This is a genomic window from Streptomyces sp. NPDC058697, from assembly GCF_042715345.1.
GTDB classification, from domain to species: domain Bacteria; phylum Actinomycetota; class Actinomycetes; order Streptomycetales; family Streptomycetaceae; genus Streptomyces; species Streptomyces liliifuscus.
Genome location: NZ_JBHXSU010000021.1, coordinates 1 through 55,979, shown reverse-complemented (window position 1 = coordinate 55,979; position 55,979 = coordinate 1). Strand labels below are relative to the sequence as shown.

Here is a 55,979-nt window from a genome sequence, read left to right as displayed (position 1 = left end):
GGCGGAGTCGGGATGTCCGCCCGGTCGGCATAAGGGACTACTTGTCCGGAAACGTTCTCGCCGCTCTTCGAGGATCCGCGGAGAGTTCAGTCTTCCGGGTTCCAGAGGGTCAGTACGTCACGCAGTTTCTCCAGATGGCTGTCGATCCAGTTCCCGGGAAGATCGACGGGGACGCACACGGTGGCCATGGAAATCGTGACGTCCTCCACGATCACCTCGGGGCAATCCCGTTCTCCTGTGAGCCGAATGGAAATCGACGGGCCTCGCTCCACCGTCATCCACGCGATGTCCTCGCCGCGGTGCAATGCGGCGTCCAGGGCGTGCCCCCAGGTTTCAAGTCGGCGGCGCCACAGAGAGAGTTCGAGCCGGCCGCGGACGAAGGGCGTCTCCACGACGATCTCGGCCGCGAGACCTGCCACCATGCGCGGGTGGCGGCCGAGGACCGTGATCCTGACCGAATTGCCCTCCTCGTCGGCGAGGAGCGCGAGGTCCGTCGGGCCGGTGCGGTGGTCGGCAGGAAGGTCGGCGTCGCAGAGGGCGCAGACGAAGTGGGCGTCCTGTACGGAGTTCCACTCGGCGCAGGACGGGCAGCGGCGGTAGGTGATCGGGTGGGTGTAGCCGCCGGGGTGGTCGTCGGCGCGGTCGATGCCCGTGCGGGTGAGGGCCGCCGCGAGCGACCGCCACGACTCGGGGTCGGGGCAGTAGCCGGTGGACTGGTTGCTCGCGTACGCGACCGCCCAGCCGGACGAGGTCCGCGCGAAGCCCAACTCCCCTGCGGCGCGCACCGGTTTCCCGTCCGCGCAGGCCACGTGTTCGGAGCGGCGCGGAGCCAGGCGCAGGGTCATGGAGGCGTCGACGACGAAGGTGAACGGCTCGGCGAGCTCGTCGGCGGGGCGGGCGGACAGAAACGCGTCGAGCTCGTCCGGGGTCCGGATCCGGGCGCCGCCTCCGCCGGGCCGTACGGCCTTCCTTATGTCTTCGGGGCCCACATAGGCATACGTGGTCATGGGGTGCCTACACACGTGCTTGCGGTCGTGGGGGCGCCCATACGCGTTCGCCCATACGCGTTCGCCGTCATACGGGGAGCGTACGAGTTCACCCCGCGGTCCGCGGAATCCTTTTCTCCCAGGTGCGGTGGAACACGACCTCGTCACCGTCCTTGCAGATCACCTCGTTCGAGGTGATGAAGTCGGCCTCGTCGCAGGTGGTTTCGGAGTGTGCCTCGACGCTCGCATCCCACGGAAGGTCCGGTCGGTGCAGCCGGACGAACCAGTCCGAGCGGGCGCGCGCCGACAGCGGGTCCGACTCGACGATCGTGTACGTGTCCAGGGCCTCCTCGGTGAATTCGAGGCCGTCGGGATACACCCGGGTGCCTCCGTACCGCGGGTCCACCTCCAGGCGCCACTCGCCCTTGGCGACATCGCGGACGACAAGGCGCTCGGGGCGCGGCTCGTCCAGTGTCGCGGGGAAGTTGACCCCCATGGGCTCCGCCTGCTCCGGCTCCTCGAAGGAGATGGACGGGTCCGACTGCTGTGCGCGGAGCGGGAGTTCCAGCACGCTGGCCGAAGGGGTGAGGGTGAAGCCCGCCTCCGAACCCGGCTGGGGCCAGATCCACGGCCAGTACGCGGAGGAGACGGCGAGCCGGACGCGATGGCCCGGAGGGAAGGCGTGGCCGATGGCGTTCAGGTCGAGAACCACATCCTCCGTAGAGCCCGGTTTCCAGGGGACCACCTGGTCACGGCCATGACGGGCTGACAGGTTCAGGACGCCTCGGGTGACGAGGGTCGAGGAGCTGTCGGGGGCCACGTCGCAGATTCGTGCCACTACTTGTCCTCGCGTCGCCTCCGTGGTGAGCCTCAGGCGCACGCGCGGGCGGCCCAGTACCCAGATCTCCTCCGGGACCTCGAAGTCGAAGCACGCCGACCTTCCGTCCTCGTCCCGCTGGTCGGGCGGCAGGTCCGCGTCGTTGCCGAAGGGGAAGAAACGGCCGGCGTCGACCCCCGTGTGCTGGGGGGACCGCACCACCACGGGCTCGCCCCTGAGGGCGTACGTGACCGGGGCCACCAGGGGAGAGGGCCAGGCCGGATCGCCGACCCAGCGGCCCGGCAGCGTCGGGTACACCGTGGCGGGCGGGTGGGAGTCGCTGACGTACGAGCGCAGGAGCGGCTCGGACATGATCCCGGTCTCCGTGCCCTTGAGCCAGTGGTCCCACCAGCGCAGCGTCTCCTGGAGGAAGCCGATCGCCGGGCCGGGCGGCAGCCCCCGGTCGGGGTACTGGTGCGACCACGGCCCGACGATCCCCCGTACGCGGTCCGCCGGGAGGTGTTCCACCAGGCGCAGGACCGTGTCCCGGTACGGGTCGTGCCAGCCGCCGACCGCGAGCACCGCCGCCCGGACCGCCGGGTAGTCCTCGCACACGCTGCCCCGGCGCCAGTGGTCGTCCCTCGTCTGGTGCGCCAGCCAGGTGTGCAGGAACGGATCGACGGTCTCCAGCCGTTTGACCCACAGGTCGCGCCAGACCTCGCCCGCGTACACCGGATCCGGCGGGCGGGAGACGAACGCGAGCATGGTCGCCGCCCACGCGTGCATGTCGACGGCGAGCACGGAACCACCCATGTAGTGCACGTCGTTGTCATAGCGGTCGTCCGTCGAGCAGACCGTGACGACCGCCTTGAGCGGCTCGGGCGCGAGGGCCGCGATCTGGAGGGAGTTGAAACCGCCCCAGGAGATGCCGAACATGCCGACCTTTCCGGAGCACCAGGGCTGGGCGGCGAGCCAGTTGACGACCTCGACCCCGTCGGCCAGCTCCGTCGCCGAGTACTCGTCGCCGGGCATGCCCTCGGAGTTGCCGTGCCCCCGGATGTCCACGCGTACGGAGGCATAGCCGTGCCCCGCGTACCAGGGGTGGCGCTGCCAGTCGCGCGGGGCCGTCCAGTCGGTCAGGCGGTAGGGCAGGTATTCGAGCAGGGCCGGTACGGGTTCGTCGGTGAGCGGGCGCCACACGCGCGCGTAGAGCTTGGTTCCGTCCGGGAGGGGAACGCGGAGGTCCTCGTGAGTCGTCTCGTAGGGGAAGGACGTACGGATGCGCATGGCGGTGACCTCCAGGGCCTGTGGGGTCTCAGTGGACCGGGTGCATCGTGCGGCGCAGCCAGGGCGCGGCGGCGATCACGAGCAGGCCCGCGGCGACCGCGATCGCGCCGTTGACGCCGAAGTAGGCGGGCTTGGAGACGTCGTCGTAGAGCTTCACGGTCTGGGCCTGGATGCCGTTGGCGAGGGCCAGCGAGAGGAACCAGAGGGACATCGTCTGGCTGGCGAAGGCCCGCGGGGCGAGCTTGGTGGTGGCCGACATGCCGGAGGTCTCCAGGAGGATGTCGCCGAGCCCCAGCAGCAGGTACGAGCCGACGATCCACCAGGCCGACATCAGGTAGTCGTCGTTGTCGTGGCCCGAGGTCGGCAGCACCATCAGGAGGAAGGACAGGCCTCCGAGCACGACCCCGAACGCGATCTTGTTGGAGGCGTGCGGCTGGCTGTGCCCCATCCGCACCCACAGCGCGGCCACGACCGGGGCGAGCGCCACCTCGAAGGCGCCCAGGGCGGACGCGTACCAGCCGGCGGGGAAGTCGAAGCCGAGGATCGTCGTCTCTGCGTTCGACGCGGCCAGCAGGATCATCGTCGAGTACGCCTGGAAGAGGATGAAGTTGAAGACCGTCGAGGACAGGAACAGCACGATGTACGGGCGCAGCCGGCCCCGTTCCTCGGGGGTCACCCGGGGACTCCTGAACATCACCGCGAAGTAGACCACCGGCGCGATCACCGAGATCAGGGTCAGCAGGTCCACGAAGCGGCCCATGGTCAGCCATCCGGCGGCGGCCAGCAGGACCGCGAGGGCGGCCACGGCCAGGAGGCCGAGGACGATCAGCCGGACGGCCCTGCGCATGGACGCCGGCGGCAGCGCGAACTCGGCCGCGTTCCTGCGCCCGGCCAGGTGACGGCGGCCCGCGACGTACTGGATCAGACCGAAGGTCATACCGACCGCGGCCGCCGAGAAGCCCCAGTGCCAGCCCTGGTGGTCGCCGAGCCAGCCGGTGATCAGCGGGCCCGCGAAGGCGCCGATGTTGATCGCCATGTAGTACACGGCGAAACCGGCGTCGCGGCGGTCGTCGTCCGTGCGGTAGAGCTTGCCGACCATGGTGGCGACGTTCGGCTTCAGCAGGCCCGTGCCCGCGCTGATCAGGCCGAGCCCCGCCCAGGTCATGGCCGCGGTGGGCACCGCCATCGCGTAGTGGCCGCAGGCGATCAGGACACCGCCCCACAGGACCGCCCGGTACGAGCCGAGGATGCGGTCGGCCAGCCAGCCGCCGGCCACCGAGACCAGATAGACCAGCGTCCCGTACGCGGCCGAGACGGACGCGGCCGTTCCGGCGGACATGCCCATGCCGCCGTGCGCCACCGTGTCCGCGAAGTACAGGACGAGGATCGCCTGCATCCCCAGGAACGAGAACCGCTCCCAGACCTCCAGGCCCGAGAGGGTGAGCAGGCCCCGGGGCTGACCGAGGAAGGCATGGTCGTCGGCGGGGTCCGAGGGCGGGCCACCGGGCCCCGGATCGGGCTCCGGATCAGGGTCGGATTCGATCGTGTCGCGGGACAAGAAGCATCACTTCCTGAAAAATGGCTCGCTTTCAGGACGTACCGCATGTGTCGCCTGTACCGGATGTATCAGTTGTATCGGCAGATCAAGAACATACCTTCCGTGATCGGATACCGCCCGGCTGGGAGCGGGGGGCAAAAGGGGGCAGGTGGAGCGTGTCAGGCAGGGTGGCGGCAGGTGACGGGCGGGCGCTCACTGCGATCGAAACGCGACCGGATACGCTGACTTGAGTGCCAGCAGCGACACATCGACAAACACCCACAACATCCGCAGCACCGGCAGCACCCGGAACACTCAGAGCATCCAGAGACCGCCGCTGAGAGCGTCAGCAGACAGGAGACCCTCGTGACCGTCGTCGGGCCGTTCGGGCTGAGCGTGCGGGACCAGGCTCTCGAAGCCGATGTCCAGGCCGGATTGGCGGCTGTCGAGGAGGGACTGCTCGAGGCCACCAAGAGCGAGGTCCCGTTCATCACGGAGGCCGCGCAGCACCTCGTGCGCGCCGGCGGCAAGCGGTTCCGGCCGCTGCTCGTGACGCTCGCCGCACAGTTCGGCGACCCGTACGCGCCGGGTGTCGTGCCCTCGGCCGTGGTCGTCGAGCTGACCCACCTCGCCACGCTGTACCACGACGACGTGATGGACGAGGCGGACGTGCGCCGCGGAGTGCCCAGCGCCAACAGCCGCTGGGGCAACTCGGTGGCGGTCCTCACCGGCGACTTCCTCTTCGCGCGGGCCTCTCACATACTGGCCGACCTCGGCCCCGAGGCCGTACGCATCCAGGCGGAGGCGTTCGAGAGGCTGGTCACCGGCCAGATCCTGGAAACGGCGGGGCCGCGCGACGGGCGCGACCCGATCGACCACTACATGGACGTGCTCAGCGGCAAGACCGGCTCGCTGATCGCCGTGGCGGGACGGTTCGGCGCGATGATGTCGGGCGCCGACGAGACGGTCGTCGACGTGCTGACGCAGTACGGCGAGCGGCTCGGCGTCGCCTTCCAGCTCGCCGACGACGTGCTGGACATCGCCAGTGACTCGCGCGAGTCCGGCAAGACGCCGGGCACCGACCTGCGCGAGGGCATCCCGACGATGCCCGTGCTGCGACTGCGCGAGCGCGTGGAGCGGCTGGGGCTCGCCGAGGACATCGCGCTGTCGGAACTGCTCGCCTCGGACCTGTCCGACGACGCGCGGCACGCCGAGGCGCTGGCCAGGCTGCGGGTGCACCCCGCCCTGGACCAGGCCCGCCGCGACACCGTGCGATACGCGGAGGACGCCCGCGCCACGCTGGCGCCACTCCCGGAGTGCGACGCGAAGGCGGCACTGGTGGAGCTGTGCGACGCGGTGGTCCACCGGGCGGGCTGACCTGCGCGTCTCTCCGTTTTTCCAAGATCCCTTCGGGCGTTTCGCCAAGATCTTCGCTATGTGTGACGCAGGTCACAGACCTGGAACGAGTCCAATTTCGGATCCGGTCCGTAGTCCCCCATAGAAGCTGACGCAGGGGGCGTCAGCGGAACTACGGGGAGAAAAAAGAATCATGGGGACAATCGTTACGTTCGCGCAGCGTCGTAAGAAGCTCGTCATGACCGGCGTCGCGGTGGCCACCGCGGCCGGAGTCGCCGCCGCCGTCATCCCGGCGGTCGCCGACAGCGGGAGCTCCGGCAAGGGTGCCAGTGCCAGTGCCAGTGCGAGCGCGAGCCCGGGTCACTCGGGGCACGGGGACAAGTCCATCGAGGTGCAGAGCGGCGCTCTCGCCGGCGGCAGCGGCGGCACCATCCTCGCCGCGAGCCTGAACGGCGCCAACGAGGTGCCGGTGCAGGGCGGCCCCGCCGTCGGTGACAAGGACGGCGCGGCGCTCCAGTTCGTCAAGGTCAAGGGCGACAAGGTGTCCGTCGCCGTCAAGTGGCGCGGCACCGGCAAGCCGACCCTGCTCCACATCCACCAGGGCGCCAAGGGGGTCAACGGCGGTATCAAGGTCGACTTCACCAAGCTGCTGGACAACGCCAAGGGTCGCACGGTCACCGGCACGGTCAAGGTCAAGGACACCGCCTTGCTCGGGCAGTTGAAGGCCGACCCGGGCAGCTTCTACGCCAATCTGCACACCGCCGAGTTCCCGGGCGGAGCCGTCCGCGGCCAGTTCCACAAGGTCACGACGAACTTCGACTTCCGGCACGCGCTGAACAACTTCCAGGCGTCCGTCATCAAGGGCAAGCAGATCTACGAGTGCAAGAAGGCGGCCGACGGCACCACGTCCTTCGCCCAGCGTGACGTGGCCGCCGTGCTCGGCGGTCCCATCGCCCACTCGTTCGTGAAGCCCAACTCGGGTACTCCGCAGTGGATCGCGGCCGATCGCAGCGCCGTCACCGGCGCGCTGATCTCCAAGACCGCGAACGGCGACAAGAACATCCCCGAACTGGACCTCAGGGCCACGCAGTCCGGCAAGCACCGGGGGCTGCTCGCGGGCACCGCGGAGATCCTGCGGCTGAACACCGTGGGCGGAGTGGCTCCGGCCGGGTCCTGCAAGGTGGGCAAGATCGTGGGAGTTCCGTACGGGGCGGACTACGTGTTCGTGAACCGGTGAACAGCCCGCTGACCACCGGCTGATCCGCCGGATCGGGAGGCCAGCCACCCGGATCGGGAGGCCGTCCACCCAGGTCGGGAGGCCGTCCACCCGGGATCGGAAAGTGATCCACCCGGGATCAGGCAGTGATCCACCCGGATCTGACCGGGTTTCATCCGGCTCCGGCGAGATACACGGACGGCGTCTTCCCCGCACGACCCCTACGGGTCGGGGGAGGCGCCGTCCACCCATGTCATACCGCAGGTGTACACGGAGTTGGCTCCGAGGTCTGACGCTTTCCGCCGGCCGTTTTGGTCAGATTGGACACACCACTTCACAGGAGTTCGGGTGACAATGGCGGCCAGGGGTGGACGAGTGCATCAGCCGCCGACAACGGAGGTAGGGCACACATGGCACCGTACGAATCCGACGACAACACGAACGAGGACCTGCGCACCGGCCGACGCAAAGCCGCTCGGTACGTCGTCCCCGTCGCGGTGCTGGGGGTGGCGGCGGCGACCATCGGGCTCGTCCCGGCGTTCGCCGGCTCCGGTGACCCGGACCTGCCGGACATCACCGCCCAGCAGCTCATCGAGAAGATCGCGGCGTCGGACGTACAGCAGCTGTCCGGCACGGTGAAGATCAGCACGGACCTCGGCCTGCCGAACCTCGGCGGCCTGGAGAACAGCCTCGGCGGCGGAATGGGCTCAGGCGGCGACGACTCGGGTTCCTCCGCGGACCCGTCGTCCAAGCTGCTCGAACTGGCCTCCGGCACACACACGTTGCGGGTCGCGTCCGACGGCGAGGACAAGCAGAAGCTCTCACTGCTCGACAAGGCCGCCGAGTACAGCGTGATCCACAACGGCGACGAGGTGTGGGCGTACGACAGCGCTTCGAACGAGGCGTACCACGTGAAGGACTCCTCCGGCGCCGCCGAGAAGGAGAAGAAGGGCAAGTCCGAGGACGTGCCGGCCACGCCCAAGGAGCTCGCCGACGAGGCACTGAAGGCGGCCGACGACACCACATCCGTGACGGTCGACGGCACGGTGCAGGTCGCGGGCCGTGACGCCTACAAGCTGCTGATCAAGCCCAAGGCGTCCGGCTCGACGGTCGGCGCCATCTCCATCGCGGTGGACTCGAAGACCGGTCTGCCCCTGAAGTTCACGCTGACCCCGGCGAGCGGCGGCGCGGCCGTCATCGACGCGGGCTTCACCAAGGTCGACTTCTCCAAGCCGGCCGCGTCCACCTTCGACTTCAGCCCGCCCAAGGGCACGAAGGTCACCGAGGGCGACGAGGCGAAGTCCGGGGGCCCGGCGGACCGGGCGCAGCCCAAGGGCGGCGAGGACCTGGACAAGGAGTTCCAGGGCCTGAACGTCATCGGTGAGGGCTGGAGCTCGATAGCCCAGTTCGACACCGGCGGCGAGGGCCTGCCGTCGGAGGCCTCCGGCGCGGGTGACGCGGGCCGCTTCCTCGACTCGCTGGGCGACCAGGTGACCGGCAAGTTCGGCTCGGGCACGGTCTTCTCGACCCGCCTGGTCAACGCGCTCATCACGGACGACGGCAAGGTCTACGCGGGCGCGGTCACCAAGGACGCGCTGGTGAAGGCGGCCAACGCGGCGAAGTAGCGCACGCGGTCCCGGAGCCCCTTGTGGGAAAGGCGAAGTGAGGGAGTCGATGGCGGAACTGTCCACCGCGGACGGGAACATGGCAGGTGAGCGCGGCACGGCCGACGCGGGCGACACCGCGGAGGCCGGTGACCCGGCGAAGGCCGGTGACACGCCGGCGGACGCGGCAGCGACCGCGGACACGGGTGACACCGTGATCGCCACCCGCGCCCTCACCAAGCGCTACCGCGGCGGACAGCTCGCCGTCGACGGCCTCGATCTGGCCGTCCCGGCGGGCAGCGTCTTCGGCTTCCTCGGGCCGAACGGCTCCGGCAAGACGACCACCATCAGAATGCTGATGGGCCTGATCGAGCCGACATCCGGCACGGCGCGCGTGCTGGGGCAGCCCATGCCGCGCGCCACGAGCACCGTGCTGCCGCACGTCGGAGCGCTCATCGAGGGACCGGCTCTCTACGGCTTCCTCTCCGGCCGCGACAACCTCCTGCGCTACGACTCGGCCGACCCGACCGCCGACCCACGCACCCGGCGTACGCGCGTCGCGGCAGCGCTCGACCGCGTCGGTCTGATGGCGGCCGCGGGCAAGAAGGCGAAGGCGTACTCGCTGGGGATGAAGCAGCGGCTGGGGCTCGCGGCCGCGCTGCTGCAGCCCCGCCGGCTGCTCGTGCTGGACGAGCCGACCAATGGGCTCGACCCGCAGGGGATGCGGGAAATCCGTTCCCTGGTGAGGGAGCTGGCGTCGGACGGCTCCACCGTCTTCCTCTCCTCGCATCTGCTGGACGAGATCGAGCAGGTGTGCACACACGTGGCGGTGATGGCCCAGGGACGGCTGATCACCCAGGGGCCGGTGGCCGACCTGGCCGCGGGCGCGCGCGGCCGGCTCGTGGTGACGACACCGGATCCGGGTGACGCGGCCCGGGTGCTGAAGGAACAGGGTGTGAGTGATGTCGTGGTCGCCGAGGACCGGGTGACCGCCGAGCCACCGGACCGCGAGCTCGCCGAGGTGAACGCGGCGCTGGTGACGGCGGGCGTCCGCGTCCGGGGCTTCGGGATCGAGCGGGCCTCGCTGGAGGACGCGTTCGTGGCGCTCACGGGGGAGGGATTCGATGTCGCGGGCTGAGCTGACCGAGCCGTCGGCCCCGGCCGCGAAGACCGCGGCCGGGGTACGGACGCCGACCCCGCTGTGGACCCTCGGCCTGCTGCGCAACGAGCTGGGCACCACACTCCGGCGGTGGCGGACGATCGCGCTGCTCGGCGTGCTGGCCGCGGTGCCGGTGCTGGTCGGGATCGCGGTGAAGATCGAGACGAGCGACGGATCGTCGGCCGGAGGCGGCGGAGGCGAGGGGCCCGCCTTCATCGCGCAGATCACCAACAACGGACTGTTCCTGGTCTTCACCGCACTCGCCGCCACACTGCCGTTCTTCCTGCCGATGGCGGTCGGAGTCGTCGCGGGCGACGCGATAGCGGGCGAGGCCAACGCGGGGACACTGCGCTATCTGCTGGTCGCCCCGGCGGGCCGGACCCGCCTGCTGATCACCAAGTACGCGACCACGCTGGCCTTCTGCGTCATCGCGACCCTCGTGGTGGCGACCTCGGCGCTCATCGTGGGCGCGCTCCTGTTCCCACTGGGCGAGCTGACGACGATCTCCGGCACGCGGATCAGTTTCGGCGAGGGGCTCGGGCGGGCGCTGCTGATCGCGCTGGCCGTCGCCGCGTCACTGATCGGGATCGCGGCCCTCGGCCTGTTCGTCTCGACCCTGACGAACAGCGGGATCGCGGCGATGGCGACGACCGTCGGCCTGCTCATCACCGTGCAGATCCTGGACCAGATCCCCCAGCTCCACGCGATACAGCCGTACTTCTTCTCGCACTACTGGCTGTCCTTCGCCGACCTCATGCGCGACCCGGTCTACTGGGACGACCTGATACGCAACCTGCAGCTCCAGGGGCTGTACGCGGCGGTGTTCGGCGCGGCCGCGTGGGCGCGGTTCACGGCGAAGGACATCACCGCGTAGGGCACACCGCCGCCCCTGGGACGGGGACCTGCTGCCGACGGGGGCCTCAGCCGTCGTACGGGAAGCGGGCGAGCGGGGGCTCCTGCGCGAAGAACGTCTTGGCGCGGGTCAGGGCGGCGGAGTCGGTCAGGACGTCACCGGGCTTGCTGCCGTTGCCGAGGAGTACGCCGCCGAACCGCATCCCCATGTACGCGGCCGAGTGATTGAGCGTGCCGATCAGCGGGTCGGCGACCTCTTCCTCCTCGTGCGCGAGTGCGGTGACGCCCCACAGCGTGCGTCCGGCCATCGTCTTCTTGAAGTCGAGCCCCGGGGTGCGCAGCCAGCCCGACCAGTGGTCCAGGTAGCGCTTGGTGTGCGCGGACAGGGAGTACCAGTACAGCGGGGAGGCGATGACGAGGTCCGTCGCCGCGAGCGTGGCGTCGAGCAACAGGGCCGTGTTGTCGCCGGACGGCCGGACATGGTCGCTGTCGTGGCGCAGGTCCTCGAAGTCGGGCACCGGATGCTCGGTGAGACTCAGCCAGCGCTGTGTGACGTCGGCCGGCAGCTGTTCCGCGGCCTTGCGGGCCAGCAGCTCGGTGTTGCCGCTGTCGCGGGCGCTGCCCAGGAGGAACAGGAAGTGGCGGGTCATGAGCGGCTCCGTCATGGAAGGCGTACGACGACTGCATGCGTACGCAGTATATGCACACGCATGCAGTCGTCGGCTACCCCGAGCCTTGGGGAGCAGGTCCGGCTACTCCGAGAGCTCCCAGACCGCGTACGCCAGTGCGTCGCTGTTCCGGTTCAGGGCGGTGTCGTTGATGTTCGACGTCGTGTCGCACGAGGAGTGGTAGCAGCGGTCGAACGACTGGCCCGCCGTGCCGCCCCACTTGGCGGCCTGGGCCGCGGACTTCGTGTTGCTGGCGCCGGTGAAGAGGCCGCCGACGGGGATGCCCGCGCTCTTGAAGGGGGCGTGGTCCGAGCGGCCGTCGCCCTCGGTCTCGATCTCGGTGGCGACGCCGAGACCCGCGTAGAAGTCCTTGAAGGTCTTCTCGATGGCCGGGTCGTCGTCGTAGACGAAGTAGCCGGGGTTCGGCGACCCGATCATGTCGAAGTTGAGGTAGCCGCTGATCTTGGCGCGGTTGGCGGTGGAGAGGCTGTTGACGTAGTAGCGCGAGCCGACCAGGCCCAGCTCCTCCGCTCCCCACCAGGCGAACCGCAGATGCTTCGTGGGCTGGTACTGGGCGCGGGACACGGCGAGCGCGGCTTCCAGTACGGCCGCCGAGCCCGAGCCGTTGTCGTTGATGCCGGCCCCCGTGGTGACGCTGTCGAGGTGGGAGCCCGCCATGACGACCTGGTTGGCGTCGCCGCCGGGCCAGTCGGCGATCAGGTTGTAGCCGACGCGGCCGGAGGCGGTGAACTGCTGGATGGTCGTGGTGAACCCGGCCGCGTCCAGCTTGGCCTTCACGTAGTCGAGGGACGCCTTGTAGCCGGTGCGTCCGTGGGCGCGGTTGCCGCCGTTGGCGGTGGCGATGGACTGCAGTTGGGTGAGATGGGCCTTGACGTTGGCGACGGGTATGTCCGGTGCGGCGGCCACGCGCGCGGGCGCGGCGTCGGCTATCGCGCTCGTCGTGAGGAGTGCGGCGACGGCTATGACCGCGGCACCCGTGACACGTCCGGGAACAGAGAGCTTCATGTGGGGGGCTCCGAATTCCATGTGGGAATGGGTGCCTGATGGTGAAGCTGAGGCTGACGTTCCGTCAAGAGCGCAATCCGGTCAGGGGTGTTCGCATACCGGATCCCTGGAGTTCACCTGATCGCGGCCGCTCGTGACGCTCGGGGTGCGTCATGGAGGGGTGGCCGTTCCCTGGTGCCGCGCACGGGTGGATGCGCCGGGCGGGCACCCCTGATTGCCGCGTACGCGGATACCCCGGTCAACGTGGGTCCCGTGTGAGCCCCGAGTGGCTCCCGCATGAGTCCCGCGTGGGCCCTGAGTGAGTCCCGCATGGGTCCCGCCCGGGCCCCGCCTGTCAGTGCACGCAGAATTCGTTGCCCTCCGGATCCGCCATCACCACCCACTCGCCGCCCTGCTCCTTCACCTCCCGGAGCACCGCCGCCCCCAGCCCGGTGAGCCGTGCGATCTCCGCCTCCCGCTGCCTGTCCCCGGTGTGCACGTCGATGTGCAGCCGGTTCTTCACCGTCTTCGGCTCCGGCACGCGCTGGAAGAGCAGCCGTCGTCCGAGTCCGGTCCCGCTGTCCTGGTCGTACGGATCGTCGGGGTGGCGTACGGCCGCGAGGTCCCGCCAGGCCCGGCGGCCGTGCGACTCGACGGTGACCTCGGGCGGTACGGCCCCGAAGCCGAGCAGACGCTCGACCAGGACGCTGTGGTCCTCGACCAGGTAGTCGAGGGTGGCGGCCCAGAAGTCGGCCTGGGCGTGTGGATCGGCGGCGTCGATGACGAGCTTCCAGTGCAGGGGCGCCGGTGCCGAGGAGGGGGTCTGGGGCTGGGTCTCTGTCATGGTAACCAGTTATAGTGGTTACGTGAGTGAGCGTGCAATGAAATCGCCCGGGATGACTCTCGTGTCGTACGGGGGGAAGACGTTCCGCTTCGATCCCGGGGCGCTGTGCATGGAGCTCGTGACGACGGGCGGGCCGGGGGAGTTCGCGCGGTACGAGGCGCTGCACGAGCCCGCGGATCTGGTGCGCTGGGTGGAGCGCAGCCGTTTGCCCGGCGGGCTCGAAGTGACGGTCACGGAAGGGGAGTTGGCGCAAACGCGAGCCTTGCGCGACGCGGTCTTCCTGCTGGCCGTGGACCGGGCCCATGGGCGGCCTCTCCAGGCCCGTCACCTCGACGTCGTCAACGCCGCCGCGGCCGGGGCGCCGCTTGCCGCCCGGGTCGAGGCGGACGGGGCGCGCGGGTGGGCGCCGGGGGCCACGGGGGCGCGGTTGCTGGCCACCGTTGCGCGTGACGCGGTGGAGCTGTTCACCGGGCCGTATGCGGATCGGATCCGGGAGTGCGGGTCCCACAACTGTGCGTTGCTCTTCGTCGACACGTCGCGGCCCGGGCGGAGGCGCTGGTGTGCCATGGAGCACTGCGGCAACCGCCAGAAGGCGCGCGCACATCGGGCCCGCCGGGCGGAAGAGGACGACTGAGGCTTTCTTTCGCCCCCGCCGCCCCTACCCATTCCCGTCCCTGACTCAGGGGCTACGCCCCCGAACCCCCAAAAGACCAAAAGACTGCGCAGTTCCCCGCGCCCCTGGGTATTTCAGCCTCTCCGGCGTTTGAGGAGCGGGGGTTCGGGGGCCGGCCCCCGAGTAGTGACGGGAATGGGTAGGGGCGGCGGGGGCGAAAAACACCCCCCTCAACCAGCGGCCCCCACCCGCCCGTCATAAGCCTCCCGAGCCGCCGCGATCTCCCCCTGGTGGGCCTCCGTCCAGGCGACCAGCGACCGGATGGTCGAGTGGAGCGTCCCACCGAGCGGAGTGAGCTCGTACTCCACCCGAGGCGGCACCACAGGATGCACGGTCCGCTTCACGAGCCCGTCCCGCTCCAACTGCCGCAGAGTCACCGTCAGCATCCGCTGACTCACCCCGTCGATCTCCCGCCGCAACTCGGTGAACCGCAACCGCCGGTTGTCGAGCAGGGCGATCACGAGGAGCGACCACTTGTCGGCCACCCGGTCGAGGATCTGCCGCACCTGGCAGCCCTCCCGGGTGTCCCACTGGAAGGGATCGGTGTCCTCGCCGTCCATGGTTACCGCGCACTTACTCGGTGACTCCAAAGTGCCTTCTTCCATGTCCGCCGATGCTGCCGCAGGCTGGCACCGGTTACAAGAGGGAACCGACCCTCATTCGGGTAACCGCCCCTTCCCTCACTCAAGGAGTCGTGATGGGCACCCGTGCCTGGGCCCTGCTGCTCGTCCTCTGCGGAACGATCTTCCTGGAGGGCATCGACGTCGCCATGCTGGCGGTCGCGATCCCCTCCATCAGATCCGACCTCGACCTGCCGACCGACACCGCGGCCTGGGTGATGAGCGCGTACGTACTCGGCTACGCCGGCTTCACCCTGCTCGGCGGCCGCGCGGCCGACCTGCTGGGCCGCCGCCGGATGTTCCTCACCTGGCTGACGGTCTTCCTCGCCTTCTCCGGCCTGGGCGGCTTCGCCACGGAGGGCTGGACGCTGATCGTCGCCCGCTTCGTCACCGGAGTCTCGGCCGCGTTCATGACGCCGGCCGCGCTGTCCCTCATCACGACGTCGTACGAGGAGGGCGAGCAGCGCAACAAGGCGCTGCTGGTCTTCGCGGGCACGGCGGCCGGCGGCTTCTCCCTCGGCCTGGTCATCGGCGGCCTGCTCACCCAACTGGGCTGGCGCTGGGTCTTCTTCGCCCCGGTCCTGCTCGCGGGCGCCCTGCTCGTGGCGGCGGTACGCCTGATCCCGGCCCAGCCGCGCACCGAGGAAACGGAGATCGGGGAGCCCGGAATTCAGGAACCGGGTAGCAACAAGAGCCCCGGGCGCCCCCGGCGGCGTACCGAAGGCTTCGACATCCTCGGCGCCACCACAGCCGCGGCCGCCATGCTGCTCGCCGCCTACGCCGTCGTCCGCCTCGAACACGGCCTCGACGGCTGGCAATTGACCGCCGGCGCGGTCGTCGCGGCCACCACCCTGCTCGTCGTCTTCGTCGCCGTCGAACGCCGCACCCCCACCCCCCTCGTGCGCCTCGGCATCCTCCGCACCGGCTCCGTCGTACGGGCCGACCTCGGCGCACTCCTCTTCGTGGGCGCCTTCTTCGGCTTCCAGTTCGTCCTCACGCTCTACCTCCAGGAACTGCGCGGCTGGTCCTCCCTGCAGACGGCAATCGCCCTGGTGGTGCTGGGCTGCGACGCGATCCTCGCCCCCACGCTCACCCCGCGCCTGGTCACCCGCTTCGGCCACGCGAAGGTGATCCTCGGCGGCTTCGTCCTGGCGGTCGTCGCGTACGGGCTCTTCCTTCCCGTGGGCATGGACTGGTCGTACGCGGCGATGTTCCCGACCCTGATCATCGCGGGCACCGCCTTCGCGCTGGCCTACGGGCCGCTCACGATCGCGGCGACGGACGGGGTGGCGGAGTCCGAACAGGGCCTGGCGAGCGGTCTGTTGCACACGGCCACCCAGTTCGGCTCGGCGATCGGCATCTCGGCGGTGACGGCGGTGTACGGCCTCGTCTCCTCCGGCGCCTCCGCGGGCTCGGATCCGGACGCCACCCTCTCCGCCTTCCGCGCGGCCCTGATCGTCCCGGTGGCGATGGTGACACTGGGCGCGCTGCTGTCGTCCTTCGGCCTCAGAAGCCGTACGAAGCCGCCGACCGCCGGAACGCCCGCCGCACCCACCACGGCCGCACCCACCGCCACCGTCGCCGTGGCCACTGCCACGACGACCACGACCACCACGGCCATTCCCGACGCGTCCGCCAACCCCACCCGGCAGGCGTTGAGTTGACAATCGGCCACACCGGATTCGCCATACTGTTCGCATGACCGCAGACGCCTCCACCCCGTCCGCCGCCGTCCACCCACAGCGCACCCGCGTCGTCATAGTGGGGGCGGGGCCCGCCGGACTCACCCTCGCCAACATCCTCCGGGCCGCCTCCGTCGACTGCGTGGTGCTGGAGAACGAGAGCAGGGCGTTCATCGAACAGCGGCCGCGCGCGGGCTTCCTGGAGGAGTGGGCGGTCCGCGCGCTGGAGGGGCGGGGCCTGGCGGACCGGCTCCTTGAGAACACCTTGGTGCACACCGAGTGCGAGTTCCGGTTCGCCGGAGAGCGCCACACGTTCCCGTACGCGGATGTGTCGGGCCACCGTCACTACGTGTACCCGCAGCCGCTGCTGGTGACGGACCTGGTGCGCGAGTACGCGGACGTCCGGGGCGGCGACATCCGGTTCGGTGTCCGTGATATCGAGCCGGACGGGATCGGCACGGACCGGCCCTCGGTGGCGTACACGGATCCGGAGACGGGTGAACGGGTCCGCCTGGACTGCGAGTTCATCGCCGGCTGCGACGGCGCACGCGGAGTGACCCGGGACCGTATGCCCGCGGAGCACGTCACCGTCGCCCGGCACGACTTCGGTGTCGGCTGGCTGGCGCTCCTTGCCGAGGCGCCGCCGTCCTCCGACTGTGTCGTCTTCGGCATCCATCCGCGAGGGTTCGCCGGTCACATGGCCCGCAGCCCGCAGGTCACCCGCTACTACCTGGAGTGCCCGCCCGACGACGACCCGGAGAGCTGGTCGCACGAGCGCGTGTGGGCCGAGCTCCACGCACGCCTCGGGGCGGCGGGGGCCCAGCCGCTCAACGAGGGCGAGTTGATCGAGAAGCGGGTCCTGGCCATGCACAACTACGTGGTGGAGCCGATGGCGTACGGGCGGCTGTATCTGGCCGGAGACGCGGCCCACCTCCTCGCGCCGATCGGTGCGAAGGGCATGAACCTCGCGATCCACGACTCCCTGCTGCTCGGCGACGCGCTCGTCGCGTACTACGGCAAGGGGGACGACAGCGGGCTGCGCGGCTACTCGGCGGCCTGTCTGCGGCGGGTGTGGCAGTACCAGGAGTTCTCGCAGTGGCTCTCGGACGTGTACCACGGCGCCTCGTCCGGCGATCCGTTCAAGGCGGGCACCTCGATGGCCAGACTGCGACGGATCCTCGCCTCACCCGCCGCCGCGACCGGCTTCGCGGAACTGTTCCTCGGCAAGGACACGGATTACTGACGCCGTCACCGACTACGTGTTCGTGCTGGTGGCGGTGCCGCTGGTGGTGGTCGGGCTCGCGGCCGCCGCCTCCCGGGCCGCTTCCGCGGCGGCGCCGGCGGCCGTGGCAGCGGTGGCCGCCTTGCGCAACACCATCCGCGACTTCCGCGCCGTCCGCAGCGCGTCCCACGTCAGCAGCGACAACGCGGCCCACACCAGCGCGAACCCGGCCCACCGCTCGGCGGGCATCGCCTCGTGGAAGTACAGGATGCCGAGCAGGAACTGCAGCACGGGCGCGAGGTACTGGAGCAGTCCCAGTGTCGACAGCGGCACCCGGATCGCCGCCGCCCCGAAGCAGACGAGCGGCAACGCGGTCACCACACCGGTCGCGGCCAGCAGCGCCGCGTGCCCGGCGCCCTCGCCGCCGAAGGTCGCGTCGCCGCGGGACGACAGCCACAGCAGATAGCCGAGCGCGGGCAGGAACTGGATCGCGGTCTCCGCGGCCAGCGACTCGATACCGCCGAGGTTGACCTTCTTCTTCACCAGCCCGTACGTCGCGAAGGAGAAGGCGAGGCAGAGCGAGATCCACGGCGGCTGGCCGTATCCGACGGTCAGTACGAGCACCGCGGCGAAGCCGATGCCCACCGCCGCCCACTGCGCGGGCCGCAGCCGCTCCTTCAGGAGCAGGACGCCGATCGCGATGGTGACGAGCGGGTTGATGAAGTAGCCGAGGGACGCCTCCACCACATGGCCGGCGTTCACGGCCCAGATGTAGACGCCCCAGTTGACCGTGATGGTGGCCGCCGCGATGGTGATCAGGCCCAGTCTGCGCGGCTGTCGCAGCAGCGGACCGGCCCAGGCCCAGCGCCGCATCACCACGAGCGCGATCAGCACGACGCCCAGCGACCACACCATGCGGTGGGCGAGGATCTCCGCCGCGCCCGCGGGCTGGAGGAGCGGCCAGAACAGGGGCACGAGCCCCCACATGCCGTACGCCGCGAAGCCGTTCAGCAGACCGATCCGCTGCTCGCCCTTGGAATCCAGACCTATGTGCTGTTCACCCTTGGACTCCACCGGCACGGCCCCTCCCTCTCACCACGCTGCGGACGCGCGGCGTCCGAACCGTGCGCAACCTCCAAGAAGGTAGCGCCGAGCACCCCCGCCTGTCATGCCCGTATCGCCATACGGTCATGACAGGCGGGGGTGCTTCCCGTGGGCGGGGGTCAGCCCTTCAGCGCCGCCGCGATCGACTCCGTGATCGGCGTGGTCGGCCGGCCGGTCAGCCGGGACAGGTCGCCGGTGGTGACGACCAGCTCGCCCTTCTCGATCGACGCGTCGACGCCGGCCAGGATCGCGGCGAGCGGCCCGGGGAGCCCGGCGCCGGTCAGGATGCCCGTGTACGCCTCGACGGGGACGGAGTTGTAGACGATCTCCTTGCCGGATGCCTTGGCCACCTCGGCCGCGTACTCGGCGAAGCCCCATGCGGTGTCGCCGCCCAGCTCGTACGTCTTGTTCTCGTGGCCCTCGCCGGTCAGCACGGCCACGGCGGCGGCCGCGTAGTCCGCGCGGGAGGCCGAGGAGACCTTGCCCTCACCGGCGGCCTGGACGACGGCGTTGTACTCCAGGACCGGGGCCAGGTTCTCGGTGTAGTTCTCGTTGTACCAGCCGTTGCGCAGCAGGGCGTACGTCACGCCGGACTCCAGGATCGCCGCCTCGGTGTCGCGGTGGTCGTCGGCCAGCGCGGCGGACAGGCTGCCGGGGGCGCTGGTGTACGCGAGGAGCGCGACGCCGGCCGCCTTGGCGGCGTCGAGGACGACCTTGTGCTGGCCGACGCGGCCCTTGTCGAACTCGTTGCCCGAGATCAGCAGCACCTTGTCGCCGGCCGAGAAGAGGCCGTCGAAGGTCTCGGGAGTGTTGTAGTCGGCGATCGCGAGCTTCACGCCGCGGGCCGCGAAGTCCGCCGCCTTCTCCTCGCTGCGGACGACGGCCGTGATCCGGTCGGCGGGGACATTCTCCAGCAGTCCCTCGATGACGAAACGGCCGAGGTGTCCGGTGGCTCCGGTGACGACGATGCTCATGGTGGAAACAACTCCTTGTGGGGTGGGTATGGCACTAACCATAGGAGCTGCACTAACTCTGCGAAAGTACCCACTTTGAAGTAAGGTACTGGCATGGCCGTAAGCACCGAAGCAGTGAGCACCGACGCAGTCGGCAAGGCAGCAGTCGACAAGTACGACACCGGCGAGGCGATGTGTCCGTACCGCCTCGTCCTGGAGCACGTCACCAGCCGCTGGGGCGTCCTCGTGCTGATCGAGCTCCTCGACCGGCCCTACCGCTTCAGCGAGCTGCGCCGCGCGATCGGCAGGGTCAGCGAGAAGATGCTCACCCAGACCCTGCAGACCCTGGAGCGGGACGGACTCGTGAACCGGGACGCCAAGCCGGTCATCCCGCCGCGCGTCGACTACTCGCTGACCGACCTGGGCCGCGAGGCCGCCGAGCAGGTGAAGGCGCTCGCGGGCTGGACCGAGGAGCGGATGGCCGCCGTACTGAAGGCCCGCCAGGCATACGACGAGCGGAAGGCGCGCCAGGCGAACGGCGAGTTGTAGGCGCGCCAGGCGAACGGCGAGTTGTAGGCACGCCAGGCGAACGGCGAGCTGTAGGCCGGCCGGGCAAACGGCGAGGCCCGGGCCTGAAGAGCCCGGGCCTCACCGAATCCGTACGACGGTGTCGGTGTCGGTGTCAGCCGACGACCGTCCAGGTGTCCCCGCCCGCGAGCAGCGCCGACAGGTCGCCCTTGCCGTTCTGCTCGATGGCAGTGTCGAGCTGGTCGGACATCTGGGTGTCGTAGACCGGGCGGTCGACGGCCCTCAGGACGCCGATCGGCGTGTGGTGCAGCGTGTCCGGGTCGGCGAGCCGGGACAGCGCGAACGCCGTGGTGGGGGAGGCGGAGTGCGCGTCGTGGACCAGGATCTGCGGCTCGTTCTCCGGAGTGACGGTGACGACCTTCAGGTCACCGGTCAGCGCGTCGCGCACGACGCCCTTGGAACCGAGACCGCTGTCGAGCGGTGCTCCGAAACGGATCTGCTTCCCGTGCTCCAGGCGGATCACCGCCTCCTCGGCCTGCTGCCTGTCCTTGAGGACCTCGAAGGCGCCGTCGTTGAAGATGTTGCAGTTCTGGTAGATCTCGACGAGGGCGGTGCCCGGGTGTGCGGCGGCCTGCCGCAGCACCTCCGTCAGGTGCTTGCGGTCGGAGTCCACGGTCCGCGCCACGAACGACGCCTCCGCGCCGATGGCCAGCGACACCGGGTTGAAGGGTGCGTCCAGGGAGCCCATCGGCGTGGACTTGGTGATCTTGCCGACCTCGCTGGTCGGGCTGTACTGGCCCTTGGTGAGTCCGTAGATCCGGTTGTTGAAGAGCAGGATCTTGAGGTTCACGTTCCGGCGGAGGGCGTGGATGAGGTGGTTGCCGCCGATGGACAGCGCGTCCCCGTCACCGGTCACCACCCACACGCTCAGGTCCCGGCGGGAGGAGGCGAGCCCGGTGGCGATGGCGGGGGCGCGGCCGTGGATGGAGTGCATCCCGTACGTGTTCATGTAGTACGGGAAGCGGGACGAGCAGCCGATGCCCGAGACGAAGACGATGTTCTCCTTGGCGAGACCCAGTTCGGGCATGAAGCCCTGCACCGCCGCGAGGATCGCGTAGTCACCGCAGCCGGGGCACCAGCGCACTTCCTGATCGGACTTGAAGTCCTTCATGGACTGCCTGGCCTCGGCCTTGGGCACCAGAGTGAGCGCCTCGATCGTGCCCGGACCTTCCGTGGTCGTCTCAGCCATCGATGGCCTCCTTGAGAGCCGTGGCGAGCTGTTCGGCCTTGAACGGCATTCCGTTGACCTGGTTGTAGGAGTGGGCGTCCACCAGGTATTTCGCCCGGACCAGGGTGGCGAGCTGACCGAGGTTCATCTCGGGGATCACCACCTTGTCGTACGCCTTCAGCACCGCACCGAGATTCGCGGGGAACGGGTTGAGGTGCCGCAGATGCGCCTGCGCGATCGCCTCCCCGGCCGCCCGCAGCCGCCGTACCGCCGCGGTGATGGGCCCGTAGGTGGAGCCCCAGCCCAGGACGAGGGTGGTGGCGCCGTGCGGGTCGTCGACCTCGACATCCGGTACGTCGATGCCGTCGATCTTCGCCTGGCGCGTACGGACCATGAAGTCGTGGTTGGCGGGATCGTAGGAGATATTGCCGGTGCCGTCCTGCTTCTCGATGCCGCCGATGCGGTGTTCGAGACCCGGCGTGCCCGGGATCGCCCACGGCCGGGCGAGGGTCCCCGGGTCGCGTTTGTACGGCCAGAAGACCTCGGTGCCGTCGTCCAGGGTGTGGTTGGGGCCCTGGGCGAACTGCACGCGCAGGTCGGGGAGTTCGTCGGTCTCCGGGATCCGCCACGGTTCGCTGCCGTTGGCGAGGTAGCCGTCGGACAGCAGCAGGACCGGGGTGCGGTAGGTGAGGGCGATGCGGGCGGCCTCGATGGCGGCGTCGAAGCAGTCGGCGGGGGTCTGCGGGGCCACGATGGGCACCGGCGCCTCGCCGTTGCGGCCGAACATGGCCTGGAGCAGGTCGGCCTGTTCGGTCTTGGTGGGCAGGCCCGTGGAGGGGCCGCCGCGCTGGATGTCGATGACCAGCAGCGGCAGTTCCAGCGACACCGCGAGCCCGATCGTCTCCGACTTGAGCGCGACACCCGGTCCGGAGGTGGTGGTCACGGCGAGCGAGCCGCCGAAGGCCGCCCCCAGCGCGGCGCCGATGCCGGCGATCTCGTCCTCGGCCTGGAAGGTCCGTACGCCGAAATTCTTGTGCCGGCTCAGCTCGTGCAGGATGTCCGAGGCCGGGGTGATCGGATACGAGCCCAGGTAGAGAGGCAGGTCCGCCTGGGTCGAGGCCGCGATCAGGCCGTAGGACAGGGCCAGGTTCCCGGAGATGTTGCGGTAGGTGCCGGTCGGGAAGGCCGCGGTGGCCGGTGCGATCTCGTACGAGACGGCGAAGTCCTCGGTGGTCTCGCCGAAGTTCCAGCCCGCGCGGAACGCGGCGATGTTGGCCGCCGCGATATCGGGCTTCTTGGCGAACTTGGTCGTCAGGAACTTCTCGGTGCCCTCGGTCGGCCGGTGGTACATCCAGCTCAGCAGGCCCAGCGCGAACATGTTCTTGCTGCGCTCGGCCTCCTTGCGGGTGAGGTCGAACTCCTTGAGCGCCTCGACGGTGAGGGTGGTGAGGGGGACGGGGTGGACGCTGTAGCCGTCCAGCGAACCGTCCTCCAGGGGGCTCGTGGCGTAGCCGACCTTCTGCATCGCCCGTTTGGTGAACTCGTCCGTGTTGACGATGATCTCCGCGCCGCGCGGCACGTCGGCGATGTTGGCCTTCAGCGCGGCCGGGTTCATCGCCACGAGGACGTTGGGCGCGTCGCCGGGGGTGAGGATGTCGTGGTCGGCGAAATGCAGCTGGAAAGACGAAACGCCCGGCAGGGTGCCTGCGGGCGCGCGGATCTCGGCGGGGAAGTTCGGCAGTGTCGAAAGGTCGTTTCCGAAGGATGCCGTCTCGGAGGTGAAGCGGTCTCCGGTGAGCTGCATACCGTCTCCGGAGTCCCCCGCGAACCGGATGATCACCCGGTCCAGCCGGCGTACATCCTTTGTGCCCGCCGGTTTGCGCTGTTCTCCTACGACGGTTCCGTCGGCATGCTCGGCTGGACTGCTGACCTGACTGGTCACTGAAGTGAACCTCCTTCGAGGCGGCTGTCCGGGATCGGCCCTCCCGCAGGCCATCCCGGGTCCAACCCTACGTCGCTAAGGGTCGCCTTCCCCTGACCGTTCGTACGGTGGACTCCTTTTTGAGACCACCGGACACCCTGATTTGCCATGATTTATCCGCCCCCCGGCGTTACCTGTGAAGACGCTTGACGCTCATCCTTTGGTTCTCGTGCTCATGCCTGGCTCTCGTGCTTGCGTTGCGGTGATCTCTGACACAGTGTCAGGCCGTCAGGAGTTCAGGTAGGTGAGGACCGCGAGAACACGCCGGTGATCCCCGTCACTCTGGGACAGGCCCAGTTTCATGAAGATGTTGCTCACGTGCTTCTCGACCGCGCCGTCGCTGACCACGAGCTGACGTGCGATCGCGGAGTTCGTCCGCCCCTCGGCCATGAGTCCTAGGACCTCCCGCTCGCGTGGCGTCAGCCCCGCGAGGACGTCCTGCTTGCGGCTGCGCCCGAGCAGCTGCGCGACGACCTCGGGATCCAGCGCGGTGCCGCCGCGGGCCACGCGGACGACCGCGTCCACGAATTCCCTCACCTCGGCTACCCGGTCCTTCAGCAGATAGCCGACGCCGTGACTGGAACCGGCGAGCAGTTCGGTGGCGTACTGCTCCTCCACGTACTGCGACAGCACGAGCACCCCGAGTCCCGGGTGCCGCTTGCGCAGCTGCACGGCCGCCTTCACGCCCTCGTCCGTGTGCGTCGGAGGCATCCGCACATCCGCGACCACCACATCCGGCAGCGCGTCCTGCGCCGCGAACTCCGTGATCGTCTTGATCAACGCCTCCCCGTCGCCGACCCCGGCGATCACATCGTGCCCACGGTCGGTCAGCAACCGGGTCAGGCCCTCCCTGAGCAGCACTGAATCCTCGGCGATGACCACACGCACCCTGTCCTCCACGATTGCTCGGCCCCCCACGCTCGTACGGCAACCCCCAGCATTCCAGCATTTGGGACCAACTGAGGGTGGGTGAGGGAATCGTTGTCGGTCCGCGCCCCGCAAGGGGCGCGGGGAACTGCGCGATCAGCCCAGGACGGCGCGCGCCGGACGTACGAAGGGGTGGGTCCGGGGAAAGGAATCCCCACACCCACCCCCGACAAGAAGGGAGCGTTTCACCCCCGCCAGGGCAGCTCCGCCGTGATGCGGGTCGGCCCGGCGACAGGCGAGTCCACCACGAGGATCCCGTCGACCGCGTCGAGCCGTTCGGCCAGCCCGGCGAGCCCCGAGCCGGCGGCGACATCCGCCCCGCCCACACCGTTGTCGACCACCTGGATCATGAGCCGGTTCTCGATCCGCCAGACATCGACCGAGGCCCGGGTGGCCCCCGAGTGCTTGCTGATGTTCTGCAGCAGCTCCGAGACGGTGAAGTACGCGATCCCCTCGATCGCCGGCGCCGGCCGGGCCGGCAGATCGACCTCGACCTGCACGGGAACCGTGCACCGGGACGCCACCGAGGACAACGCGGCGTCCAGACCACGGTCGGTGAGGACCGCCGGATGGATCCCGCGCGCCAGATCCCGCAGCTCCTGAAGCGCCGTCTTCACCTCACCGTGGGCCTCGCCCACCATCCGCGCCGCCGCCTCCGGATCCTCCGTGAGCTTCTCCTTCGCAAGCCCCAGATCCATCGCGAGGGCCACCAGCCGGGCCTGCGCCCCGTCGTGCAGATCGCGTTCGATGCGCCGCAGGTCGGCCGCCGCCGTGTCGATCACGACGCCCCGGTCCGACTCCAGCTCGACGACCCGCGTGGCCAGCCGCGACGGCCCGAGCAACCCGTGCACCAGCAGCCGGTCCACCTGCGTCAGTGCCCGCACGATCCACGGCGTGGCCATCGTGAGCAGCAGGCCCACCAGCGCGGTCACCGTGATCTCGAAGGGGTTGTCCAGATAGATGCTGTGCCCCTGGTCCCCGTACAGCTGGAGCCCGTCCTGCCCGCCGTAGACCGGGAACAGCCAGAACCACAGGGGGTACGTCAGCATCGCCCAGCCGTATGTCCAGAAGCTGATGGCCACCGAGAAGGCGAACACGGCCCAGGGGAAGTGCAGTACCGCGTACAGCAGGTGCCGCCAGGACGCGCCGCTCTTCAGCATCGCGCCCATCCACGCCATCGCGCCCTGCTTCGTCATGCGCAACGGCTCCGGCGCCGCGACATCGAGGCCCAGCAGCCCGCGCGCCCGGGTCCGCTCCAGCGCGCCCAGACCGCGGCAGCCCGCGAGGCCGGCGGCGAGTACCGGGATGCCCAGGAACGTGACCAGCAGGCCCGCGCCGAGCGACACCATCGTCACGGCGAAGGTGAACATGATGATGCTGACCGGCAGGCTCAGCATCAGATACCCGAACTCGCGCCAGCTGCGCGCCTCGACCGGCGCCCGCAGCGCGGCCGGGAGCCGGTGCCGCCGCTCCTGGGCGCCCTCCCCGCGGAACCCGGGTCCGCCGTCCCACCCGTATCCCTGTCCGTACTCCGTGGCCATGGCCGCCGTCCGTTTCTGATCGTCCGCTGTTGTAACTCCAGATTGCTCGGTCCCGCCCAGCCGGGACATGGAGCGAGTCGGCGTCTTGGGGCGGGGGTTTTCCCTACCTTCTGGGGGCCGAACCTTCGGGGGGCCGATGGTGACCGGCGTGGATCCAGGCGGGGACGTGCGTGGGGGCGGGGACGTGCGTGTAGGTGGGGACGTGCGTGCGGGCAGGGACGTGTGTGCGGGCGGGCCTGGAGGACGCGAGGTTCATGTCCGCGCCCGTCCCTGCCCGTCCCGCCCGCTCCACTGGTTCCGCCTACCCGCCTACCCGGCCGCCAGTTCCCGGTCCCGCCACGGGAGTTCCGCCGTGACCGTGGTCGGTCCCCCCACCGGTGAGTCGATGACGAAGAGGCCGTCCACCGCGCCGAGGCGGTCCGCGAGTCCGGCCATTCCCGTGCCGCCGTCGAGGGAGGCCCCGCCGCGGCCGTCGTCCCAGACCTGTATGAGGAGGCGGTTGTCGGAGCGCCACACGTCGACGGACGCGGACCGCGCCCCGCTGTGCTTGCTGACGTTCTGAAGGAGCTCGGAGACGGTGAAGTACGCGATGCCCTCGATGGCCGCGGCCGGCCGCGTGGGCAGATCGGCGGTCACCTTCACCGGCACCGTGCAGCGCGAGGCGACCGAGGACAGCGCGGCGTCCAGACCACGGTCGGTGAGGACCGCGGGATGGATGCCGCGGGCCAGATCCCGCAGCTCCTGCAAGGCCAGCTTCACCTCGCCGTGCGCCTCGTCGACCATGGCGGCGACGGTCTCGTCGGCCTGGCCCTCCAGCAGCTTCTCCTTCGCCAGGCCGAGGCCCATGGCGAGGTTCACCAGCCGGGCCTGCGCCCCGTCGTGCAGATCGCGCTCGATGCGCCGCAGGTCGGCCGCGGCCGTGTCGACGACCACTCCCCGGTCGGACTCCAGCTCGGCGATCCGCCGCTCCAGCTCGTCCGAGGGCGAGAGCAGCCCGCGCACCATCGCCCGGTCCGCGTTGGCCAGCCCCCGTGCGATGTACGGAAGCACCGGCCACAGCAGGAACAACGAGACCAGCGTGACGGTGAAGGTGACCACGCCCCACGGCAGCCGCATGAACTCGTACAGCACCGTGCGCCAGCCGACCGGATCCTTCAGCGCCATCCACAGCTGTGCGAAGAACCCGCCCCGCCCGCGCAACGGCAGCGGGCTCGGCTCGTCGACCCGCACCCCGAGCAGCGCCCTGGCCCGGCCGCGCTCCAGCTTGCCCAGCTGGCGCGCGCCCATCAGCCCGGCCGCGAGCAGCGGCAACCCGATCACCGTCAGGGTCAGGAAGGCACCCGTGAACAGCACGGTCACCACGTACGTGAACCCGACGAGCGACACCGGCAGGTTGGCCAGGAGATGCGCGATCTCCTTCCAGGTGTGCCGGTCGTACGCGAAGCGCGCGGGTGGTGGCCGGTCGGTGCCGCCGTCCGGAGTGTCGGCGGCCAGGATGCGTTCGGTCATAGGCGCCAGCCTGCCGGGCCGCGGGCCGCCGCGCCATGAGGAGGACCGCCCGGATCCCCTGGGGTAAACCCCACCATCCCCGGCCTCCACGACGACCCCGGGCGGTGTGAGAGGGGTTGGAGACCGGCCGGAAGGTGCGCGGAAGCGGCTGGAAGCTTTGCGGAAGTGGCTGGAAGGTCCGCGGAAGACGGCTGGAAGGTGCTCCGCGGACGGCCGGAAGACGTTCGGGAGGCGGCCGGAGGGCGACCGGAGTACGGCCTGGGAAAGCCGTCGCATCATGCCTACCCGTGACGGGCTGCTTACCGTCTCTTTATCAGGCCCTAGACTCCGGTGCGTACAGATCGTCGAACGCGGCGCATCGCACGGCGCGCGCGTAGTCAGTACGGGGTCATACGAGGTCAGGGAGCGAGGGGCGGACGTGCCGGAACCGACCATGGTCGTGGCGACCGGGACCGCCGGGGCTGCCGAGACGGCCGGGACCGTCGTCGCGGCGGACTATTTCGAGTCCTATTCGGTCGTCGGACTGCTCGCGGTGATCGGCGTGCTGTTCGTCGCCGTCGCCTTCGGAGCGGGCCGTCTGCTGCGGCCCGTCGTACCGACGCCCGAGAAGCTCATGACGTACGAATGCGGCGTCGACCCCGTCGGCGAGGGCTGGGCCCACACCCAGGTCCGCTACTACGTCTACGCCTTCCTCTACGTGATCTTCGCCGTCGACTCGATCTTCCTCTTCCCCTGGGCGACGGTCTTCGCCGCGCCGGGCTACGGTGCGGCGACGCTCGTGGAGATGTTCATCTTCCTCGGCTTCCTGGCCGTGGGCCTGCTGTACGCATACAAGAAGGGCGTCCTCACATGGACGTGACCCGTCCGCACGCGGACGCGACCTCCTCGGCCATGTCGGCGACGCCGGCCGCTTCGGCTCCCGAGCCGGTGCCTCTGCCGGAACCGAAGCGCCTGGGCGCGCTCGCCCGGCTGGCCCCCGAGCCGATGAAGGTGGTCCTGAACTGGGGCCGCCGCTACTCGCTCTGGGTCTTCAACTTCGGCCTCGCCTGCTGCGCGATCGAGTTCATCGCGGCGTCGATGGCCCGCCACGACTTCATCCGCCTCGGTGTCATCCCGTTCGCGCCGGGCCCCCGCCAGGCCGACCTGATGGTCGTGTCCGGCACGGTCACCGACAAGATGGCCCCGGCCGTGAAGCGCCTGTACGAGCAGATGCCCGAGCCGAAGTACGTCATCTCCTTCGGCGCCTGCTCCAACTGCGGCGGCCCGTACTGGGACTCGTACTCCGTGACGAAGGGCGTCGACCAGATCATCCCCGTCGACGTGTACGTCCCCGGCTGCCCGCCCCGGCCCGAGGCCCTCCTCCAGGGCATCCTCAAGCTCCAGGAGAAGATCGCCAGGGAGTCGCTGGGGGAGCGCTACGGAACCTCGCGCCCCTCCACGGCCGCCCTCCAGAGCGGCCTCGTACAGCCGCCGTCCGCGCAGCCGTCAACGCATACGCCGTCCACACAGCCGCCGGCCACGGGGGACGCCCGATGACCGGTTGGCTCCCCGCCCCCGTCGAGGAACTCTTCGGCCCGGACGCCACGGCCGAGGAGTCGTACGAGGTACTGACGGTCGACGTGCCGCCGACGTCCTGGCTCGCCTCCCTGGAGGCCGCGCGCGACGTGCTCGGCTGTACGTACTTCGACTGGCTGAGTGCCGTCGACGAACCCGGCACCGGTTTCCGCGTCTCGGCCCACGTCGTCGCCCTCGCTCCGGTCCGCCGCCTCCTCGTACGGACGACCGTCCCGCACGACGCCCCCGAACTCCCCTCCGCCGTCGAGGTCTACGCGGGCGCCGCCTGGCACGAACGCGAGACCCACGAGATGTTCGGCGTCGCCTTCGAGGGCCACCCCGGCCTCGATCCGCTCCTCCTCCCCGAGGGCTTCGAGGGCCACCCCCTCCGCAAGGACTTCGTCCTGGCCGCGCGCGTCGCCAAGGCCTGGCCGGGCGCGAAGGAACCGGGGGAGTCGGAACACGGCGGCCCGAAGCGCCGCCAGATGCTCCCGCCGGGCGTTCCCGACCCCAACGAGTGGGGCCCCCTCAAGGGCCAACTCCCTCCCGCCCCGACCCGCCCGGCCCGAGGCACAGCCCGCCCGCCCGGCGACCGCCCGGTCCGGCGCTCCCGCACAACGGGTGAGGGCTCGGCAAGCCAGACGGCGACACCGGGCGCCGCCGCTGGGGGTACCGCGCCGCCCGCGGGTACGCAGGCTGGGGGTGCCGCGTCGGGTGGTACGCGGGCTGGTGGTGCTGCCTCCGGTGGTGTGCCGGCTGGCGGTGCTGCGGCCGGTGCTGTGTCGCCCGGTGGTGCCGCGTCCACGGAGGGCGGCGGCGCGGCGGCGGAGGCTCGGCCCACGGCACGTCGGGCTCGCAGCGCGAGCGAGGGCTCGGCGACCCAGCGCCACACCGACCCGGCTGCGGAAGCTGCGCCGGCCTCGGCCACGGAGGCTGCTCAGGCCTCGGCCACGGAGACTGCACCGGCACCGGCTTCTGCGACTGCTCCCGCTTCGGAGGCGGCGTCGGCCTCGGCCTCGGAGGCCGCCCAAGCTCCGGCTCCTGCGGCGGAGGCTGCTCAGCCCCAGGCACCGCCTTCTGCTCCCGCTCCGGAGGGGGCGTCGGCCTCGGCCGAGGGCGCCGAAGCCGCACCGGCATCAGAGTCGGCCCCGGCCCCGGCCCCGACATCCCCGCGCAGATCGCGGAGCGCGGGCGAAGGCTCGGCGTCGCAACGCCAGGCGCCTGCCGCACCCGCCACACCCGTCGGCCAATCCGGCGACGACCGTTCGACCGGCCCGGCGCGCCCCCGCAGCTCGGACGCCCCCTGGCACCACGCCCGCCCCGCCTTCGACGAGGCCGACCAGGACTCCGCCACGGAGAAGCCGCCCCCAACCGAGCAGCCGGCACCGGAACCCGAGGGCACCCCGGAGCCCGAGAGCACCCCGGAATCCGAGAGCCATCCGGAACCCGAGGCCACTGAGCCCTCCGAAGCTCCTGAAGCCGGCCCCGCCTCCGCCCCCAACCCGACCCCCGCCCCCACTGACGACGAAAACTCCCCAGGAGGCCCGCAGTGAACGACGCGCTCGACGTCGCCCTGCGACTCCTGATCGTCTTCGTCGTGTTCCTCACCTTCCCGCTGATCGTCGGTCAGACGGAACACAAGGTGATGGCCCACATGCAGGGCCGCCTCGGCCCCATGTACGCGGGCGGTTTCCACGGCTGGGCCCAACTCGTCGCGGACGGCGTGAAGTTCGCGCAGAAGGAAGACATCGTCCCCGCGGGCGCGGACCGCCGTATCTTCCAGCTCGCCCCCGCAGTCGCCCTCCTCCCGTACCTCCTCGTCCTCCTCGCCATCCCGATCGGCCCGGGCGAGGGCGCGGTCGGCGAGGTCATCGACGCCGGCATCTTCTTCGTACTCGCCGTGATGGGCGTGGGCGTCCTCGGCTCGCTCATGGCGGGCTGGGCCTCGGCCAACAAGTTCTCCCTCCTCGGCGGCCTCCGCACCGCCGCCCAACTCCTCGCCTACGAACTCCCGATGCTGCTGACCGCCGCCTCGGTCGCGATGGCGGCGGGCACCGTCTCCCTCCCCGGCATCGTCGACGCCTTCGAGTGGTGGTGGCTGCCCTGGCAGATCGTCGGCGCCATCGTCTTCTTCGTGGCGGGCCTCGCCGAACTCCAGCGCCCGCCCTTCGACATGCCGGTGGCCGACTCGGAGATCATCTTCGGCGCGTACACCGAGTACACGGGCCTCCGCTTCGCACTGTTCCTCCTTGCCGAGTACGCCGGAATCGTCGTCCTGTGCGGTCTGACCACCGTGCTCTTCCTGGGCGGCTGGCACGGTCCGTGGGACGCCGACGGCTTCGGCTGGGTCTGGACCCTGCTGAAGACGGCCCTCCTCGCCTTCGTCGTCATCTGGCTGCGCGTCACCTACCCCCGCCTGCGCGAGGACCAGCTCCAGAAGCTCGCCTGGACCCTCCTCGTCCCCCTCTCCCTCGCCCAGATCGCCCTGACCGGCGTCGTGAAGGTGGTGATCTCGTAACCATGGCCCCCATCCCCGGCTCCGGCCTCGCCAAGGGCCTGGCCGTCACCCTCCGCACGATGACGAAGAAGACCGTCACCGCGCAGTACCCGGACGCCCAGCCCGAACTCCCGCCCCGCACCCGCGGCGTCATCGGCCTCTTCGAGGAGAACTGCACGGTCTGCATGCTGTGCGCCCGCGAGTGCCCGGACTGGTGCATCTACATCGACTCCCACAAGGAGACGGTCCCGCCCGCCGCCCCCGGCGGACGCGAGCGCAGCCGCAACGTCCTTGACCGCTTCGCCATCGACTTCGCCCTCTGCATGTACTGCGGTATCTGCATCGAGGTCTGCCCCTTCGACGCCCTCTTCTGGTCCCCCGAGTTCGAGTACGCCGAGACCGACATCCACGAACTCACCCACGAGCGCGACAAACTCCGCGACTGGATGTGGACCGTCCCGGCCCCACCGGCCCTCGACCCCGGCGCCGAGGAGCCCAAGGAGTTCGCCGCCGCCCGCAAATCCGCGGAAAAGCTGGCCGCCGCGGCCAAGGCCGAATCCACACCCGAACCCGGAGCCACGCCCGGGACTGGGCCCGGTTCCGGTTCCGCCCCGCAGGCCAAGCCCACCGATCCGCAGGGCGGTGAATCGTGACCCTCGCCGCAGCCACCGTCATGGCGGCCCACGCCACGACCACCTCCGCCGCCTCCGAATCCCACAGCTTCCTCTCCCCGACCGGCGTCGAGATCGCCTTCCTCCTCGTCGGCCTGGTCACCTTCGGCGCGGCGGTCGTCACCGTCACCACGAAACAGCTGGTGCACGCCGCCCTGTGGCTGGTGGTGGCCCTCGGCGGTCTCGCCGTCGAATACCTCCTCCTCACTGCCGAGTTCATCGCCTGGGTACAGGTCCTCATCTACGTCGGTTCCGTCGTCGTACTCCTCCTCTTCGGTCTGATGCTCACCAGGGCCCCCATCGGCCGCTCCCCGGACGCCGACTCCGGCAACCGCTGGGCCGCCCTGACCGTGGCGATCGCCGCGGCCGCCGCCCTCGTCTGGGTCGTCGTCGACGCCTTCCGGACGACCTGGATCGACCTGGACGGTGCCGCCGCCGGCTCCACCGAGGTCACCGGCGCGAGCCTCTTCCAGAGCTGGGTGCTCCCCTTCGAGGCACTCTCGGTCCTGCTGCTCGCAGCCCTGGTCGGCGCGATCGTCCTCTCCCGCAAGGCCAAGGCGAACGCGGCGACCACCACGAGCGTCCCGAGCACCCGGCCCGACGGCAGCCGAAACGGCGGCACCCGTGCTGCCGGCACCCGGACGGACGGCCCCGGAAACGACACCCCCCGGAGCGACAAGGAAGGCGCCCGCTGATGCACCTCGCCTATCCCGCCGTGCTCTCCGCCCTCCTCTTCTCCACGGGCCTGTACGGAGTCCTCGCGCGCCGCAACGCGATCCTGGTCCTGATGTCCGTCGAGCTGATGCTCAACGCCGTCAACCTCAACCTCGTCGCCTTCGACGTCTGGCTCAGCAAGACCGCCCAGGACACGCTCCACTCCGGCCAGGCCCTGACCCTGTTCACCATCGCCATCGCCGCCGCCGAGATCGGCATCGGCCTGGCGATCGTCCTCGCCGTCCACCGCAACCGGGGCACCGCGGACATCGACAAGCTCCGCGACACCGCCGAGACCGACGACGACTCCGAGCCCGACGACTCCGGCGCCGCCCGTCCCGAACCGGCCGAGAAGGCTGAGGCCACCGCGTGACCACGACCACCCTCGCCGTCCTCGTCCCTCTCCTCCCGTTCCTGGGCGCCGTGGCCGGCCTGCTCCTGGGCCGCACCGCCCCCGGTTTCGTACGCCCCCTCGCCGTGCTGCCCCCGCTCGCGGCCCTCGGGCTCGCCGTCGTCGTCGCCGTACGACAGGGCGGCGACCAGGCGGTGAACGCCGCCACCGAGCTCACCCCCACCGGTTCCGTCCCCATCGAACTCGCCCTGCACATCGACGGCTTCGCCGCCCTCGTCGCCGTGCTGGTCGGCCTGGTCGCCACCTGCGTGCAGATCTACTCGACGGGCTACCTGCGCGACGACCCGCGCTACCCCTCGTACGCCGCTCTCGTCTCCCTCTTCACCTCCGCGATGCTGCTCGTCGTCTACTCCGGCGACCTGATGGTGCTGCTGGTCGGCTGGGAGATCATGGGCATCTGCTCGTACTTCCTCGTCGGCCACTACTGGGAGACCCCGGAAGCCCGCGCCGCCTCGCTCAAGGCCTTCCTGGTCACCAAGCTCGGCGATGTCCCCTTCCTGATCGGCCTGTTCGCGCTCGCCACCGACGCCGGGTCCTTCCGGATCACGAAGATCCTCGGCAACGTCGCGAGCGGCGGGCTCGACCACCCGACCCTGATCGCCCTGCTGCTCCTGGCCGGTGTGGCGGGCAAGTCGGCGCAGTTCCCGCTCCACACCTGGCTCCCCGACGCGATGGCGGGTCCCACCCCCGTCTCCGCGCTGATCCACGCCGCGACGATGGTCGCCGCCGGTGTCTACTTCGTCGCCCGGCTCCTCCCGGTCTTCGCCGCCTCCTCGGCAGCCCTGGTCGTCCTCGCCGTCATGGCCGCCGTCACGATGGCCGGCTCGGCCCTCGCCGCGCTCGCCCAGGACGACATCAAGCGCGTCCTCGCGTACTCGACGATCGGCCAGCTCGGCTACATGACCGGCGCCCTCGCCGTCGGCGACCGCGGTGCCGCCGTCTTCCACCTCCTCTCGCACGGCGCCTTCAAGGCGCTGCTGTTCCTCGGGGCAGGCGTGATCATCCACGCCGCCGGCACCAACTCCCTTGCCGCCATGTCCCGTATGAAGGACCTGCGCGCCCGCGTCCCCGACGCCTACTGGACGATGACCGTGGCGCTCCTCGCGCTCGCCGCGATCCCGCCCTTCAGCGGCTTCTTCACCAAGGAGGCCGTCCTCGGCGCCGCCGAGCACGTCGCCACCGGCCACGCCGAGGGCATCCCCGGCGCCGTCGGCTGGATCGTCCTCGTCGCCGGCCTGGTCACGGCCCTGCTCACCGCCGCGTACGCGATGCGCCTGTGGCTCCTCGCCTTCCGCGGCCATGGACCGGAGGCCCCCGACCACGGCAGGCAGCCGATCGCCATGAACGCCGTCCTCTGGGTGCTCGCCGTCCCGTCGCTCGCCTTCGGACTCGCCACCGGCCCACTGCCCGACTGGTTCGACGGACGCGACCTGACCCCGACCCTCACCACCTCCGTCCTCGGCACGGGTGTGGCTCTGGTCGGCGGCATCATCACGTACGGCGCCTGGCGGCACACCATGGCCATGGCGGCCCGCGTACCGATCGGTGCGGTCGCGGCCCACCCCGAGGGGGACGCCGGACTCGTCGAGGCCGAGGCCATCGCCAGCCACGCGCCCGCCTACGGGAACGTGGCCTCCGCACCCGACCCGGCGGACCCGGGCCGACTCCTGCTCGGCCCGCTGCACCGCCACGCGGCCGTCGGCTTCCACCTCGACGCCGTGTACGCGGTCCTGTTCGTCCGCCCGGTCCAGGCCGCAGCCACGCTCGTCCGGTTCCTCGACCGCGAGGTCGTCGACACCTACGTACGCGGCGCGGGCGCCCTGCCCCGCTGGCTCGGCACGGCCGTCCGGCGTGCCCAGACCGGCAATCTGCAGACCTATGTGAGCGCGCTGCTCGCCGGCACCGTCGTCCTGGTGGTCGCCGCCCTCCTCGTCGCCACAGCGGGAGCGTGAGCAGGCGTGATCGATATCAGTGAATCCGTGATGCAGGTCCTTCTGGCATTCATCGTCGTCGGCCCGCTCATCGGCGCCGCCGCGGCTCTCCTGCCGGCCCCGCCCGGACTGAAGGGGAAGTCGCCCGAACAGGCCGTGCTGCGGCACGGCGTGACCGTCACCGGCGCCGTGCTCATCGCCGCGATCGTCCTCACACTGGGCTTCGACCACGACCATCCGTCGAAGATGCAGGCCACCACGGACATCAGCTGGATTCCCGCACTCGACGTGCGGATCCACCTCGGCATCGACGGCATCTCGCTCCCCCTCCTCGTGCTGACCGCGCTGCTGACCTTCCTCTGCGCGCTGTACTCCTACTTCAAAATGCCGTCGGGCCCGTCCCCGAAGGCATTCGTGGCGCTCGTCCTCGTCCTCGAGTCCGGCACCCTCGCGACCTTCGCCGTCCTCGACCTGCTGCTGTTCTTCCTGGCCTTCGAGATGGTGCTCATCCCGATGTACTTCCTCATCGCCCGCTGGGGCGGTGAACAACGGCAGGCCGCCGCTTGGAAGTTCATCCTCTACACACTGCTCGGTTCCGTCGTCATGCTGCTGGGCCTGCTCCTGATCGGAATCAAGGCGGGCACATTCGACATGGTGGCACTCGCCACTGACAATCACCCGGCGCTGACCACATCGGTGCAGGTCATCGCCGTTCTGGCGATCGGGATCGGGCTCGCGGTCAAGACGCCGATGTGGCCGCTCCACAGCTGGCTGCCGGACGCGCACACCGCCGCCCCGACCATCGGCTCGGTCCTGCTGGCCGGCGTTCTGCTGAAGATGGGTACGTACGGATTCGTCCGGATCCTGCTGCCCATCACACCGGACGGCATGAGCACGTTCGCGCCCTACCTCGCCGCCTTCGCGGTCGTCGGCATCATCTACGGATCCCTCGCCTGCCTCGCCCTCGCCAAGCAGGGCGCGAAGGGCGATCTCAAGCGCCTCATCGCGTACTCCTCCGTCGGCCACATGGGCTTCGTACTCCTCGGCATCGCGTCGATGACCCCGACCGGCGTGAACGGCGCGCTGTTCGCCAACATCGCCCACGGCCTCATCACCGGCCTCCTGTTCTTCCTGGTCGGCGCGCTCAAGGACCGCACGGGCACGACCGACCTCGACACCCTCGCCCAGCAGACCGGCGCCGCGCTCTACGGCAAGGCCCCCCGGCTCGGCGGCCTGCTCGCCTTCGCCGCCGTCGCCTCGCTCGGACTCCCGGGTCTGGCCGGGTTCTGGGGCGAGATGCTGGCCCTGTTCGGCGCGTTCGACCCCGCCGACGGCCTCAGCCGCCCCGCGTTCCTGACCTTCATGACGATCGCCGCGTTCGGCACCCTGCTCACCGCCGCGTACATGCTCGTCGTGGTCCGCCGCGTCTGCATGGGCGCGGTCCCGCAGGAAGGGCCGAAGCTCGCCGACGTCCAGTCGTACGAGTTCGCCGCCTGGACCCCGCTCGTCGTCCTGACCGTCATCGCCGGGCTCTGGCCCAAGGCACTCCTCGGCCTGACCGACCCGGCCGTGCAGCAGCTCTTCGCAGGAGGCACCCGATGAGCTCCCAGGCCCAGTCCCTGGTCCAGTCCGTCGACTGGCTCGCCATCGCGCCTCCCACCATCGCGGCGGTCGTCGGACTCGTGGTGCTCGTCGCCGACCTGTTCGTGGGAGACAACAGGAAGGCCCTGCTCGGCTGGGTCTCCGTCGCCGGACTGGCCGCCTCCGCGCTCATGCTGCTGCCCCTCTTGGACGGCGACCGCTCCACCTTCTGCCTGACGGGCGACGCCGCCGTCTGCAGCTACACCGCGGACCGGTTCACGCTGGTCATCCAGTTCCTCGTGCTCGGCGGCGCGCTCCTCGCGGCCCTCCTGTCGATGACCGCCCTCAAGGACGCCGACAAGGAACTCCCCGAAGGGGAGTTCTGGTTCCTGCTGCTCTCCTCCGCCGCGGGCGCCGCCCTGCTGCCCGCCTCCCGCGACCTCGCGACCCTGATCGTCGCCCTGGAGGTCGCCTCCCTGCCCGCCTTCGCCCTCGTGGGCATCAAGCACGGCGACAGGAAGTCCTCCGAAGCGGCCCTGAAGTTCTTCCTGTCCTCGGTCACCGCGACCGCCGTGAGCCTCATGGGCATCAGCTTCGTCTACGCGTCGACGGGCACCCTGTACCTCACCGAGATCGCCACCAGGATCGAGAACGTCGACGACCAGCTGCAGACGCTCGCCCAGGCGGGCGTCGTCCTCACCCTGGTCGGTTTCGCCTTCAAGACGGCCGCAGTCCCCTTCCACTTCTGGGTACCCGACACCTACGTAGGAGCGCCTCTCCCGGTCGCCGCCTACCTGTCGGTCGTCGGCAAGGCGGTCGGCTTCTCCGGGCTGATCCTCGTCACCGTGATCGCCCTCCCGTCGTACGCCGACGTCTGGGGCCCGGCACTCGCCGCCCTGGCCGCGCTCACCATGACCGTCGGCAACGTCGGCGCCCTCAGACAGCGGTCCACGCGCGCGTACAGCGCGGTCCGCCTGCTCGCCTGGTCCTCCGTCGGCCAGGCCGGCTACCTCCTGGTGCCGATCGCCGCCGCCGCGTACTCCGAGGACGCCGAGAAGGCCATCGGCTCCACCGTCGCGTACGCCCTGATGTACGCCGCGGTGAACCTCGGCGCCTTCGCGGTGGCCGCCCTGGTGGCCCGTACGAAGCCGCTGAACCGCGTCAGCGACTACCGGGGCCTGTACGCCTCACGGCCCCTCGCAGCGCTCGTCCTCGGCTTCTTCCTGCTCTGCCTCGCGGGCCTGCCGCCGGGCATCATCGGCCTCTTCGCGAAGGTCACCGTCTTCTCGGCCGCCGTCGACGCGGGCCTCGGCTGGCTCGCCGTGGTCATGGCCGTCAACGTCGTGATCGCGCTCTTCTACTACCTCCAGTGGACGACCCTCCTGTTCCGCGCCCCGGAGGGCGAGCCCGAGACCCACCGCGTCCCCGCCCCCCTCACGGCGGCGATCGCCCTGACCGCCGTCCTCGGGATCGCCCTCTCCGGAGCACCCCAACTGGTCCTGCGCTTCTCCGACACCGGCCTCTTCTGACCGCTGCTGCCCCAAGGCATGCGCACGCGCGCGTGGAGCATCCGAGCCCCACGCGCGCGTGCGATGTCCCCCTTCGTCACCCGGACGGCCCACGTGCGTCGCCGCGCGCACAAGGGAACTAGTGCTTCCCGCCTGGCGTTGACCAGTACGGGAGGGTCCACTGGACCGTGGAGCCACGGACCAGTGACGTCAGAGATCGACAAGCAAAGGGTTCCCCTGCCGCACCACTTGGAGGGCGTACCGTGCACCGCCGGCACAACGGGCTCAGGACCGCCGTACTCCTCGGGGGACTGTCCGCACTCATCATCGGCATCGGCAGTTTCTTCGGGCGTACGGGCCTCGTCGTCGCACTCGTCATCGCGATCGGCACGAACGCGTACGCGTACTGGAACAGCGACAAAATGGCTCTACGCGCGATGCGCGCGCGCCCGGTGAGCGAGTTCGAGGCCCCGGCTCTGTACAAGATGGTCCGCGAGCTCTCCACACAGGCCCGCCAGCCCATGCCCCGGCTGTACATCTCCCCGACGGAGGCACCGAACGCGTTCGCGACGGGCCGCAATCCGCGCAACGCCGCCGTGTGCTGCACCGAGGGCATCCTGCGCATCCTCAACGAGCGGGAACTGCGCGGCGTCATCGGCCACGAACTGAGCCACGTCTACAACCGCGACATCCTGATCTCCTCCGTCGCGGGCGCCCTGGCCTCCGTCATCATGTTCCTGGTCAACTTCGCCTGGCTGATCCCGATCGGGCGATCCAACGACGACGACGGCCCCGGCATCCTCGGCATGTTGTTGATCATGATCCTGGGCCCGCTCGCCGCCTCCCTCATCCAGCTCGCCATCAGCCGCTCCAGGGAGTACGAGGCCGACGCGTCAGGTGCCCAGCTCACCGGCGACCCGCTGGCCCTCGCAAGCGCTCTGGCCAAGCTGGAGGCCGGCACGAAACAGCTTCCACTGCCTCCGGAGCCGCGCATCGAGACCGCAAGCCACATGATGATCGCCAACCCCTTCCGTCCGGGCCAGGGACTCTCCAAGATGTTCTCTACGCATCCGCCGATGGCGGAGCGCATCGCCCGGCTCGAGCAGATGGCAGGTCGTAACCAGTGAAGACAATCCTGAACATCATTTGGCTCGTCCTGAGCGGCTTCTGGCTGTTCCTCGGCTACGTGTTCGCGGGCGTGCTGCTGTGCATCACCATCATCGGCATCCCGTTCGGCATCGCGGCCTTCCGTATCGCCGTCTACGCGCTGTGGCCGTTCGGCCGGACGACGGTCGAGCGCCGTGACGCGGGCGCGCCGTCCTTCATCGGCAACATCCTGTGGGTGATCCTCGCCGGCTGGTGGCTCGCCCTCGCCCACATCGTGACGGGCTTCCTCCAGTGCATCACGATCATCGGCATCCCTCTGGGGCTCGCCAACTTCAAGCTGATCCCGGTCTCGCTGTTCCCCCTGGGGCGCGAAATCGTACGTACGGACCAGCCGTTCGCGACGACACGCTGGTAGGGCGGCTCCAGAGGTGGAGCCGCCGAAGTACGCCCTTGCGGCGTACAGCGCCGAGGACGAGGCCGACGAGATCTGGGCCCTGTGCGCGGACGCCGAGAACCTCTTCGGCGATCCGCCGCCTCCCGCGCGCGGGACGTACGAACTGATCGGCTGCGCCCCCGAGGGGGAGCTGAGCAAGGTCCTCACGCGCGCGCGTGAGGACGGCTCGGCGCCCCTCGGCACCCTCACCCTGGAGATCCTCGACAAGGAGGGCGCACAGGTCGAGGAGTGGTCCCTGGAGGACGTACGCGTCCTCGGTGACCGTCCGTGCGCGCGTGACCTGTCACTGCGCGACATCACGGTCGAGGCCAGCGAGTCCCCGGACAACCCGTACGACTATCCGCAGTGCCCGCCGCTCTCCCCGGGCTACCGGCTGCTCGGTGCACAGAGCGAACCATGGGGCGGCTGCCGGGACCTGGCGCATGTCCTGGACAGGCATCCGGATCTCGCCGAACCGTCCGTGCGGGTGCTCGGCTGCGCCCCGCGCGGAGCCCTCCAGGCGGCCCTGGACGCGGGGGAGGAGGACCTCGGACACGCCAGGCTGATACGCCTGGACGAGTCCGGCCGCACCGTCCAGTCCGCCGTCGAGGGCGAACTCGTCGCATGGATCCCGTCCGCGCGCGGCCGCGGCCTGGTGGACCTCACGCTCGAACCCTGGTCGGAACGGCCTCCGACCGCCGCCGAGGAGGTCTGGGAGCTGTGGGACGGCGGCCGCCCCACCGAGCCCGGTCTCTGGGCCCGGTGCGGCGTGGAGGGCCGCCGCCACTGGCTGAGCATGGCGCTGGACCATCACGAGCCGGACAGGCCCGACGCGGAAGCCGGCGGCACGTTCCACCTCGACGGCCGCCGCATCATCGACCTGCCGGGTTTCTTCTGCGCGCTGGGCGAGGCCGTGAACGGGCCCGGAGGCTACTTCGGTTGGGGGCTGGACGCGCTCGACGACTGCCTCTGCGGCCGCTGGGGAGCCCGGCGGCCCTTCACCCTCGTCTGGCACGACGCGGAGGTCGCCCGTACCTGCCTCGGCCTCGTCCCGCGGACGGGCCGGCGACCTTCGACGTTCGAGGAACTCCTTGAATTCTTTGGGGAGAAGGGCATCGCCGTGCGTCTCGAATGAGGGTTATCCACAGGCTGCCCGAATGTCGGTGGCGACCTGCATCATGAACGCATGACCGAGATCGAGCAGCTGCTGGCACGTGTCTCCACAGAGGCGCGCAACTCCCGGCCGTGGGGCTGGCCTTCGCTCCCCGAGCCCGTGGACGCGGCGACGCTGGCCCGCGCGGAGTCCACCCTGGGCTTCACCGTTCCGCCGCTGCTCGCCGCCCTCTATCTGCGGATAGGCGACGGAGGATTCGGCCCGGAGTACGGTCTGCTTCCCCTGCTCGACAGCCCGCCGTCCGGCGAGCCCGCCGTCGTCGCGCAGTACCTCGCCCATCGCGAGAGCGGCCGCAAGGACCCCGAATGGCCCTGGCCCGAGGGCGTCCTGCCGATATCCCACTGGGGCTGCGGCATGTACGCCTGCGTGGACTGCCGCACCCCCGAGGCCACCGTCCTCCTCTTCGAGCCCAACGCGGACGAGGCCGACCACGCCTGGTACGTGGACGCACCCACCCTCACGGCCTGGCTCCACACCTGGCTCGACGGCACGGGCTGGTACGACGAGTCCCACGACGGCGCGGATCTGGAGCCGTGGGGCGACTTCCGTATACGCACGGGGGCGGCGCGGCCTTCGTAGCGGAGTTTCAACCTTCGGGCAGGCGGCGCGCCATCAGGGGCGCGGGGCTGTGACATTTGCGGCTCCGCCGCGGGGCGCGACCAGCCCCCACGACCGGCACTTCACACACGCACGTTCCGAGCGAAGCCTTCAGCGATAGGTGCCCGCTGCCCTGCCCTCAGCCCTCAGCGCGAGCCAGCCGTCTCCTCACCCCATACACGACCGCTCCCAACCCCAACACGCCCACTCCCACAGCCACCGACACCCACGGCAGCGCGAAAGCCAAGGTCACACACCCCGCCAGCCCCACCACTGGCGCAACCCGAGAAATGACCGTCGAACTCAACGTCCAGGCCGCCGCGTTGGCGATCGCGTAGTACACCAGCACCCCGAAGGAGGAGAAGCCGATAGCGCCCCGCACATCCACCGTCGCGGCCACCGCGACGACCACCGCTCCGACGGCCAGCTCCGCCCGATGAGGCACCTGGAAGCGGGGATGCACGGCGGCCAGCGCGCCCGGGAGATGCCCGTCGCGGGCCATCGCCAGCGTCGTCCGTGACACCCCCAGGATCAGCGCGAGAAGGGAGCCGAGCGCTGCCACGGCGGCGCCCACCCGTACGACCGGGACGAGTTCCGGCACACCCGCGGCGCGCACCGCGTCGGTCAGCGGCGCCGTCGCTTGACCGAGCCCGCCCGACCCCAGCACGGAGAGGACAGCCACCGCGACAGCCGCGTACACCACCAGCGCGATGCCCAGCGCGAGCGGGATCGCGCGCGGAATGGTGCGCGCAGGGTCCCGTACCTCCTCGCCGAGCGTCGCGATCCGCGCGTACCCGGCGAAGGCGAAGAACAACAGGCCGGCCGCCTGGAGCACGCCGCCCACACCTCCGGAGATCCCCACGTCCAGTCGCCCGGCGTCGGAGTTCGCCGAGGTGAGGGACACGACGACCACGGAAGCGAGGACTCCGAGGACCACCGCCACGATCGCCCGCGTCAGCCACGCGGACTTCTGGACACCGCCGTAGTTCACCGCGGTCAGCACCACCACGGCCCCGACGGCCACGGCGTGCGCCTGCCCCGGCCAGACGTACGCGCCCACGGTGAGCGCCATCGCCGCACATGAGGAGGTCTTGCCGACGACGAACGACCAGCCCGCCAGATACCCCCAGAACTCCCCGAGCCGCTCCCGCCCGTACACGTACGTCCCGCCCGACGCGGGATAGCGGGCGGCGAGACGCGCCGACGCCGTCGCGTTGCAGTAGGCGACGACGGCGGCGATGCCCAGGCCGAGGAGAAGCCCGGACCCGGCGGCCCGTACCGCGGGCGCCAGCGCCGCGAAGATTCCCGCACCGACCATCGAGCCGAGGCCGATGACAACGGCGTCGCCGACGCCGAGCGTCCGCTTCAGCTCCACCGTGCGCTGCGGCGCTCCGGGCTGGGCCGAACCGGGCTGGGCCGAACCGGTCTGGGCCGAACCGGTTCGGCCGGAATCGGACTGTGCCATGGGTCGCACCCTACTGATCAGTGCAACCGGTCACCGCCGCGCCGACGTCCTCCCCGGCAACAGCAAACGAACAAGCAAACGAACGAACGAGCGTGCAAGCAAGCGCGCGACCGGCGGCACGAGAGCGGCATGAACACAGCCTGGCCGGAGCAAGATCACAGCACAGGCACAGCACGGAGAGGCAGGTTCACGGCATGGGCATCATCAGCTGGATCATCCTGGGGCTGTTGGCCGGCGCCATCGCCAAATTCCTGCTGCCGGGCCGTGATCCCGGCGGCTTCATCGGCACGACGCTGATAGGCGTCGCGGGCGCGTTCATCGGCGGCTGGATATCGGCCCGTTGGCTGGACCATCCGGTCGCCAAGGACTTCTACGACGGTGCCACCTGGGCCGCCGCGATCGGCGGCTCGCTCGTCCTGCTGATCGTCTACCGCCTCCTGTTCGGCAACTCGCGCAACTGAGCGCGCGCCCCCGAGACCGCGGCCAGCAGGCGAGAAGGGTGGGCACCGGCGGTGCCCACCCTTCCTCGTGCTGCCTTACGTACGCGCAACGAGCACGCGGTCACCGGTAGTTGACGAACTGCAAAGCGAAGTCGAAGTCCTGGCCCTTCAGCAGCGCCTGCACGGCCTGCAGGTCGTCACGGCTCTTCGAGCTGACCCGCAGCTCCTCGCCCTGCACCTGCGCCTTGACGCCCTTCGGGCCCTCATCGCGAATGATCTTCGCCACCTTTTTCGCGTTCTCCTGGGAGATGCCTTCCTCGATCGAGGCGAAGATCTTGTACTCCTTGCCGGAGAGCTGCGGCTCACCGGCGTCCAGTGCCTTGAGCGAGATGCCCCGCTTGACCAGCTTGGACTGGAAGACGTCGAGGACGGCCTTGACCCGCTCCTCCGAGTTGGCCTCCATAAGGATCTTCTCGCCGGACCAGGAGATGGAGGCGCCGACGTTCTTGAAGTCGTAGCGCTGCGAGATCTCCTTGCCGGCCTGGTTGAGGGCGTTGTCGACCTCCTGCCGCTCGACCTTCGAGACGATGTCGAAACTGGAGTCGGCCATGTCCTGTGGCTCCTTGTATCGGGGTGCGTAGTGGCGGCCGTCGAGCACCGCGTCGGTCCCGGGCCGCATCCGCATAAGCCTAGCCACCCGCTCCCCTCCGAGCGCCGATCAATCGGGTGGCGAAGCACCCCCGAGCATCGGGTATCGTTTACGTCGTTGCCACAGAGCGCCGCCGTACAGCGGTTCGAATGGCAGCAACCCCGGCGGTGTGCCCGAGCGGCCAAAGGGAGCAGACTGTAAATCTGCCGGCTCAGCCTACCCAGGTTCGAACCCTGGCGCCGCCACGCTGAGAGAAACCCCCTCCAAACTGCGTTCTTGCAGTTCGGAGGGGGTTTCTGCGTGTCTGGAGTGGTGTTCCCTCAGGGGCAGCGCGCGCCTCTGCTGCTGCCCCCGTCGCGGCGCCGCTGGCCTGTCGTGAGCAGGGTGGCGGCCGATTCCTGGGCCGGGGCCTCCTCGGCCTTCCCCGGCTTCCTTCGTACCCTGAGTTCATGTCCTCACGTCGCAGGAACTGCCCCGAGTGCCGCCGCGAGATTGCCGTTGTCGCGGGGCGGTTCGCCCGGCACGACCCGCCGGGGGCACGGGGGAGTGGGGAGCTCGTGTCGTGTCCCGGGTCGCGCAGACAGGCGGAGCTGGGCGCTGCGCAGCCGGCGCTGGACGGGTATGTCGTCGCGGAGTTCCCCGGCCAGCTGCCCCTCTTCTGACCCCCGCCGCACGCTCGCTGCCCCAGCCCGCCGACCTCGCAACCCCTGGCCGGCCTAAGCAACCTATGGCTGATCCCGCAGCTCGCTGCCTGCCCAGCAACCTCTGGCTGACTCCGCAGCTCGCTGGCTCGCCCCGCAGCCCCGCGCGCCCCGCTGATTCCCGCGCCCCGGCGATGCTGATTCCCGCGCCCCGCTCCGGCGGTTCAGGCCCGGCGTATGTCCATCCGGCTCACCAGTGCCTCTCCAGTCGTACGAGCCAGTCGTTCGAGGGGGTGCGCGGCTGCGAACTGCGCTGCTCAGTAGGCGCGTACCGCCTCTACCCCTCTCAATCGTGGGGCGGGGCGGCCGATCACCGCCCCACGCCCGCGTGCGTGCTCCCGGTCAGTTCCCGGCCACCGACTTCACTGCCACGGACACCGGTGCCGACCCGCTGATCAGCTCCAGTGTCAGCCCGGCCGTCGCCGGTGTGTCCACCAGTTCCGCGAGGACCGCCGCGACGTCGTCGCGCGGGATGGGGCCGCGCCCCGTGGCGGCCTCCAGGCGTACGAGACCGGTGCCGGCGTCGCTCGTCAGCATCCCGGGACGCAGGATCGTCCAGTCCAGGCCGCGGTGAGCGCGTACGTACGCGTCGGCCTCGCCCTTGGCGCGCAGATACGCGTCGAAGATGTCGTCCCCGGGATGCTCCGGATCCGCGCCCATCGACGACACGACCACATGCCGACGCACTCCGGCCCGGGCGGCCGCGTCCGCGTAGAGCACGGCGGCGCCCCGGTCCACGGTGTTCTTGCGGTCCACCCCGCTGCCAGGGCCCGCGCCCGCCGCGAAGACGGCGGCGTCCGCGCCCTCCATGTGCGTGGCGACCTCCTCGACCGAGGCTGACTCCAGATCGCACACGACCGGCTCGGCGCCGGCCGCCCGCAGATCCTCGCCCTGCTCGGCGCGGCGGATGATCCCCGCCACCTCGTCACCGCGCGCGGAGAGCAGCCGCTCCAGCCGCAGCGCGATCTGACCATGACCTCCAGCGATGACAATGCGCATGTTTCCGACCGTACGCCCGGACGACCCCACTCGCCGCACAACCCTGTGGATAACTCGTGAGTCTCATGAACGATCACTGTGTACGAGGGGTGACGCCGCACGGCGTCATGAAGGAGACCGTCATCACCACCACACGCGAGAGCCGCGCGATGCGCATGAGCCCTGCCACGCGCAACCGTCCTGCCCTGCGCAAGACCCTCACCGCGGCCGCCTGCACCACGGCGCTGCTCGCCGGCGTGGCAGCCTGCGGCACGGTCGAGAACCTCACCGCCGGTCAGAAGGTCGACCGCGCCTTCGAAGGGCTCGGCGAAAAGAAGTCGCTGGCCTTCGAGTTGGGGCTCGACGCCAAGCCCTCCGCCCTCACGAAGCTGGCCGGGGAGGTGGAACCCGGCGAGGAGTTGCCGCCCGAGCTGGCCGAACTCTTCACCGGGGTGCGGATCAAGGTGTCCGTCGAGTCGAGGAAGCCGCTCGCCGACTCGGGTGAGAAGGATCTCGTCGGTACGGGCGTGACGATCTCGGGGCCCGACGGTGTTCTGGCCGAATACCGCCTCGTCGGCGACTACACGTACTACCGGGCTGACATGAAGGCGGTCGGTGAGGCCATGGGCTTCCCGCTGCCGTCGGCCGACGAACTCCCCGAGAGCGAGAAGGAGCTCAAGAAGGTCCTCGAGGGCAAGTGGGTCAAGGTCGACACCAGCGAACTCGACCGGGCCGGGAAGGGCATCCCTGGCGCTGAGAAGGGCGACAAGGGCAGCAAGGCCGATCAGCCCGGTGGGTCCGACGAGATCGACACCAAGACCCAGCAGAAGATCCTCAAGGCGGTACGCGGAGTCGTCGCCCGCGAGGTCACCTTCAGCAACGAGGGAGGCGCTGACGGCGTCGAACGGATCGTCGCCAAGGCCTCGTTCCGCGAACTGCTCACCGGTGTCCTCGACAAGCTCCGGCCCTTGGCCGACGACCTTCCGGCGGGCGCCGAACTGCCCACCGACGAGGACCTCAAGGACGTCCCGGACAAGAAGATCGCCGTCAACTTCTCCCTGAAGAACGGCGACTTGACCCGTGTCTCCGTAGACCTCGCCGCTCTCGCGGACGGTCCGAAGGGCACCCGGCTCCCCCTGGTGGTCAAGTTCGGCGAGGCGGGCGACGTCAGCGCCCCGTCCGGTGCCACCGAGATACCCGCGGACGGGTTCGGGGGCCCGGGCAACCCGTTCACCGGGGGCATGCTGAGCGGCTTCTGACGGCTCGTCCGAAACGCGACATTCACGACGGCAACGGCAGCCCGACGGCGACGGTTAGTCGACGGCCACGGGGCGGGCAGATTCCGTAGGCACCGTCACGCGCGTGTGCCGTACGCACCGGCCCGCGCGTGTGCCGTAAGCACCGGCACGCGCGCGTGGAGCCCAAACACACCTCCACGCGCGCGTGCCCGCGCCAAGGGCACCCCGCCTCCGGACGCCCCAAGCCTCAGCCTCACGACGGCTCCTCCGCCCGCCCCGTCCGCCCCTGCCGAGGCAGGTCCAACGCCACGGTCACAGCGGAGTTGCAGTACTCCCGCACCGCACTCGTACGCGCCACGACCCGCCCCCGATGCACCACGATCCGGCTGTACGCAAGGGACAACGCCGCGTCGAGCCGGTCCCCGCGCACCGCGAGCAACTCCGCCGGAAACCCGGCCTCCACCCGCACCTCGGGCAGCCCCAGCGCCGCCCGCGCCGACGAACTCACCGCGTCGTAGGCGTCCCCGGCCCGCAGCCCGTACCGTGAGGCCAGCAAGTACGCCGCCTCCAACGGGTCCCCGCGCCCCACGGGGTTCGACACATCCCTCAGGGCGCCGCTCCCGGCCGCCACGCGCACCCCCGCCGACCGCAGCAGCCGTACCGGAGCCGTCCCGCGGCGGTCCACGCCCGAGCAGCCGCCCTGGGGCAGACAGACCACGCCCACGCCGGCCGCGGCGAGTTGGTCCGCCGCCCGCGAGGCGACCTCGGAGGGCAGCCGCCCGAGTCCGCCGCACGGGCCGAGCGTCACCCCCGGCCGCAGTCCGCCGGCCATCGCCGCGAGCCGGGCGAGCCGCGCCGGGTCGTCACCGTCCGTGTGCAGGTCGACCGGGCAGCCGTGCTCCGAGGCGACCTCCAGGACCGCCTCCACGTATCCCGTCGGATCAGGGTCCAAATCTGGACAACCGCCCACTACGGAGGCGCCCATTTTCACCGCGTCCCGCAGTATGGCCAGCCCGTCGGCCCCCGCGAGCCCGGTCAGTACCCGGGGCATCGCCACCACCGTCAACTCGGCCAGCCCCCGCAGCGCGCGCCGCGCCTGCAGCACCGCGGCCATCGAGCCCAGCCCCTGCACATCGCCCACGCGCACGTGCGAGCGCAGAGCGGTGGCCCCGTGCCCGAGCTGGAGCAACGCCGCCTCGGTCGTACGGCGCTGGACCTCCTGGGCCTCGTACGACACAGGTCCGTCGCCGTCCGCGGACAGGGCCGTGTCGCCGTGCGCGTGGGGCTCGGCCGGGGCCGGCAGGAGCAGATAGCCGGCGAGGTCCACGCGCGCGCTGTGCGCGGTGAGGCTGCCCGCCGTGCCGACCGCCTCGATGCGTCCGCCGCCCAGCCTTACGTCCACGGTCCGGCCGTCGGTGAGCCGCGCACCGCAGAGCAGCAGGTCGGAGCCGTCGCTCCGGCCGGACGAACCCGAGGAGCCCGACGAGGACGAGGAGGAGTGGGGCTGCTGCGGCTGACTGTCGGGCATCGCGCTCCTGGGGCTCGGCGGCGGCTGCGAGAGAGGGGCAGGCGGCTGCGAAGGAGGGACACAAGATCACGCAGCGTGAGTCGAGCCTAGGGTGGCGACCGGCGTGCATCGAGGAGGAGCGGAATAGTCGTACCGGTGTGGTCCGTCGTGCGGGAGGGGCGCGTGAAACGCCCCGCGAGCGGCCCGGAACGGGCCGGGGCAGGTGCCGCGAAACGGATTTGGGCGTTCGGTGGCCGAGCGTGTAATGTCTTCATCGCTCGCCCCAATAGCTCAGTCGGTAGAGCGTCTCCATGGTAAGGAGAAGGTCTACGGTTCGATTCCGTATTGGGGCTCTGGTGTGGAAGGTTCCCGTCGCAAGGCGGGAACCGGTCACATCACAGCGGTGTAGCTCAGTCGGTAGAGCAAGCGGCTCATAATCGCTGTGTCACCGGTTCAAGTCCGGTCACCGCTACTGACAGTAGCCGATTGTGGGGTCGGTCCTTCGATCGGCTACTCTTCTGTGTGTTAATGCGCCAATCGTCCCATCCGTTCGTCAAGGAGCACTCCTGTGGCTGCCACCGACGTCCGCCCGAAGATCACGCTGGCCTGCGTGGAGTGCAAGGAGCGGAACTACATCACCAAGAAGAACCGGCGTAACAACCCGGACCGACTGGAGATGAAGAAGCACTGCCCGCGTTGCAATGCGCACACCGCGCACCGCGAAACGCGATAAATCAGGCTCGTACACGAGGCCGTCCCCTGAAGTCGGGGGGCGGCCTCGCGTCGTTACACCCAGTTGCGAACCAGGAGGTGCCGGGCCCATGGCGCTCGACCAGTCCTTCGTGGGGCGGTCCTATCCGCCCACCGAGCCCTATGAGGTCGGCCGGGAGAAGATCCGCGAGTTCGCGGAGGCGGTGGGCGACACCAATCCCGCGTACACGGACCCGGAAGCCGCCAAGGCCCTCGGTCACCCTGATGTGATCGCCCCGCCGACCTTCGCGTTCACCATCACGTTCAAGGCGGCGGGACAGGTCGTCCGGGATTCCCAACTGGGGCTCGACTACAGCCGTGTGGTGCACGGCGACCAGAAGTTCGTCCACCGCCGCCCGGTGCGGGCGGGCGACCGGCTCACAGTCACCTCCACCATCGAAGCGATCAAGTCGCTGGCGGGCAACGACATCCTGGACATCCGCGGCGAGGTCCACGACGAAGCCGGCGAGCACGTGGTGACCGCCTGGACCAAGCTCGTGTCCCGCGCGGCCGAGGGGGCGTGAACAGATGACGGCGAAGATCTCGTACGACGACGTCGAGGTCGGCACCGAACTGCCGGCCCAGACCTTCGGCGTGACGCGCGCCACGCTCGTGCGGTATGCGGGCGCCTCGGGGGACTTCAACCCGATCCACTGGAACGAGAAGTTCGCCAAGGAGGTCGGCCTCCCGGACGTCATCGCGCACGGCATGTTCACCATGGCCGAGGCGATCCGGGTCGTCACCGACTGGACCGGCGACCCGGGCGCGGTCGTCGAGTACGGCGTCCGCTTCACCAAGCCGGTCGTCGTCCCGAACGACGACCAGGGCGCCACGATCGAGGTCAGCGGCAAGGTCGCGGCCAAGCTCGACGACAACACCGTCCGCGTCGACCTCGTCGCGATGAGCGCGGGCCAGAAGGTCCTGGGCATGTCCCGCGCGGTCGTCCGCCTCGCCTGACGGGGCAGGACCCGCCCGGGCGCGAGAAGCGCAAGTCCGGGGCGCGAGAAGTGCGAGTAAGGGGCGTCCGCCATTGCGGGCGCCCCTTACTTCTTGCCTCTCGCGCCACTTGCCCTCTTCCGCGGTCACCCCACCCCTTGACCTAGTTAGTGATTGAGTACTAACTTGTTCGTATGGTCAGGATGAGCGCAGAAGAGAGGCGCGAGAGCGTCATCCGTGCGGCGATGAGCGAGTTCTCCCGGGGCGGCTACTACGGCACGTCCACCGAGGTGATCGCCAAGCGTGTGGGTGTCTCGCAGCCGTACCTCTTCCGGCTCTTCCCGGGCAAGAAGGCGATCTTCCTTGCGGCGGCCGAGCGGTGCATGGAGGAGACCATGCGCACCTTCGCCGACGCCTCCAAGGGGCTGGAGGGCGAAGAGGCCCTGCACGCCATGGCGAACGCGTACACCAGGGTCATCGCCGAGAATCCGGAACAGCTGCTCATGCAGATGCAGATGTACGTCGCGGTGGCCGCCGCCGAGCAGACCGGTGACCACGAACTGGGTGAGGCGGTACGGGCGGGCTGGATGCGCCTGTGGGACACCGTCCATCTGCCGCTCGGTGCCGATGTCGACGAGACCACGACCTTCATGGCGTACGGAATGCTCGTCAACTGCCTGGTGGTCATGGGGTTCCCGCCCGAGCACCGGGTCTGGGAGGGGCTCTACCCCTCGGCCCGGATCAAGGGCCGGCTCGAACACTGAAACAAGGGTGGCGGAGATTGCCGCCCTTTCATGTCCGTGAAAGTTAGTCAGCAATAACTAATTGAAGTCAGCGATCACCCGCTGGGGGAAGCGATGTCACAGCAGACCGCACGTCGCGGGGGAGCCGTCTGGGCCCTCGTGATCACCAGCGTCGCCGGGTTCATGGCGGCGCTCGACAACCTCGTCGTCACCACCGCACTGCCCTCGATCCGCGAGGACCTCGGCGGAGACCTCGCCGATCTGGAATGGACCGTGAGCGCCTACACGCTCACCTTCGCCGTGCTGCTGATGTTCGGCGCGGCCCTGGGCGACCGGTTCGGCAGGCGCCGGCTCTTCCTCGCCGGCATCACCGTGTTCACCGGCGCGTCCGCCGCCGCGGCCATGGCGCCCGGCATCGACTCGCTGATAGCCGCCCGCGCGGTCCAGGGCGTCGGCGCCGCCATCATGATGCCGCTGACGCTGACCCTGCTCACGGCCGCCGTTCCGGCCGCCAAGCGCGGGATGGCGTACGGGATCTGGGGTGCCGTCAACGGTCTCGCGGTCGCTTCGGGGCCGCTCATCGGCGGCAGCCTCACCGAGCACATCTCCTGGCAGTGGATCTTCTGGCTGAACGTTCCGCTGGGGCTGGCGCTCCTGCCGCTCGCCCGGCTGCGTCTGTCGGAGTCGTTCGGCACCGGCGCCCCGCTCGACATCCGCGGCACCCTGCTGGCCAGCGGTGGCCTCTTCGGGATCGTGTACGGGCTGGTCCGGGCGCCCGTCGTCGGCTGGACCGACGGGATCGTCCTGCTGGGGCTGTTCGCGGGCACCGCTCTGCTCGTCGGCTTCGTGCTCCACGGCATCAGCGCCAAGAACCCGATGCTGCCGATGCGGCTCTTCCGCAACCGGGCCTTCGCCGGGATCAACGCGGCCAGCCTGCTGATGTTCCTCGGGATGTTCGGCTCGATCTTCCTGCTCAGCCAGTACATGCAGGGCGTCCTCGGCTACTCGCCCACCCAGGCCGGACTGCGCATGCTGCCCTGGACGGGGATGCCGATGCTCATCGCGCCCGTCGCCGGCTATCTGTCCGACCGGATCGGCGGCCGCCCGGTCGTCGCCGCGGGTCTGTTCCTGCAGGCCGTCGGGCTCGGCTGGTTCGCCACCGTCATCGCGCCCGACACGCCGTACGCCGCGCAGCTGCCCGCCCTGATCATCAGCGGCGTGGGCATGTCCCTCTTCTTCGCCCCCGCCTCCAGCCTGGTCATGTCCAGCGTCCGGCCGCACGAGCAGGGAATCGCGTCCGGCGCCAACAACGCGCTGCGCGAGGTCGGCGGTGCCCTCGGTATCGCGGTGATGGCCTCGATCTTCTCCGCCCAGGGCGGCTACCGGACCGCGCAGACCTTCGTGGACGGCACCCAGCCGGCGCTCTGGGTCGGCTCCGCCGCGGTGGCCGTGGCGGGAGTCGCGGCACTGTTCATCCCGACGCGCCGCCGTACGGCGGAGGCGGGACACGAGGGCACGGAGACGCCGCCCGCGCGGGTGCTGGAAACGGCCTCCCACTGAGGGTCCTCACTGAGTTCGGAAATCAAACCGAAAGGAGTCCGGTCATGCCCACCCTTCCCTGGACCGTGCCGAACAAGCCGCCGCGGGGTGCCGAGGTGCACGTCTTCGCCTCCCGCTTCGAGACCCGCACCCGCTGGGGAGCGCTGAAGTTCTTCGCCAGGACGCCGGCCGTCTGGTGGCAGGTGAGCAAGGCCCCCGGAGCGTACGGCGCCACGCTCAAGGCGGCCCCGCTGCGGCGGACCTTCTGGACCCTGTCCGCCTGGGAGTCGCCCGCGGCGCTCAAGGCCTTCGCCCGCTCCGGCACGCACGCGCCGACCGCCCGGGGCCTCGGCCCCCAGATGAGGGACGCGAAGTTCGTCTCGTGGACGGTCACGGCGGACGACCTCCCGCTCGACTGGCCGGAGGCCTTGCGCCGGCTGTGACCGACCACCGCCGCGGACAGCTGCCCGGCCCCGAGAACGGCCCTGCCCCGACCGGCGGGGCCGTTCTCGTACTCTTGGGCACGTGCTGGAACTCCACGACGCCCCGCTCGCCCCGCTGACCACCTTCCGGCTCGGCGGCCCCGCCGCGCGCCTGATCACCGCCACGACCGACGCCGAGGTGATCGCCGCCGTCCGCGAGGCCGACGACTCCGGCACACCGCTGCTGCTGATCGGCGGCGGATCCAACCTGGTCATCGGCGACAAGGGCTTCGCGGGCACGGCCCTGCGCATCGCCACCCGCGGCTTCGCCCTCGACGGTACGAAGCTGGAGCTGGCCGCCGGAGAGGTGTGGACCGACGCCGTCGCCCGCACCGTCGAGGCCGGCCTCGCGGGCATCGAGTGCCTCGCCGGAATCCCGGGCTCCGCGGGCGCGACCCCCATCCAGAACGTGGGGGCGTACGGCCAGGAGGTGTCGTCGACGATCACCGAAGTGATCGCCTACGACCGGCGGACCCACGAGACGGTCACCGTCGCGAACGCCGAGTGCGCCTTCTCGTACCGCCACAGCCGCTTCAAGGCCGAGCCCGAGCGCTTCGTCGTGCTGCGCGTCCGCTTCGACCTGGAGGACGCCTCCGGGCTCTCCGCGCCGGTCAAGTACGCCGAGACGGCCCGCGCCCTCGGTGTCGAGCCAGGCGACCGCGTGCCGCTGGAGAAAGCCCGTGAGACCGTCCTGAAGCTGCGCTCCGGCAAGGGCATGGTGCTCGACCCGGAGGACCACGACACCTGGTCGGCCGGCTCGTTCTTCACCAACCCGATCCTCACCCACGAGGAGTTCGCCGTGTTCCACGCGCGCGTGGAGGAGCGCCTGGGTGACGGCGTGCTCCCGCCCGCCTACCCGGCGGGCGACGGACACACCAAGACCTCCGCGGCCTGGCTGATCGACAAGTCCGGCTTCACCAAGGGCTACGGCACCGGTCCTGCCCGCATCTCCACCAAGCACACCCTGGCCCTCACCAACCGCGGCGAGGCCACCACGGAGGACCTCCTCGCGCTCGCCCGCGAGGTCGTCGAAGGCGTCCACGCCGCCTTCGGGATCACACTCGTCAACGAACCGGTGACGGTCGGCGTCAGCCTCTGAGATATTTCGGTTGCCGGTCGCCCGGCCCGGCGATCACCCTGGGGGCATGAGAGAACTCCTGTGCGGCTGAGGGTCGATGAGTTCCGGCCGAGCGCCGGGCGGTACGCGTTCCGGGTGGTCCAGCCGCGCCCCGCGCTGCGGCACACCACGCTCAGCGACCCCTTGCGGGGCTGGGGCTACCTGGTCGGCGACCACGACGGACTGGCCCGCCTCGCCGCACTGTTCTCGTTCGCCGCGTACTTCCCGCACACGGTCGTCCACGTCCCGCTGCGCGACAGCGTGCCCAGGGAGTACGCGCCCGGAGTGCCGGTCGACCTCGTACTCGCCCACCGGACACTGGGCCTGCGGCCCTCCACCTGGCCGTCGCTGCGCCGCGGGCTGACCCGGGGCACCCCGGGCACCGTCCGCACCGACGAACGGCGCACCGCGGACCACGCCGCGGCCTGGCAGGCGCGCTGGGAGCAGCGCTGGGAGCGCCTGGACCCCGTCGACCGGATCCGCCCCGCCGTGCACGCCCGGACGCTGTTCCTCTTCGGCGCCCGGGACACCTTCGCCTCGGCGTCCGTCCAGCTGGAGGTCGCGGCCGGCTTCGGCCCGCGCCACAAGAGGGCCGCCAAGGGACACGACGTGCTGGTCACCTCGCTCACGACGCACCTGCCCCCGAGCCCAGGGCGTCACACGGAACTGGACATCGGCTTCCAGGCGTACCCGCCCTACGCCCACTTCAGGCGACCGGGGCGGTCAGCCAGTCGTCGATCCCGGACAGCAGCTTCGCCCTGATGTCCTGCGGGGCCGCCGAACCCCGTACCGACTGCCGTGCCAGTTCGGCCAGTTCGGCGTCCGTGAAGGCGTGATACTGGCGTGCGATGTCGTACTGGGCGGCCAGCCGTGAGCCGAACAGCAGCGGGTCGTCCGCTCCGAGTGCCAGCGGGACCCCCGCCTCGAAAAGCGTGCGCAGGGGGACGTCCTCCGGCTTTTCGTACACCCCCAGGGCGACGTTCGACGCCGGGCAGACCTCACAGGTGATGCCCCGGTCCGCGAGCCGCTTCATGAGCCACGGGTCCTCGGCCGCCCGCACCCCGTGCCCGATCCGCGAGGCGTGCAGGTCGTCCAGGCAGTCACGGACGGACGCCGGGCCCGTCAGCTCGCCGCCGTGCGGCGCCGCCAGCAGCCCGCCCTCACGCGCGATGGCGAAGGCCCGGTCGAAGTCCCGCGCCATACCGCGCCGCTCGTCGTTGGAGAGCCCGAAGCCGACGATGCCGCGGTCCGCGTACCGCACGGCCAGCCGGGCCAGCGTGCGGGCGTCCAGCGGATGCTTCATCCGGTTCGCGGCCACCAGGACCCGCATCCCGAGCCCGGTCTCGCGCACGGCCGAGTCCACGGCGTCCAGGATGATCTCCAGCGCCGGGATCAGCCCGCCCAGCCGGGGCGCGTACGAGGTCGGGTCGACCTGGATCTCCAGCCACCCCGAGCCGTCCTTGAGGTCCTCCTCGGCGGCCTCCCGCACCAGCCGCTGGATGTCCTCGGGATCTCTGAGGCACGACCGCGCCGCGTCGTACAGCCGCTGGAAGCGGAACCAGCCCCGCTCGTCGGTGGCCCTCAGTTTCGGCGGCTCCCCGCTGGTCAGCGCATCGGGAAGGTGGATCCCGTGCTTGTCGGCCAGTTCCAGCAGAGTGGTGATCCGCATCGACCCGGTGAAATGCAGGTGCAGATGAGCTTTGGGCAGCTCAGAGACATCACGTACGTGCTCCATTCCAGGATCCTGCCGTACGCCGCGTACGTATCGGTAGCGCTTTCCCTGAACGTGGTCTTGCTCGCACTAAGACACGAACCGACACACGAAGAGCGGGGCGCCGCCCCGGGGGGGGGGGCCCCGCGGACCCCCGCACGGGGTGTGGGAGGTGAGTGCGTGGCCGCGGCCCGCAGCGTCAGGGTCCGCGAGACGCCCACGCCGAGGTGCGCGTCACCCCCCCC

The 55,979-nt window shown here is 70.3% G+C and carries 53 protein-coding genes and 3 tRNA genes; 37 read left to right on the top strand and 19 right to left on the bottom strand.

The features are described 5' to 3' along the window. Positions 1-86: 86 nt before the first annotated feature. The 3 genes from ACFWXQ_RS35565 to ACFWXQ_RS35555 all read right to left on the bottom strand — a co-directional run bounded on the left by ACFWXQ_RS35565 (position 87) and on the right by ACFWXQ_RS35555 (position 4,648). A complete protein-coding gene (locus ACFWXQ_RS35565) occupies positions 87-1,007 on the bottom strand; it encodes a DUF5959 family protein (RefSeq protein ID WP_383935821.1) in 921 nt (306 codons plus the stop codon). 88 nt (positions 1,008-1,095) lie between these two features. Continuing rightward, complete coding sequence (locus ACFWXQ_RS35560) at positions 1,096-3,090, bottom strand: CocE/NonD family hydrolase (RefSeq protein ID WP_383935819.1); 1,995 nt, start codon at positions 3,088-3,090, stop codon at positions 1,096-1,098. A 28-nt stretch (positions 3,091-3,118) separates the two neighbouring features. Then, positions 3,119-4,648: a peptide MFS transporter gene (locus tag ACFWXQ_RS35555; protein WP_383935817.1), complete on the bottom strand. Its 1,530-nt coding sequence runs from the start codon at positions 4,646-4,648 to the stop codon at positions 3,119-3,121. 345 nt (positions 4,649-4,993) lie between these two features. Between ACFWXQ_RS35555 and ACFWXQ_RS35550 the strand changes: the two genes are divergently transcribed. From ACFWXQ_RS35550 to ACFWXQ_RS35530, 5 genes are all read left to right on the top strand, one after another. Further along, positions 4,994-6,004: a polyprenyl synthetase family protein gene (locus ACFWXQ_RS35550; RefSeq protein WP_200397676.1), complete on the top strand. Its 1,011-nt coding sequence runs from the start codon at positions 4,994-4,996 to the stop codon at positions 6,002-6,004. Positions 6,005-6,176: 172 nt separating this feature from the next. After that, complete coding sequence (locus ACFWXQ_RS35545; RefSeq protein WP_383935816.1) at positions 6,177-7,220, top strand: CHRD domain-containing protein; 1,044 nt, start codon at positions 6,177-6,179, stop codon at positions 7,218-7,220. 389 nt (positions 7,221-7,609) lie between these two features. Then, positions 7,610-8,824 carry an outer membrane lipoprotein carrier protein LolA gene (locus ACFWXQ_RS35540; RefSeq protein WP_383935814.1) on the top strand — a complete coding sequence of 405 codons (1,215 nt, stop codon included), beginning with the start codon at positions 7,610-7,612 and terminating at the stop codon, positions 8,822-8,824. A gap of 49 nt (positions 8,825-8,873) precedes the next feature. Further along, on the top strand, positions 8,874-9,941 hold the full coding sequence (locus tag ACFWXQ_RS35535) for an ABC transporter ATP-binding protein (RefSeq protein ID WP_383935812.1): 1,068 nt from the start codon (positions 8,874-8,876) through the stop codon (positions 9,939-9,941). Beyond that, on the top strand, positions 9,928-10,836 hold the full coding sequence (locus ACFWXQ_RS35530; RefSeq protein ID WP_383935811.1) for an ABC transporter permease: 909 nt from the start codon (positions 9,928-9,930) through the stop codon (positions 10,834-10,836). The genes ACFWXQ_RS35535 and ACFWXQ_RS35530 overlap by 14 nt, the downstream gene beginning before the upstream one ends. Before the next feature lie 46 nt (positions 10,837-10,882). Here the strand turns inward: ACFWXQ_RS35530 and ACFWXQ_RS35525 are convergent, their stop codons facing one another. The 3 genes from ACFWXQ_RS35525 to ACFWXQ_RS35515 form a co-directional block, all read right to left on the bottom strand. Continuing rightward, entirely contained in the window at positions 10,883-11,464 is a 582-nt protein-coding gene (locus tag ACFWXQ_RS35525) for a flavodoxin family protein (protein ID WP_383935808.1), read from the bottom strand. 102 nt (positions 11,465-11,566) lie between these two features. Continuing rightward, entirely contained in the window at positions 11,567-12,508 is a 942-nt protein-coding gene (locus ACFWXQ_RS35520) for a M28 family metallopeptidase (protein WP_362073651.1), read from the bottom strand. A gap of 334 nt (positions 12,509-12,842) precedes the next feature. After that, positions 12,843-13,331 carry a VOC family protein gene (locus tag ACFWXQ_RS35515; RefSeq protein ID WP_383935806.1) on the bottom strand — a complete coding sequence of 163 codons (489 nt, stop codon included), beginning with the start codon at positions 13,329-13,331 and terminating at the stop codon, positions 12,843-12,845. 52 nt (positions 13,332-13,383) lie between these two features. Here ACFWXQ_RS35515 and ACFWXQ_RS35510 point away from each other — a divergent pair, with 52 nt between their 5' ends. After that, positions 13,384-13,965 (top strand): CGNR zinc finger domain-containing protein, encoded by a 582-nt coding sequence (locus ACFWXQ_RS35510; protein WP_383935964.1) that lies wholly within the window; start codon positions 13,384-13,386, stop codon positions 13,963-13,965. Between the two features lie 209 nt (positions 13,966-14,174). On the opposite strand, the gene ACFWXQ_RS35505 is transcribed toward ACFWXQ_RS35510, so the two are convergent. After that, positions 14,175-14,609 (bottom strand): winged helix-turn-helix transcriptional regulator, encoded by a 435-nt coding sequence (locus ACFWXQ_RS35505; protein ID WP_383945339.1) that lies wholly within the window; start codon positions 14,607-14,609, stop codon positions 14,175-14,177. Positions 14,610-14,701: 92 nt separating this feature from the next. On the opposite strand from ACFWXQ_RS35505, the gene ACFWXQ_RS35500 reads away from it, so the two are divergent. Together ACFWXQ_RS35500 and ACFWXQ_RS35495 are read left to right on the top strand one after the other, a co-directional pair. Beyond that, positions 14,702-16,288, top strand: coding sequence for an MFS transporter (locus ACFWXQ_RS35500; protein ID WP_383945336.1), 1,587 nt, complete (start codon positions 14,702-14,704; stop codon positions 16,286-16,288). A gap of 34 nt (positions 16,289-16,322) precedes the next feature. Continuing rightward, complete coding sequence (locus ACFWXQ_RS35495; RefSeq protein ID WP_383945334.1) at positions 16,323-17,549, top strand: 4-hydroxybenzoate 3-monooxygenase; 1,227 nt, start codon at positions 16,323-16,325, stop codon at positions 17,547-17,549. A gap of 12 nt (positions 17,550-17,561) precedes the next feature. Here ACFWXQ_RS35495 and rarD read toward each other — a convergent pair whose 3' ends face one another. After that, positions 17,562-18,578, bottom strand: coding sequence for an EamA family transporter RarD (rarD, locus tag ACFWXQ_RS35490; RefSeq protein ID WP_383945347.1), 1,017 nt, complete (start codon positions 18,576-18,578; stop codon positions 17,562-17,564). A 173-nt stretch (positions 18,579-18,751) separates the two neighbouring features. Further along, positions 18,752-19,606: an SDR family oxidoreductase gene (locus tag ACFWXQ_RS35485; protein ID WP_383945332.1), complete on the bottom strand. Its 855-nt coding sequence runs from the start codon at positions 19,604-19,606 to the stop codon at positions 18,752-18,754. A 93-nt stretch (positions 19,607-19,699) separates the two neighbouring features. Here ACFWXQ_RS35485 and ACFWXQ_RS35480 point away from each other — a divergent pair, with 93 nt between their 5' ends. Then, the gene (locus ACFWXQ_RS35480) at positions 19,700-20,134 is read left to right on the top strand and encodes a winged helix-turn-helix transcriptional regulator (RefSeq protein ID WP_383945329.1); all 435 of its coding nucleotides are present in this window, start codon (positions 19,700-19,702) and stop codon (positions 20,132-20,134) included. A gap of 133 nt (positions 20,135-20,267) precedes the next feature. Here ACFWXQ_RS35480 and ACFWXQ_RS35475 read toward each other — a convergent pair whose 3' ends face one another. The 5 genes from ACFWXQ_RS35475 to ACFWXQ_RS35455 all read right to left on the bottom strand — a co-directional run bounded on the left by ACFWXQ_RS35475 (position 20,268) and on the right by ACFWXQ_RS35455 (position 27,299). Then, a complete protein-coding gene (locus ACFWXQ_RS35475; protein ID WP_383945326.1) occupies positions 20,268-21,362 on the bottom strand; it encodes a 2-oxoacid:ferredoxin oxidoreductase subunit beta in 1,095 nt (364 codons plus the stop codon). Beyond that, positions 21,355-23,283, bottom strand: coding sequence for a 2-oxoacid:acceptor oxidoreductase subunit alpha (locus ACFWXQ_RS35470; RefSeq protein WP_383945323.1), 1,929 nt, complete (start codon positions 23,281-23,283; stop codon positions 21,355-21,357). Before ACFWXQ_RS35470 ends, ACFWXQ_RS35475 begins: the two co-directional genes overlap by 8 nt. Positions 23,284-23,550: 267 nt before the next feature. Further along, positions 23,551-24,210, bottom strand: coding sequence for a LuxR C-terminal-related transcriptional regulator (locus ACFWXQ_RS35465; protein WP_383945345.1), 660 nt, complete (start codon positions 24,208-24,210; stop codon positions 23,551-23,553). A gap of 224 nt (positions 24,211-24,434) precedes the next feature. After that, complete coding sequence (locus tag ACFWXQ_RS35460) at positions 24,435-25,790, bottom strand: sensor histidine kinase (RefSeq protein ID WP_383945320.1); 1,356 nt, start codon at positions 25,788-25,790, stop codon at positions 24,435-24,437. 309 nt (positions 25,791-26,099) lie between these two features. Then, entirely contained in the window at positions 26,100-27,299 is a 1,200-nt protein-coding gene (locus ACFWXQ_RS35455; protein ID WP_383945317.1) for a sensor histidine kinase, read from the bottom strand. A gap of 418 nt (positions 27,300-27,717) precedes the next feature. On the opposite strand from ACFWXQ_RS35455, the gene ACFWXQ_RS35450 reads away from it, so the two are divergent. From ACFWXQ_RS35450 to ACFWXQ_RS35385, 14 genes are all read left to right on the top strand, one after another. Then, positions 27,718-28,158, top strand: a complete 441-nt coding sequence (locus ACFWXQ_RS35450; protein ID WP_383390091.1) for an NADH-quinone oxidoreductase subunit A — start codon at positions 27,718-27,720, stop codon at positions 28,156-28,158. Next, entirely contained in the window at positions 28,149-28,835 is a 687-nt protein-coding gene (locus ACFWXQ_RS35445) for an NADH-quinone oxidoreductase subunit B (RefSeq protein ID WP_383945314.1), read from the top strand. Before ACFWXQ_RS35450 ends, ACFWXQ_RS35445 begins: the two co-directional genes overlap by 10 nt. After that, positions 28,832-30,406, top strand: a complete 1,575-nt coding sequence (locus ACFWXQ_RS35440; RefSeq protein ID WP_383945311.1) for an NADH-quinone oxidoreductase subunit C — start codon at positions 28,832-28,834, stop codon at positions 30,404-30,406. Before ACFWXQ_RS35445 ends, ACFWXQ_RS35440 begins: the two co-directional genes overlap by 4 nt. Then, positions 30,403-31,371, top strand: a complete 969-nt coding sequence (locus tag ACFWXQ_RS35435) for an NADH-quinone oxidoreductase subunit H (protein ID WP_383945308.1) — start codon at positions 30,403-30,405, stop codon at positions 31,369-31,371. Before ACFWXQ_RS35440 ends, ACFWXQ_RS35435 begins: the two co-directional genes overlap by 4 nt. Before the next feature lie 2 nt (positions 31,372-31,373). Then, positions 31,374-32,003, top strand: a complete 630-nt coding sequence (locus ACFWXQ_RS35430) for a NuoI/complex I 23 kDa subunit family protein (protein ID WP_383945305.1) — start codon at positions 31,374-31,376, stop codon at positions 32,001-32,003. Further along, complete coding sequence (locus tag ACFWXQ_RS35425; RefSeq protein WP_383945302.1) at positions 32,000-32,716, top strand: NADH-quinone oxidoreductase subunit J; 717 nt, start codon at positions 32,000-32,002, stop codon at positions 32,714-32,716. The genes ACFWXQ_RS35430 and ACFWXQ_RS35425 overlap by 4 nt, the downstream gene beginning before the upstream one ends. Continuing rightward, positions 32,716-33,108, top strand: coding sequence for an NADH-quinone oxidoreductase subunit NuoK (nuoK, locus tag ACFWXQ_RS35420; protein ID WP_055614644.1), 393 nt, complete (start codon positions 32,716-32,718; stop codon positions 33,106-33,108). Before ACFWXQ_RS35425 ends, nuoK begins: the two co-directional genes overlap by 1 nt. Then, positions 33,105-35,099, top strand: a complete 1,995-nt coding sequence (locus tag ACFWXQ_RS35415) for an NADH-quinone oxidoreductase subunit L (RefSeq protein WP_383945299.1) — start codon at positions 33,105-33,107, stop codon at positions 35,097-35,099. Before nuoK ends, ACFWXQ_RS35415 begins: the two co-directional genes overlap by 4 nt. A gap of 6 nt (positions 35,100-35,105) precedes the next feature. Further along, the gene (locus ACFWXQ_RS35410; RefSeq protein WP_383945296.1) at positions 35,106-36,680 is read left to right on the top strand and encodes a NuoM family protein; all 1,575 of its coding nucleotides are present in this window, start codon (positions 35,106-35,108) and stop codon (positions 36,678-36,680) included. Then, on the top strand, positions 36,677-38,188 hold the full coding sequence (locus ACFWXQ_RS35405) for an NADH-quinone oxidoreductase subunit N (RefSeq protein ID WP_383945293.1): 1,512 nt from the start codon (positions 36,677-36,679) through the stop codon (positions 38,186-38,188). The genes ACFWXQ_RS35410 and ACFWXQ_RS35405 overlap by 4 nt, the downstream gene beginning before the upstream one ends. A 242-nt stretch (positions 38,189-38,430) precedes the next feature. Next, on the top strand, positions 38,431-39,294 hold the full coding sequence (htpX, locus tag ACFWXQ_RS35400) for a zinc metalloprotease HtpX (protein WP_383945290.1): 864 nt from the start codon (positions 38,431-38,433) through the stop codon (positions 39,292-39,294). After that, complete coding sequence (locus ACFWXQ_RS35395) at positions 39,291-39,689, top strand: YccF domain-containing protein (protein WP_383945286.1); 399 nt, start codon at positions 39,291-39,293, stop codon at positions 39,687-39,689. The genes htpX and ACFWXQ_RS35395 overlap by 4 nt, the downstream gene beginning before the upstream one ends. Before the next feature lie 13 nt (positions 39,690-39,702). Beyond that, entirely contained in the window at positions 39,703-40,842 is a 1,140-nt protein-coding gene (locus ACFWXQ_RS35390) for a barstar family protein (protein WP_383945283.1), read from the top strand. Positions 40,843-40,893: 51 nt separating this feature from the next. After that, the gene (locus ACFWXQ_RS35385) at positions 40,894-41,460 is read left to right on the top strand and encodes an SMI1/KNR4 family protein (protein ID WP_383945280.1); all 567 of its coding nucleotides are present in this window, start codon (positions 40,894-40,896) and stop codon (positions 41,458-41,460) included. 157 nt (positions 41,461-41,617) lie between these two features. Here the strand turns inward: ACFWXQ_RS35385 and ACFWXQ_RS35380 are convergent, their stop codons facing one another. Further along, the gene (locus tag ACFWXQ_RS35380) at positions 41,618-42,964 is read right to left on the bottom strand and encodes an APC family permease (RefSeq protein WP_383945342.1); all 1,347 of its coding nucleotides are present in this window, start codon (positions 42,962-42,964) and stop codon (positions 41,618-41,620) included. 173 nt (positions 42,965-43,137) lie between these two features. On the opposite strand from ACFWXQ_RS35380, the gene ACFWXQ_RS35375 reads away from it, so the two are divergent. Further along, positions 43,138-43,404 (top strand): GlsB/YeaQ/YmgE family stress response membrane protein, encoded by a 267-nt coding sequence (locus ACFWXQ_RS35375; protein ID WP_143642881.1) that lies wholly within the window; start codon positions 43,138-43,140, stop codon positions 43,402-43,404. A 100-nt stretch (positions 43,405-43,504) separates the two neighbouring features. Here the strand turns inward: ACFWXQ_RS35375 and ACFWXQ_RS35370 are convergent, their stop codons facing one another. Beyond that, complete coding sequence (locus ACFWXQ_RS35370; protein WP_055614648.1) at positions 43,505-43,993, bottom strand: YajQ family cyclic di-GMP-binding protein; 489 nt, start codon at positions 43,991-43,993, stop codon at positions 43,505-43,507. Between the two features lie 202 nt (positions 43,994-44,195). Here ACFWXQ_RS35370 and ACFWXQ_RS35365 point away from each other — a divergent pair. Both ACFWXQ_RS35365 and ACFWXQ_RS35360 read left to right on the top strand, forming a co-directional pair. Beyond that, positions 44,196-44,277: transfer RNA gene (locus ACFWXQ_RS35365), tRNA-Tyr, on the top strand. A gap of 204 nt (positions 44,278-44,481) precedes the next feature. Beyond that, positions 44,482-44,694: a hypothetical protein gene (locus ACFWXQ_RS35360; protein ID WP_055614634.1), complete on the top strand. Its 213-nt coding sequence runs from the start codon at positions 44,482-44,484 to the stop codon at positions 44,692-44,694. A 381-nt stretch (positions 44,695-45,075) separates the two neighbouring features. On the opposite strand, the gene ACFWXQ_RS35355 is transcribed toward ACFWXQ_RS35360, so the two are convergent. Continuing rightward, complete coding sequence (locus ACFWXQ_RS35355; RefSeq protein WP_383945275.1) at positions 45,076-45,732, bottom strand: NAD(P)H-binding protein; 657 nt, start codon at positions 45,730-45,732, stop codon at positions 45,076-45,078. A gap of 65 nt (positions 45,733-45,797) precedes the next feature. Here ACFWXQ_RS35355 and ACFWXQ_RS35350 point away from each other — a divergent pair, with 65 nt between their 5' ends. After that, on the top strand, positions 45,798-46,970 hold the full coding sequence (locus ACFWXQ_RS35350) for a hypothetical protein (protein ID WP_383945273.1): 1,173 nt from the start codon (positions 45,798-45,800) through the stop codon (positions 46,968-46,970). Positions 46,971-47,202: 232 nt separating this feature from the next. Here ACFWXQ_RS35350 and ACFWXQ_RS35345 read toward each other — a convergent pair whose 3' ends face one another. Then, entirely contained in the window at positions 47,203-48,477 is a 1,275-nt protein-coding gene (locus ACFWXQ_RS35345) for an amidohydrolase family protein (protein WP_383935648.1), read from the bottom strand. A gap of 259 nt (positions 48,478-48,736) precedes the next feature. On the opposite strand from ACFWXQ_RS35345, the gene ACFWXQ_RS35340 reads away from it, so the two are divergent. From ACFWXQ_RS35340 to ACFWXQ_RS35295, 10 genes are all read left to right on the top strand, one after another. Further along, a tRNA-Thr gene (locus tag ACFWXQ_RS35340) sits at positions 48,737-48,809 on the top strand. A gap of 46 nt (positions 48,810-48,855) precedes the next feature. Beyond that, positions 48,856-48,928: transfer RNA gene (locus ACFWXQ_RS35335), tRNA-Met, on the top strand. A gap of 96 nt (positions 48,929-49,024) precedes the next feature. After that, the gene (gene rpmG / locus ACFWXQ_RS35330) at positions 49,025-49,189 is read left to right on the top strand and encodes a 50S ribosomal protein L33 (protein WP_003948671.1); all 165 of its coding nucleotides are present in this window, start codon (positions 49,025-49,027) and stop codon (positions 49,187-49,189) included. 88 nt (positions 49,190-49,277) lie between these two features. Then, entirely contained in the window at positions 49,278-49,730 is a 453-nt protein-coding gene (locus tag ACFWXQ_RS35325; RefSeq protein ID WP_383935646.1) for a MaoC family dehydratase N-terminal domain-containing protein, read from the top strand. A gap of 4 nt (positions 49,731-49,734) precedes the next feature. After that, positions 49,735-50,163, top strand: coding sequence for a MaoC family dehydratase (locus tag ACFWXQ_RS35320; RefSeq protein WP_383935644.1), 429 nt, complete (start codon positions 49,735-49,737; stop codon positions 50,161-50,163). Positions 50,164-50,336: 173 nt separating this feature from the next. Beyond that, the gene (locus tag ACFWXQ_RS35315; protein ID WP_361054534.1) at positions 50,337-50,906 is read left to right on the top strand and encodes a TetR/AcrR family transcriptional regulator; all 570 of its coding nucleotides are present in this window, start codon (positions 50,337-50,339) and stop codon (positions 50,904-50,906) included. Positions 50,907-50,999: 93 nt separating this feature from the next. Continuing rightward, complete coding sequence (locus ACFWXQ_RS35310) at positions 51,000-52,445, top strand: DHA2 family efflux MFS transporter permease subunit (protein ID WP_383935641.1); 1,446 nt, start codon at positions 51,000-51,002, stop codon at positions 52,443-52,445. Between the two features lie 44 nt (positions 52,446-52,489). Beyond that, entirely contained in the window at positions 52,490-52,867 is a 378-nt protein-coding gene (locus ACFWXQ_RS35305; protein WP_383935640.1) for a DUF3291 domain-containing protein, read from the top strand. An 82-nt stretch (positions 52,868-52,949) separates the two neighbouring features. Then, complete coding sequence (locus tag ACFWXQ_RS35300) at positions 52,950-54,005, top strand: UDP-N-acetylmuramate dehydrogenase (protein WP_383935638.1); 1,056 nt, start codon at positions 52,950-52,952, stop codon at positions 54,003-54,005. 60 nt (positions 54,006-54,065) lie between these two features. Then, positions 54,066-54,785 (top strand): hypothetical protein, encoded by a 720-nt coding sequence (locus ACFWXQ_RS35295; RefSeq protein ID WP_383935636.1) that lies wholly within the window; start codon positions 54,066-54,068, stop codon positions 54,783-54,785. Here the strand turns inward: ACFWXQ_RS35295 and ACFWXQ_RS35290 are convergent. Further along, on the bottom strand, positions 54,730-55,758 hold the full coding sequence (locus ACFWXQ_RS35290; protein WP_383935634.1) for an adenosine deaminase: 1,029 nt from the start codon (positions 55,756-55,758) through the stop codon (positions 54,730-54,732). The two genes, ACFWXQ_RS35295 and ACFWXQ_RS35290, sit on opposite strands and share 56 nt — an antisense overlap. Between the last annotated feature and the right edge of the window lie 221 nt (positions 55,759-55,979).

Coding starts and splice junctions, on each gene's coding strand:
- ACFWXQ_RS35440 (WP_383945311.1), top strand. CDS start 28,832: ATGACCGGTTGGCTCCCCGCCCCCGTCGAGGAACTCTTCGGCCCGGAC.
- nuoK (WP_055614644.1), top strand. CDS start 32,716: ATGCACCTCGCCTATCCCGCCGTGCTCTCCGCCCTCCTCTTCTCCACG.
- ACFWXQ_RS35500 (WP_383945336.1), top strand. CDS start 14,702: ATGGGCACCCGTGCCTGGGCCCTGCTGCTCGTCCTCTGCGGAACGATC.
- ACFWXQ_RS35370 (WP_055614648.1), bottom strand. CDS start 43,993: ATGGCCGACTCCAGTTTCGACATCGTCTCGAAGGTCGAGCGGCAGGAG.
- ACFWXQ_RS35385 (WP_383945280.1), top strand. CDS start 40,894: ATGACCGAGATCGAGCAGCTGCTGGCACGTGTCTCCACAGAGGCGCGC.
- ACFWXQ_RS35355 (WP_383945275.1), bottom strand. CDS start 45,732: ATGCGCATTGTCATCGCTGGAGGTCATGGTCAGATCGCGCTGCGGCTG.
- ACFWXQ_RS35560 (WP_383935819.1), bottom strand. CDS start 3,090: ATGCGCATCCGTACGTCCTTCCCCTACGAGACGACTCACGAGGACCTC.
- ACFWXQ_RS35475 (WP_383945326.1), bottom strand. CDS start 21,362: ATGGCTGAGACGACCACGGAAGGTCCGGGCACGATCGAGGCGCTCACT.
- ACFWXQ_RS35460 (WP_383945320.1), bottom strand. CDS start 25,790: ATGGCCACGGAGTACGGACAGGGATACGGGTGGGACGGCGGACCCGGG.
- ACFWXQ_RS35360 (WP_055614634.1), top strand. CDS start 44,482: ATGTCCTCACGTCGCAGGAACTGCCCCGAGTGCCGCCGCGAGATTGCC.
- ACFWXQ_RS35345 (WP_383935648.1), bottom strand. CDS start 48,477: ATGCCCGACAGTCAGCCGCAGCAGCCCCACTCCTCCTCGTCCTCGTCG.
- ACFWXQ_RS35310 (WP_383935641.1), top strand. CDS start 51,000: ATGTCACAGCAGACCGCACGTCGCGGGGGAGCCGTCTGGGCCCTCGTG.
- ACFWXQ_RS35315 (WP_361054534.1), top strand. CDS start 50,337: ATGGTCAGGATGAGCGCAGAAGAGAGGCGCGAGAGCGTCATCCGTGCG.
- ACFWXQ_RS35535 (WP_383935812.1), top strand. CDS start 8,874: ATGGCGGAACTGTCCACCGCGGACGGGAACATGGCAGGTGAGCGCGGC.
- ACFWXQ_RS35525 (WP_383935808.1), bottom strand. CDS start 11,464: ATGACCCGCCACTTCCTGTTCCTCCTGGGCAGCGCCCGCGACAGCGGC.
- ACFWXQ_RS35455 (WP_383945317.1), bottom strand. CDS start 27,299: ATGACCGAACGCATCCTGGCCGCCGACACTCCGGACGGCGGCACCGAC.
- ACFWXQ_RS35430 (WP_383945305.1), top strand. CDS start 31,374: ATGGCCCCCATCCCCGGCTCCGGCCTCGCCAAGGGCCTGGCCGTCACC.
- ACFWXQ_RS35375 (WP_143642881.1), top strand. CDS start 43,138: ATGGGCATCATCAGCTGGATCATCCTGGGGCTGTTGGCCGGCGCCATC.
- ACFWXQ_RS35485 (WP_383945332.1), bottom strand. CDS start 19,606: ATGAGCATCGTCGTCACCGGAGCCACCGGACACCTCGGCCGTTTCGTC.
- ACFWXQ_RS35545 (WP_383935816.1), top strand. CDS start 6,177: ATGGGGACAATCGTTACGTTCGCGCAGCGTCGTAAGAAGCTCGTCATG.
- ACFWXQ_RS35530 (WP_383935811.1), top strand. CDS start 9,928: ATGTCGCGGGCTGAGCTGACCGAGCCGTCGGCCCCGGCCGCGAAGACC.
- ACFWXQ_RS35540 (WP_383935814.1), top strand. CDS start 7,610: ATGGCACCGTACGAATCCGACGACAACACGAACGAGGACCTGCGCACC.
- ACFWXQ_RS35510 (WP_383935964.1), top strand. CDS start 13,384: ATGACTCTCGTGTCGTACGGGGGGAAGACGTTCCGCTTCGATCCCGGG.
- ACFWXQ_RS35495 (WP_383945334.1), top strand. CDS start 16,323: ATGACCGCAGACGCCTCCACCCCGTCCGCCGCCGTCCACCCACAGCGC.
- ACFWXQ_RS35515 (WP_383935806.1), bottom strand. CDS start 13,331: ATGACAGAGACCCAGCCCCAGACCCCCTCCTCGGCACCGGCGCCCCTG.
- ACFWXQ_RS35350 (WP_383945273.1), top strand. CDS start 45,798: ATGAACGATCACTGTGTACGAGGGGTGACGCCGCACGGCGTCATGAAG.
- ACFWXQ_RS35305 (WP_383935640.1), top strand. CDS start 52,490: ATGCCCACCCTTCCCTGGACCGTGCCGAACAAGCCGCCGCGGGGTGCC.
- ACFWXQ_RS35325 (WP_383935646.1), top strand. CDS start 49,278: ATGGCGCTCGACCAGTCCTTCGTGGGGCGGTCCTATCCGCCCACCGAG.
- ACFWXQ_RS35565 (WP_383935821.1), bottom strand. CDS start 1,007: ATGACCACGTATGCCTATGTGGGCCCCGAAGACATAAGGAAGGCCGTA.
- ACFWXQ_RS35480 (WP_383945329.1), top strand. CDS start 19,700: ATGGCCGTAAGCACCGAAGCAGTGAGCACCGACGCAGTCGGCAAGGCA.
- ACFWXQ_RS35505 (WP_383945339.1), bottom strand. CDS start 14,609: ATGGAAGAAGGCACTTTGGAGTCACCGAGTAAGTGCGCGGTAACCATG.
- ACFWXQ_RS35290 (WP_383935634.1), bottom strand. CDS start 55,758: ATGGAGCACGTACGTGATGTCTCTGAGCTGCCCAAAGCTCATCTGCAC.
- ACFWXQ_RS35445 (WP_383945314.1), top strand. CDS start 28,149: ATGGACGTGACCCGTCCGCACGCGGACGCGACCTCCTCGGCCATGTCG.
- ACFWXQ_RS35320 (WP_383935644.1), top strand. CDS start 49,735: ATGACGGCGAAGATCTCGTACGACGACGTCGAGGTCGGCACCGAACTG.
- ACFWXQ_RS35520 (WP_362073651.1), bottom strand. CDS start 12,508: ATGAAGCTCTCTGTTCCCGGACGTGTCACGGGTGCCGCGGTCATAGCC.
- ACFWXQ_RS35405 (WP_383945293.1), top strand. CDS start 36,677: ATGAGCTCCCAGGCCCAGTCCCTGGTCCAGTCCGTCGACTGGCTCGCC.